Below are 57,671 nucleotides of genomic sequence, written 5' to 3'. Positions count from 1 at the left end.
GCGATCGAGCTGCTGTTCTCCGTCGAGGACACCTTCGGGATATCCCTGCCGGACGAGGAGCTCAACGACACGACGTTCGCCACCGCGGGCAGCCTCTGGCGTGTCATCGCCGCGCAGCTGCCCGACGGACCGGCCGGTCAGGTGGGCGCGTGAGCCCGGAACCGGCTGCGCGCGTACCGCTGGACCTGACGGCGGCGCTCGCCGAGGTCACGGCGGTCAGCGACGAGCACGCCGCACGGACCGACCGGGATGCGGAGTTCCCCGTCGAAGCGCTGGACGCGCTCCGCGGCACCGGTCTGCTGGGGCTCCTGGTACCGACCGCGCACGGCGGGCTCGGCGGCACGGTGGCGGACCTGGTGGCGGCCGCGCAGACGCTGGGGCGCAGCGACATGTCGGTGGGCATGATCTTCGCGATGCACTGCCAGCAGACCGAGGCCATCGTCAGGTACGGCGACCGGGCGCTCCGCGACGAGCTGCTGCCGGGCATCGCCAAGGGCGGGATCTATCTGGCCTCGGTGACGACCGAGGCGGGCAAGGGCGGTCATCTGCTCAGCGCCCAGGCCCAGTTGACCGGCGGTGAGGGACAGCTGGCGATCGACAGGTTCGCGCCGGTCGTGACCGGTGGAGGCCACGCCGACGGCTTCCTCATCACGATGCGCAGCCCGGACGCCGTCACCGACAGCGAGGTGTCGCTGGTGTACGCGCACCGCGGCCAGCTCGACATCAGCGGCTCCGGCGAGTGGCAGCCGATGGGCATGCGCGCCAGCCACAGTGCTGCGCTGAAGCTCTCCGGGAGCGTGCCGGCCGGCCAAGTGGTGGGCGAGCAGGGCGGGTTCCACGAGATCGCCGCCCAGGTCTTCGGGCCGCTCGCCCATCTGGGCTGGTCCGCCGTGTGGCTGGGCACGGCGGCCGGGGCCCTCTCCCGGGTCCTGCGGCTCCTGCGCAGCCCGGCGGGCCGTGAACGCTTCGACCTGACGTCGGAACTGCTGCTCACCCGGATCTCCCGGTCCCGCCAGCGCCTGGAGTCGGTGCACGCGCTGCTCGCCCGCGCACTGGGCATGGTGGAGTCGGGGCAGGATCTCTCGGTCCCTGCACGGCAGTTGCTGCTCAACTCACTGAAGATCACCGCCGCCGACGAGTGCCATGCGGCGGTGGACGACCTGGTCAGCGCACTCGGGCTGCGGCACGGCTATCTCCGGGACTCCCCCACCCGGCTCGAACGCGCCCTGCGGGACCTGCGCTCGGCGGCGCTGAACTACAGCAACGACCGGCTGCACCTCGCCGACGGCCGGCTGGCGCTCCGCGACCAGGGGGTGAACTTTGCCTGACGCACCCCGGCCGGAGCGGCCCGCCGGCCCCGACTGGACCGCACTCGACGCGCTGCCCGCAGGGGCGAGCGGCGACCAGGTGTGGGCGGCGCTCGGCGCGGGCGGTCTGACCGCCCGCGCCTACCGGGACGGCCCCGCGGGCGCGGGAGTCGACATCGGCGGTCTCGCCGGGCTGCTCACCGCCGTGGACGCCCGCTTCTCGATCGCCGCCACCCTGTCGGTGAGCGTGCAGCTGGCCACCGCGCTGCCGGTCCTCGCGACGGGGACCGCCCCGGCGGCCGGGCACGCGCTGGAGCAGGCGCTGTCCGGCCGTACGACGGTCTCCCTGGCGGCCAGCGACGTCACGGCGGGGACCGATCTGACGGCGCTGCGCACCGAGGTACGGATCGAGGACGGCGCCCTGGTCGTGACGGGCGGGAAGAACTGGATCGCCAACGCCACGACGGCCGGTCACCACCTCGTACTCGCCCGGCACCGTCCGGGACGCCACTTCACACACTTCACCTGGGTCCTGGTGCCCGCCGACGCACCCGGCGTGGCCGTAATACCCGCCGATTCGGCGCTCTTCGCGGACTCCGGCACCGGCCACCTCACCTTCGACGGGGTACGGGTCGGACAGGACCACGTGCTGGGCCGGGTCGGCTTCGGGCTGCCGCTCTTCGCCCGCCACATCGCCACCGAACGGCTCGCCGGCGCGCAGTGGGGCGTGTCCCTGTGCCGCCGCACCCTGCGGGACACCCAACGCAGGCTGGCCGCCCGCGCGCACGGGGACGGCACCCTGTGGGACCTGGACGCCGTACGCCAGCGGCTCGCCCGGTGTCTGCTGCGGCTGCGGGAACTGGAGGCGCTGGTGGCGCAGTTCGGGGAGCCGGTGGTGTCGCGGTACGACGCGACGGCCGCCGCCACCCTGAAGGCCGCGGCCGGTGCCACCGTCGGCGAGGTGCTCGCCGAGTGCGGGCAGCTGTGGGGCGCGGCCGGGTTCACCACCGGCGGGATCCAGGAAGTACGCGCCCAGGCGGCGCTGTTCGGGATCGGCGGCGGTGCGAACGAGGTGGTGCTCGGTGCGCTGGCCGACGCCGCCGAGAGCATCCTGGCCGAGCCCGCACGGCCGGACGTACCGAGGTGAACGCCGTACGGGAGGTGGCGGACCGGGTGTGGGTGACCGACGCGGCCGCGGGCCGTACGCCCCCGAGCACCCACCGGGACGATCTGCGCAGGGCGGCCCTGCTGCCGGAGTGGCGCGCCCGCGAATTCCTGGCCGGGCGCGGGCTGTTGCGACGCCTGATCGCGGCCGTCCACCCGGCGGCCGACGGGGCCGCCATCGCCGCGGACGCCCACGGCAGGCCCCGTGTCGCCGGGCTGCCCGGTGTGGGGGTCAGTGTGTCGCACAGCGGGGGCGCGGTCGCCGCCGGGATCGCCGTCGGGCGGGCCATCGGGGTGGATCTCCAGGAGCCGGGTGACTCGGTCACGGCGCCGTTCGCCCGAAGGGTGCTGCACGCCCACGCCGACCGGGTCGCGGCGCTGCCGCCGCGGCGGGCGGCCGAGGAGGTCGCCTGGGTGTGGACCGTGCAGGAGGCGTGTGTGAAGGCCAGCGGCGCGGGTATCGCGGGCCGCCCCTGGACCATCGACGTACGGCCCGGCGCCCGGTCGGGCCACTGGGGCGCCTACCGCTGGATCAGTCTGCGGGACCGGTCACCGACCCCGTTCAGCTGCGCGTTCTCGACCGTCCGAGACCAATCCGACACCCGATCCGACACCCGATCCCACAGCCGATCCGACATCCGATCCGACATCCGATAAGGACAGACCGTGAGCATGCCCGCCCGACTCCACACCCTCGACGACTGGTTCACGTCATCGGTAGCGGTCCACGGCGACCGTACGGCACTGGAGACCGGCGGCACCGTGCTGACGTACGCCGAACTCTCGCTCCTGGCCGACCACATGGCCGCAGCGCTGGTGAGCAGCGGCGACGGGACACCGCCGCGCAGGGTGGGGCTGCTGGCCGCGCGTACCGTCGTCGCCTACGCGGGCTACCTGGCCATCCAGCGCATCGGCGCCGCGGCCGTCCCGCTCGGGCCCGCGTTCCCCGCCGAGCGCAACGCGGGGATCGTGCGCCAGGCGTCGCTCGACGCGCTCCTCAGCGACGGAACATCCGAACAGCCCCTCCAGCCAGCAGGGGTTCCCGCAGTCGGCATGACGGATGACGAACTGCTGGGCCTGCTCGGCGCTCCCGCACCCGTCCTGTCCGTCACGGGGGCGGGCCCGGACGACCTCGCGTACATCATGTTCACGTCCGGATCCACCGGCACCCCCAAGGGCGTACCCGTCCGGCAGCGGAACATCTGCGCCTACCTCGCCCACGCCGTGCCGCACTGCGCGGCCGGCCCGGGCGACCGCTTCTCGCAGACCTTCGAGCTGACCTTCGACCCCTCCCTCTTCGACATGTACGCCGCGTGGGGAAGCGGTGCCACCCTGGTCGTACCGGCCCGCGCCGACCTTCTGGCGCCGGTCCGCTTCGTCAACCGGCACGCCATCACACACTGGAACTCCGTGCCCTCGGTCGTCTCGCTCGCGAAGCGGCTGCGCGCGCTGGAACCCGGGAGCATGCCGACCCTGCGGGCCAGCGTGTTCTGCGGGGAGCCGCTCACCCTCCAGCAGGCGCGGGCGTGGCAGCGGGCCGCGCCGGGCAGCTCGCTGGAGAACGCCTACGGTCCGACCGAGCTGACCGTCACCTGCACCGCGTACCGGCTGCCCGCCGACCCCGGTCACTGGCCGTCCCCCGCCAACGGAACGGTGCCGATCGGCACCCTCAACCCCCGTATGGAACACCGGCTGTTCAGGAGTGAGCTGTGCGTGCGCGGTCCGCAGCGCTTTCCCGGCTATCTCGACCGGGCCAACAACGCCGGCCGTTTCCTGGCGGCCGACGGAGCCCCGTACGATCCGGCCACCGCGCTGACGGACGCGCACTGGTACCGCACCGGCGACCGGGTCGCCCTGCTGCCTCCCGACGAGCCCGCCGGGTCGCGGGACCTGCCGCTGGTGCACATCGGGCGCAGCGACCAGCAGATCCAGGTGCACGGATACCGGGTCGAACTGGGCGAGGTCGAGGCGGCGTTGCGCTCCCAGCCGGGCGTCGGCGACGCGGCGGCCGTCGCACTGGCCACCCGGGCGGGCACCGAGATCGCGGCCGCCTACACGGGCGCGGCGGACAGCGAGAACGCCGTACGCCTGGCACTCCGTGACCGGCTCCCCGCCTATATGGTGCCCGCCGTCCTCACCCGTCTCGACGCCCTGCCGCTCAACGGCAACGGCAAGGTCGACCGCACGGCGCTCGGCACGGCCCTGGGGACGGGCCGAGCCGCGGCTCCCGGACAGACGGCTCCCGTACGGTGACAATGGGCCCATGAATGACTTCGACTTCCTCTTCGGGTCCTGGGACGTGGCGAACCGGCGCCTGACGAAACTCTTCGCCGGGTCCACCACATGGGAAGAATTCCCAGGCCATGCAGTGATCCGTCCGGTCCTCGCAGGACAGGGAAACATCGACGAGATCCACTTCCCCACCAAGGACTTCCGCGGGGTGACGCTGCGGCTCCACAACCCCGAGACCGGACAGTGGAGCCTGAGCTGGGCCGACAGCACCACCGGCGGGCTGCTGCCGCCGGTGACGGGAAGCTTCACCGACGGACGCGGCGACTTCTACGGCGACGACACCCACGAAGGACGCCCGGTGCGCGTGCACTTCATCTGGTCGGACATCACCGAGAACTCCGCCCGCTGGACCCAGCGGTTCTCGGCGGACGGCGGACAGACCTGGGAGACGAACTGGACGATGGACCTCACGCGTACCGGGGCCTAGCCTCGCCACGCGCACCGGGGCACGGGGCTGTCCGTTCGGGGAAGGGCAAGGTCAGGCGGTCGGCGTGAACACGATGCGCCGGCCGGGGTCGGCCGGCGCTGTCCAGGCTTGTTCGACCTCGGCGAGCGGCAGCGGCACCGCGGCGGCCGTGAGCGTGCCCGCCGCGAGCTCCTCGACCAGGGACGGGAGTTCGGCGACGATCCCGGCTGCGGTGAGTGAGCCCTGCCCGCTGCCCATGATCCGCAGATTGGCCGCGCGCAGCACGAAGGAGGGCAGCGTGATGTCCGGCCCCGCCATCGAGCCGATCTGGATCCAGTCCAGCGGCGCGCTGCGTTCGGCGCGGTGGGTGAGCAGGGCGGGGATGGCCCGTTCGGTGGGGGCGCCCCAGGTGTAGTCGATCACCACATCGACGTCTGCGGCGGCCTTGCCCAACCGCTCGGCGGCCTCGGCCGGTTCGCCGGTCAGCGGGACCACATCGGTGGCGCCGAGACCGGCGAGCAGGTCGAGGCGCCGCTGGTCGCGGCCCGCGGCGACGATACGGTCCGCGCCGAGGCGGCGGGCGATCTGTACGGCCATCTGCCCGGCGTTTCCTGTGGCGCCCAGCACCAGCACGCTCTGTCCCGGCCGGAAGGCGACCCTGCGGCGCAGCGCCACCCAGGAGGACATCGCGGGGTTCATCGCGGCCGCGACGGTGACGGGATCGGCGTTCTCCGGCAGCGGAACACAGCGGCGCGGGTCCACGAGTGCCTGCTCGGCCATGGTGCCGGGGACATCGTCGTCGGCCACGAAGTACACCCGCCGCCCGTCGGGCAGCGTGCCCACGCCGTCGACGCCGGGGATCAGGGGCAGCCGGCCGTCGCTGGTGTAGTGGGTGCCGTCGGCGCCGGAGCGGACCCGGGGGTGCAGACCGGCGGCCAGTACATCCACCAGGATCTGCCCTCCGCTGGGCCGGGGGGTGGCGAACTCCTCGTAACGGGGCGGACGGTCGAACGAACGGACAACGGCGGCATGCATGACGGCTCCTCGGTCATACGTTGATTTAGTACGTGACCAAAACCAAATTAATTTGGGTCACGTACTAAGTCAAGTATGCTGAGAACATGAACAACGAAGCCACGCCCGCCGCGGCCCCGGCCGCCGATCTGGGCCTTGTCGACAGCCTGGTCCAGTTGTCGTTCGCGGTGCAGGGCGCGCTCGCCGATGTCGCGGCCGAACGCGGCCTGTCGGTCATCCAGTTGCGCCTGCTCGGGGTGCTCCGCGACCGCACGCCCGGCATGCAGGAGCTGGCCCGGCATCTGGGGCTGGACAAATCCAGCATGACCGGCCTGGTCGACCGGGCCGAGCGCCGCGGCCTGGTGCGCCGCGCCCCCGCGCCCCACGACGGACGCGCCGTCCAGGTCTCGCTGACCGCGCAGGGCCAGGAGCTGGCCCGCGCGAGCACCGCTGACGCGGGCCTGCGGATCCAGGCTCTGGCCGCGCACCTCGGCGAGGCGCAGCGCACCCAGCTGTCGCTGCTGGCGAGCACGTTCGTGACCGGACGTATCGCGGGTCACACCGGGGCGGCGGAATGACCGGAGGCTGTCTCCGGTTGAGCACGACGGCACCACCCGTGCCAGTTCCGGTCAGCCGTTTTCCGAGGAGCACGCAGAGTGACCACCACCACCGCCTCCGCCGAGCGCGCGGCGCAGATCCTGTCCCGGCCCGTCGTCCTGAACGGCCTGACCGTTCCCAACCGGATCGCGATGGCTCCCATGACCCGGCAGTTCTCCCCCGGCGGCATTCCGGGTGAGGACGTGGTCTCGTACTACGCGCGGCGTGCCGCCGCGGGTGTCGGCCTGATCGTCACCGAAGGCACCTACGTCGATCACCCGTCGGCCGGGGAGAGCGACCGTGTTCCGCGTTTCCACGGTGCGGACCAGCTGGCGGGCTGGAAGAAGGTCGTGGACGAGGTGCACGCGGCGGGCGGCACGATCGTGCCCCAGCTGTGGCACATCGGCATGGCCCGCACCGCCGGGCGGCCGCCGTTCCCCGAAGCCCCGGCCGTGGGCCCCTCCGGCCTCCGCCTCCCGGAAGGCACGGGTGACGACGGCAAGGCCATGACGCAGCAGGACCTGGACGACGTGATCGGCGCGTTCGCCGGGGCCGCGGCCGCCGCCGAGCGCATCGGCTTCGACGGGGTCGAGCTGCACGGCGCGCACGGATACCTGATCGACCAGTTCCTGTGGGAGGGGACCAACCGGCGGACCGACGCGTACGGCGGTGACCCGGTGGCCCGCACCAGGTTCGCCGCGGAGATCGTGGCCGCGGTACGCGCCGCGGTCTCGCCGTCGTTCCCGGTGATCTTCCGCTTCTCCCAGTGGAAGATGCAGTCGTACGAGGCGAAGCTCGCCGGGACCCCCGGGGAGCTGGAGGCCCTGCTGGCCCCGCTGTCCGGAGCCGGGGTCGACGTCTTCCACGCCTCGACGCGCCGCTACTGGGAGCCGGAGTTCGACGGCTCCGACCTCAACCTGGCGGGCTGGACGAGGAAGCTCAGCGGCAAGCCGGTCATCACGGTCGGATCGGTGGGCCTGGACAGCGAGTTCAGCGGCGCCTTCCGCGGCGAGGGCTCACAGGTCAAGGGCATCGAGAACCTTCTCGACCGGTTGGAGCGCGACGAGTTCGACGTGGTCGCCGTGGGCCGTGCGCTGCTGCACGACCCGCAGTGGGCGGCCAAGGTCCTGGAAGGACGGCTGGACGAGCTGGCCGCGTACGATCCGGCGGCCCTGTCCACCCTCAGCTGACCGGGGCGCGGGCCTGATCCGGCCCGTTCCGGCCTGATCAGGCCCGGCTCCGGACGCTGGGCTCTAGAGGCGGTCCAGGTCGCTCCCGACGATGATCTCGCCGTCGAAGGAGCGGCCGGCCTGCCTGCGCAGTACGTCCGGGTCGATGCCGGTCGTCGGGATGATGTGGGACAGCACGAGCGTGCCGACCCCACTGCGCGCGGCGATCCGGCCCGCCTCCTCGGCGGTGGTGTGGGCCCGGGCGAAATGGGCCCGCATCTGGTCGAGACGCGCGTTGCTGTGCCGCAGGAGCAGATGCAGATCGTCCGGCGAGTACGCCTCGTGCACCAGGATGTCGGCGCCCGCGGCCAGTTCGGCGACCCGGTCGCTGGCCGCGGTGTCCCCGGAGATGACGACCGACCGCTCCGCGGTGTCGAAGCGGTAGGCGAACGACGGCGTCATCGGCGGGTGTTCGGCGAGGGCCGCCGTGATCCGAAGGCCGTCCGCATCGCGGAGAACACCCGGCCCGGTGACCTCCCGTACGTCGAAGAGACCGGACAGCGGGGGCCTGCCGAGCGCCTCCCGGTGCCTGACATCGGTCCTGGTCATGGCCAGATAGTCCGCGGTGACCGCTTTCAGCGGCGGCGGCCCGTAGGCACGTACCGGATCGCTGAGCCCCGCGGTCCAGGCCAGCAGGACGAGGTTGCCGTAGTCCGCCGTGTGGTCGATGTGCTGATGGGTGATCAGTACGGTGCGCAGATCCCGCAACGCGAGCCCGGCGCGGGTCAGTTGGCGGGCCACCCCACTGCCGCAGTCGACCACGATGATCTCGCCCCGGTGGACCAGGGCCTGGGCGGGGGCGCTGCGGTCGGAGTTGGGCTGCGGGCCGCCCGCGGTGCCGAGCAGGATCAGTTCCATGGTGCGTGTACCTCTTCCGGTCAGGTGTGTGTGGCGCGCAGGGGTGTGGGGACGGAGGGGCGGAGGGATGTGGCGCGGGCCATGCGGGAGGAGACGTCTCCCGGACCGGACCACGCGGCCGGCGCTCAGGACTCGTGGACGACCCGGCCGTCGACGACGGTGAGCCTGATGGGTACGTCGGGCAGTTCGGCGGCGGGAACCAGCAGCGGGTCGGCCGCGAACCCGGTGAGATCGGCGCGGCAGCCCTCACGGATCCGGCCGGCCCGGTGCTGCTCGCCGGCCACGACGGCAGGCGCACGGGTCATCCCGGTCAGCGCCTCGGCCGCGGTCAGCGCCTGCCGGGGGCCCACGGGCTCCCGGCCGGGGCAGCGCGGCGGCCGCCGCAGCTGGGCGGCGGCCAGCACTTCCCGGGGGTCGAAGTGTGCGATGGGCCAGTCGGACCCGAGCGCGAGGACGGCCCCGGCCCGCAGTACGTCCGCGCAGCGGAACGCCCGGCCGGCGCGGATGGCGCCGAGCCGCGTCGACCAGTTGTCGCTGTGATCGGCCAGCGTGTACTGGACGTGGCTGGGCTGCATCGAAGCGGCGATGCCGTGCCGGGCGAAGCGCGGGACGAGGCTGTCCGGGATGGTCTCGACATGCTCGATCCGGTGCCGGGCCGAGCGCTGATCCGGGCTGCTGTGCGGGGCAAGGCAGTCGAGGGCGTACGCGACGGCGGCGTCGCCGATGGCGTGCGTGGCGGTGGGGACACCGGCGCGGGCGAAGGTGTCCACCGCATCGGCGTACGTCTCCGGCGGCAGCCAGAACGGCCGGGTGGACTCGCCGTGGCAGTCGGGGTGGTGCAGCCAGGCCGTTCCGTTGTCGACCGTCCCGTCCATGAACAGCTTCACTCCTGCGACCTGCCACAGTCGGCCCCCGGTGCCCTGGAGACCGATCAGCTCACGCATCCCCTCTTCTCCGGTGCCGGGCCTGCAGCGGGCCGCCAGCCGAAGGCGCATGGTCACCGCGTCCCGTTCGTCGAGCAGCCGCAGCGCCTCCAGGCTCCCGTCCCTGAGGTCCATGACATGTCCTCCGGTCAGCCCCGACGCGTTCATCCTGGCGAACAACTCACCCAGCCAGTCGGCGAGTTCACCGGCGGTCGGCTCCGGAGCGACCCGCTCGACCAGCTCCTTCGCCGGCTCCTCGAGGAGTTCTCCGGTGGGCGAGCCGTCCGCGTCGCACACGATCCGCGCCGTCCCCGGCAGGGCGAGCGGGCCGCCGATCCCGGCCAGTTCCAGGGCCCGTGTCGAGGCGAGTGCCGCGTGTCCGTCGAAGAGGGTGAGCAGGGCGGGGGCGCCGGCGAGGACGTCGTCGATGAGCCGCCGGTGCGGGCGGTGGCCGTCGAGGGCGTTCGGGTCCAGGCCGAAGCCCCGGATCCAGCGGCCGGGGCCCAGGCGACGGCGCTCCGCTCCGAGAGCGGCGCGGAGCCCGGCCGCGTCACCGCAGCCCGAGAGGTCGAGGCCGCTGGTCATGACGGTGCCGGTGACCGGGTGCAGATGGCTGTCGGTCAGCCCGGGGGTGAGGGTGGCGCCGGCGGCGTCGACGACCCGGGTGCGTGCGCCGCAGACGTCCCGTACATCGGCGTCGGAGCCGACCGCGATGACGACACCTTCCCGTATCGCGACGGCCGACGCGACCGGCCTGTGGGGGTCGAGGGTGTGCACGGTGGCACCGGTCACGGCGAGATCGGCGTGGTTGCGGGACACGGTTCTCCTTGGCTTGCGAGGGCCGGCGTGGGGCTTGCGGGCGGCGACCTACAGGGGACTTGCGGGGTGGGGCTTGCGGGCAGGGGCTTGCCTGCGGGGGGTGAGGGCGGGCGGACGTGGAGCCGGGTCTCATCCGGCGGGCGGTGTCTCCGGCTCGACACCGAGGGCGGAGAGCCCGGGGGCGGGGCTGCGGGCGAAGCGGACGGCCGCGGTGACGGCGAGTACGGCGATCACAGCCGTACAGATCCAGAAGGTGTTGCCGGGTGCGGGCTGGTCGGGCCGCACATTGCCGTACACGCCCCACCCGATGACCGCGAGGCCGGTGAACGGCACGAGGAGATGCCGGACAAGCCGCAGACTGCCGGGCTCCGTACGCCGGATGTACAGCGGGAGCCCGATGAGAACGACCAGCAGGTTCAGCAGCAGTGGGACGGTGCCCATACCGGCTTCCCAGGACGACGCGGTCGTGGGCGCCGCGCCGGTCAGGGCGGGCAGCGCCGTGCACAGAGCGATGAGCGTGAACCACAGCAGCACGGCACCGATGGGCACGCCGTGCCGGGTCGACGCGTACCCGAGGCGGCGCGGCAGCATCCCGGCGCGTGCGGCCGTGAAGGTGATCCGCGACATCGCGGTCATGGCGCCGACCAGACAGGCGACGGAGCTGATGGCGCCGACGGCGGCGAGCACTCCGTGTGCCACCGGCAGGTAGTGCTGGGCGAGTTCGAGGAAGGGAGCACCGTTGGCGGGGGCACCGAACCGGTCGGCGCCCCGGGCGGCGCCCTGCCAGTGGGCGTAGCCCGCGAGCCCGGCCCAGGTGCACAGCGTGTACAGCAGGCCGACCAGCGCCACGGCTGAGATCACGGTCAGCGGCACCACCCGCCGCGGCCGGCGGAGCTCGGCCGCCATACCGGCCGAATTGTCCCAGCCGACCATCCCGGCCACCGCCAGCGGGAAGGTCAGCCCGCTCAGCCCGGCGAGACCGCCCGGCTCGCCACCGTCGGAGTGCAGCGGCACCGTGATGTCACCGCCGGAGCGGACGAGCAGCAGCACCGCGAAGGCGAACAGCACCGCCAGCTGCACGGCGGCCAGCGCCATCGCCAGCCGGCTGGATGCCACGATGCCGCGCAGCACCACGGCCGCCGCGAAGACCAGCGCCGCCAGTGAGAGCACCAGCCACCAGTCCCCCGCCAGGCCGAGGGCCGTGGCGGACCAGTGGCCGGCGAACACGGACACCGCGCCCAGGGTCAGCGGACCCGCGAGCAGCATCGTGTAGAAGAGCGCGGCGGACACCCGGGTGCCCAGGCCCGGCGTCACCGTGCGGTACGCGTAGTACGAGTAGGCCACCAGCGATCCGGGCGAGACGATGCGGCGTGCAAACTCCGCGACCGTCGCGGCCGCCGCCAGCAGTCCGACAGTGACCAGCAGGAACGCCCACGGGGCTCGCGTCCCCATCGCGGCGACGATCGCGGGGGCGGTGAGGAACACCCCGTTGACCGGCGCCATGTTGGCCACGGTGACACCGAGCGCGGCCCGCAGGCCGATCGCACCGCCGCGCAGCTCACCGCCGTGCGGCTCACCTCCTGGGGCGGCGGCGTCAACGGGGCGGGGGTCAGGGGCGAGGTCGGCGGAGTCGGTGTCCACAGTTCCTCCGGGATCGGGGCGGGGACCGGCACGCGGCAGGATTTGCGCGCGCCGGAGTGTCGGGACCTGCGATGAAGACGATTAACTAATGCCATTAACTTTCGCGTAAGCTACCCGACGCCGAGCCCCGAAGGGAAGGGCTCCCCGCCCGCCAACCCCGAGCCCACGACGAGCGAGCCGTAGAATCCGGTGGGCCCGCCCGGCCACGCACCACCGAGTGAGGAGTTGTCCCGCCGATGCCCCGTCCGCCCCAGATCTCCCGCGAAGCGGCCCTGGCCGAAGCTGTGCGGATCCTGGACGAAGAAGGCGTCGGCGCCCTGTCGATGCGCCGCATCGCCCAGCGGCTGGATGTGTCGAGCCCGTCGCTGTACAAGTACTTCCGCAACCTCGAGGACGTACTGGACGCGGTGACGGACGAGGTGGTCCGCGAGATCGGCTCGGGCGCCACCTACGGCGCCGACTGGCGTGCGGAGTTGGCGGAGCTGGCCCGCCGGTACTTCCGCACGTTCCAGCGGCACCCCAACGCCATCCTGCTGGTCATGCGCAGGCCCGTGCGCAGCGAGGCGTCACTGACCGGACTCGACGCGGTGCTGCGCGGGCTCACCGATTCGGGCTGGGAGACGGAGCGCGCCATCCGCGCGGTGCTGCTCGTGGAGTCCTACTCGCTCGGCGCGGCCATGACGGCCGTCAGCAGCGGCGTCACGGACGATCCCGCGCTCCTGGCGGGCCGTCCCGCGCTCGCCGCCGCCCTCACCGGAGGGCATCCCGCCTTCCGGCTCGACGCACCGGACTTCGAGCACGGCCTGACGTTCATGCTGGACGGTCTGGACCGGGAGATCGCACCGCCGGACGGGATGCCCGGCGCCGGAGCCGCCCGCGGACCCGGCCACACCGCGGGGCAGCCCGGCTGATAGGTTCTCCAGCACACCAGGGACAGACACGCGGCCCGCAGCAGCGACAGCCCGCCGGTCCGGCGCATCGCGGCAGCAGCCCGTCCCGTATGACGTACACACCGAGATCGTCGGCCTCGACGGTCCCCGGAAGCGCCCCTCCCACGCACCGTCGTGAGAGGGGCTGCTGTGATTTCGGCGCCTACCCGCCGGGTCGCACCCGGGGAGGGAGGGCGACGATCTCTTCCTGTTTCCCGACCGGTCGCGCCCCCGTCGCCCCGCCCGGTCACACCCACGGAAGGCAAGGCCGAAGCAGTGGACATCAACGGATTTCCCCGCCAGTTCGCCAGGACCCGCCGTTTCACCCTCGGCACTCCTAGGCAGTTCACCGTCTCCGCGGACGGCGAACGGGTGCTGTTCCTCAGGTCCGCCACCGGCACCGACGCACGCGGTCTGCTCTGGATGTACGAGCACGGGCAGGAGCGCCTCCTCGCCGGCCACCCGTCGCCTTCTGCGGGGGTGACCACGTACGCCACCGACCGCGCCGCACGGGTCGTCGCCTACGCCGCGGACGGTGAACTCTGGACCGTACGCACGGAATCCGTCCCGGCCGGCGGCCCTGACCACAACCAGGACCACGACCGGAACCCGGGCCGGAGCCGGAGCCGGAGCCAGGACCAGTCACCCCGCCGCGACCAGGAATCCGCAGAGCACCGGGCCGCCCCCGAACACAGCCCAACCACCGGCGCCCCGCGCCGCATCCCCACCGCGGGCCCCGTGACCGATCCCCGGCCGTCGCCCGACGGCACCCTGATCGCCTATGTCACCGGCGGCGCCCTGCATGTCGTACGGGCCGACGGCACCGGTGACAGGCTGCTCGCCGCACCCGAGGAACCCGATGTCACCTACGGCCTCGCCGACTACTGCGCGAGGGCCTCCATCGGCAGGTCGCGCGGGTACTGGTGGTCCCCGGACAGTGACGCCCTGCTCGTCGCCCGGGTCGACACCTCGATGGTCCACCGCCGCTACATCGCCGACGCCTCCGACCCGGAGAAGCCGCCCGTCGTCATCCGCTACCCGGCGGCCGGCACCCCCAACGCCGAGACCTCACTGCTCGTCCTCACGACCGGCGGCGGCCGCACCCCCGTCCCGCTCCCCCGGACGGTACCCGCGCGGCCGACACCGCCCGGCGGGTGGGACGCGCCCGCCTTCGAGTACCTGATCTCCGCCTCCTGGGACGGCGCGGGACCCGTCGCCGTCCTCCAGACCAGGGACCAGCGCACCGTATGGGTGGTCGCCGCCGACCCGGCGGGCGGCGCGTACGAGGTGGTGTCGCGGACGTCCGACGAGAGCTGGGTGGCGAGCCTGACCGGCACACCCCTGCACACCCCGGCGGGTGTTCGGGTCCTGCCTTCGGTACGGGGCGATGTGCGCGGGATCCGGATCGGGGACACCCTCAGCCCCGACGGCCTGTATGTGCGCGAAATGCTGGGCGCGGTGGGCGAACGGGTCTTCTTCACCGCGAGCGATGAGCCGACGGAGGTCCATGTCTGGTCGTACGAGGAGGGGGCCGGTTTCGTCAGGCTGACGGAGCACGCGGGGGTGCATACGGCCGCGGTCGGCGGCGGCACCCTGGTCGTCGACAGCAGGACGGACGACGGCCAGTCGGTGACCGTGCGCCGGGACGGCCGGCCGGACGGGCGGATCCAGGTGCTCACCGAGAAGCCCCTGGTCACCCCGGCCCCGGTCCATCTCACGCTCGGCGCACGCGAGTTGCGCAGCCGTCTGCATCTGCCCTCCTGGTACCGACCCGGGCGGCAGGAGCGGCTGCCGGTGCTGCTCAGCCCGTACTCGGGGCCCGGGATGCAGGTGGTGACCAGGGGGCGGGGCTGGTACACGGCCGTCTGCCAGTGGTACGCCGAGCACGGCTTCGCCGTACTGGCCACGGACGGCCGCGGCACCCCTGGCCGCGGCATCGCGTGGGAGCACGCCATCGACGGCGACCGGCTCGGTCCCGTACTCGACGACCAGGTCGACGCCCTGCACGCGGCCGCGGAGCGGTACGAGGCCCTGGACCTGGGGCGGGTGGCGATCCGCGGCTGGTCGTACAGCGGCTATCTCGCCGCCGGGGCCGTGCTGCACCGCCCCGATGTGTTCCACGCGGCGTTCGCGGGCGCCACCCCCGCCGACCGCCGGCTGTACGACAGCTACTGGGAGGAGCGCTTCCTCGGCCACCCGGACATCCAGCCCAAGGGGTACGAACGCTCCTCGCTGCTCCCCCACGCACACCGGCTGACCCGGCCGCTGATGCTGGTGCACGGACTCGCCGACGACAATGTGGCCCCCGCCCACACGCTGCGGCTGTCGGCCGCGCTGCTGGCCGCGGGCCGTCCGCACACCGTGCTGCCGCTGTCCGGTACGGGCCACCTGGTGCACCGCGAGAACGTGGCGGACCGGCTGCTGATGCTGGAACTCGACTTCCTCAAACGGGCGTTGGCGCTCCCGTCCGACGAGAGCTGATCAGCCGCCCACCGGATTCCCGGGCCGCTTCCCCGACTGCGGCCAGCTCGCCAGTACGTCGTCGGTCGTGGTGACCGTCGCGACGAGGGCGAGGGTGTTGCGGATCATCGCGGGGGTGTAGTCGGCCGGCACCCCCGCGATGGCGTCCGCCGGAACCACCACCGTGTAACCGAGGTTGACCGCGTCGAAGACGGCGTTGGGGATCGCCACATTGGCCGAAACACCGGTGACGACCAGTGTCCGGCAGCCCAGGTTCCGCAGCAGCGCGTCGACGTCCGTGCCCGCGATGGGTGACAGGCCGTGCAGCCTCCGTACGACGAGATCCTGGTCGGCCACCTGAATGGGCTCGGCCACCCTGACCGCCTTCGAGCCGGTGTGCTGCTGGACGGGTAGGCGGCCGGCCGCCCGGAAGAGCCGGGCGTTGTGGTTGGCGCCCCGTCCGTCGGGCCGCCGTTCCGCCACCGCGTGCACCACCTGCACCCCTGTCTCGTGCGCGCGTGCGACCAGTCGGGCGACACGCCCCAGCGCCCCCGACGACTGTGCCTCGGCGGCCAGTTCGGGCAGAGCGCCGTCCTGGCCGACCACACCCTCCTGGCACTCGACGGTGAGCAGGACCGCCGTGGCGGGGTCGAGCTGCTGCGCGAGCTGTTCGGACGACGGCATGGGCCCTCACCTCTCCTCGAACCCGGCCCGACGGGCCGGGCCGGCGCGCGAGGCTAACGCCCATTGCGTCATGAAGGAAGAGAGCCCATGATTTCTGACACCTAGTCAGAAACAGCTGCGACGGCGGGAGAAGCCCCCATGACCGACACCCAGCGCCGAGGCCGCAGGATCATGATGACGGCCGCGGAGCGCGACACCTTCCTCGGCGAGCAGCGCACCTGCCGGGTCGCCACCGTGTCGCCGGACGGCCGTCCGCACGTCGGCGCCCTCTGGTTCCTCTGGGACGGCACCTCGCTCTGGCTCTACTCGCTGACCAGGAGCCGCCGCTGGTCCCAGCTGTCCGGGGACCCCCGCCTGGCCGTGGTGGTCGACGACGGCGAGGAGTACGGCGAGCTGCGCGGGGTGGAGCTTTCGGGCAGCGCGGTCATGGTCGGCGAGGCACCCCGTACGGGCGAGCCCTGCCCGGAACTCGACGCGCCGGAGAAACTGTTCGCCCGCAAGAACTTCGGGATGGACCTCATGCCGTACGACGGACGCCACGCCTGGCTGCGGCTGACCCCGGACGCCATCGTGTCCTGGGACTTCCGCAAACTCGGCTGACCACGGGGCGTCCAGGCGCGCGGAGACCCGGTCCGCTCAGCCCTTCGCCCCGCCGCGGCCCGCGCTCCCTGGTGCACCTTCGGGACCCGCGCTCCTCGGCGCACCTTCGAGACCCGATCCCTCGGCCGCACCTTCGCGCCCCGCACCCTCGGGCGCACCTTCGAGACCCGCTCCCGCCGCGTACAGCGCGTCGACCGCCGCCCTGATGGAGGGCCGGCGGTCGGCGTCGGCGCGCCAGATCGCGTACACATGGCGCCGCAGCGCGTCCCGTACGGTCACGACCCGGACGCCGTCGGGAATCGGCCCCCGCCCGAGCCGCGGCGCGACACCGACTCCGAGCCCGGCGGCGATCAGCGCCATCTGGGTCGGGTGCTCACCCGCGACATGGGCGATCCGCGGCTCGAACCCCTTGCCCCCGAGGGTGAACATCAGCCACTCACGGCAGAACTCGCCCTCCGGCCAGGTGATCCACTCGTCCTGCGCGAACGCCTCCAGCTCCACGTCCGATGCGCCGGCCAGCGGGTGCCCGGCCGGCACCGCGATATCGGCGATGTCGTCGAAGAGGGCGCGCTTGGCCATCCCCTCCGGCATCGCCGTGGGCTTGTTGTACCAGTCGAGCACCACGGCCACATCGAGATCACCGCGCACCACACCCCTGACCCCGTCCTCGCCCTCCAACTCCTGCGAGCAGACCGCCAGTTGGGGGTGGCCCGACCGCAACGCGGCGAGCACTCCCGGGAGCAGCCCGCGGGCAGCGGTGGGGAAGGCGGAGATCCGCAGCTCACCGACGACCCGGCCGCGCTGGGCCTCCAGATCGGACTGTGCGATCTCCACCTGGGAGAGAATGCGGGCGGCGTGGTCGGCGAGGAGCCGGCCCGCGTCCGTGAGCCGTACCCCACGGCCGTTCTTGGCGAGCAGCGGCTGACCGGCCTCCCGCTCCAGCTTGGCCAGTTGCTGGGAGACGGCGGAGGTGGTCACATGCAGCCCGTCGGCCGCTCCGCTCACCGAGCCGTGCCGGGCCACGGCGTCGAGGATACGCAGACGCTCCAGATTCAACATGTAAGCAATGCTACGGCAACCACTCCACATAATCTCGCTTGTGCTACGATATAGCGTGGGGCCACAGTGGCCCGTATGAGCACCGCGACTCCTGCCGGGACCGTGTCAGCACCGGTCATCGCACCGCCATCCACCACCCGCCGCCCCGCCGTCGACTGGCGCGTCCGCTTCATCCTGCTCTCGCTCATCTGGGGTTTCAGCTTTCTGCTGATCAAGGTGGGCACCGAGGGCTACGCCCCGTTCCAGGTGACCTTCGGCCGCCTCTTCTTCGGCACCGCCGTGCTGGCCGCGGCCATCGCCTTCCGGCGCGAGCGGCTGCCGCGCGGGGTGCGGACCTGGGGCCGGCTCTCGCTGGCCGCCCTCCTGCTGAACGCCGCGCCGTTCTCCCTCTTCGCCTACGCCGAGCAGACCATCCCCTCGACACTCGCCGGGATCTGCAACGCCACCTCCCCGCTGTGGGGCATGGCGCTCTCCCTGGTCGCACTCTCCGAGGACCGTCCGACCCGCCGCAGGGTCGCCGGACTCGGACTCGGGTTCCTCGGCGTCCTGACGGTGCTGGGCGTCTGGCAGGGCTTCTCGGGACTGGACTTCAAGGGCACCGCGATGGCCCTGCTGGCGTCCCTGTGCTATCCGGTCGGCTGGATCTACGTACGGCGCACCCTGGCGGGGACGGGCAACTCCCATCTGGCGATGACCGGTTCACAGCTGCTGGTCGCGACCGTCGAACTGGCCCTGGTCACCCCGCTGTTCACCGCACTGCCCAGCTCGTTCCCGGTGGTTCCGCTGCTCGCCGTCGCGGCCCTCGGCGCACTGGGCACGGGGGTGGCCCTGCTGCTCCAGTACGGTCTGGTGGCCGAAGTCGGCCCGACCACCGGGCAGATGGTCACGTACTTCATCCCGGTGATCGCCACTGCGGCAGGGGTGGCGCTGCTGGGTGAGACCATCGGCTGGAACACCCCGGTGGGCGCGGTGATCGTACTGGCCGGCGCCGCGCTGACCCAGAGCCGACCGAGGAAGCGCGGACCGAGCGGCGGGGGCGAGCGGCCCTCACGCCTTGCGCGCACGAGCCCTGGCCGGCGGTAGCGGCCGCCGGACACGCCGGACCGGTCAGCCCTGACGCCCGCCAGCCCCCGCCCCGGTCAGTCGTAACGCCTGCCGGGCGCGGGGCCTGCCGCCGACGCGACCGCGTCGGCGACCGGGCCGATGTCGTCCGGGCCCAGCGTGGAGACCGTGAGGCGCACACCCGGCGGTGCGGCCATCCGGAAACGGGCGCCCGGGGCGACGGCCCAGCCCGCGTGCAGCAGGCGCGCCACCACCCCGGTCTCGTCCGGCACCGGCACCCACACGTTCATCCCACTGCGGCCCCAGGCGTCGACACCCCGCTCCGCCAGCGCCCCGATCAGCGCATCCCGGCGCCGCCCGTACGAGAGCGAGACCGCGGAGACATCGACGGCCTCCGAAGTCCACAGCTGGACCACCGCGCTCTGCAGCAGATGGCTGACCCAGCCGGGGCCAAGCCGCTGACGGCCCAGCACCCGGTCCACGGTGACCGCGTCACCGGTCAGCACGGCGAGCCGCAGATCGGGTCCGTACGCCTTGGAGACCGACCGTACGAAAGCCCAGCTGTCCACGGCCCCGGCCAGCGGACTCAACGGCAGATCGACGATGCCGTGGCCGTGGTCGTCCTCGATGAGCAGGACACCGGGATGGTCCCGCAGCACCGCTCGCAGCGCATCGGCGCGCGCTGGACTCACCGCGGCGCCCGTGGGGTTCTGCGCGCGGGCCGTGACCACCAGCGCGCGTGCCCCGTCACGCAGCACCCGCGCCACCTCACCCGGCAGCGGCCCCTCACCGTCGAGCCCCATCGGCACCGCCCGCAGCCCGAGCGCCGGTACGAGATCGAGCAGGGCGCCCCAGCCCGGATCCTCGATGGCGACCGCGTCACCCGGCCTGAGGTGTGCAGCCAGCACGCGCTCGATCCCGTCGAGCGAACCCGACAGCACGGCGACCGGCCCGTCCGGCACCCCGTCGGCGCGGAGGGCGGCGCGCGCCGCCCGTTCGAGCCCCGGGTCGACGCCGGACTCCCCGTACAGCACCGCCCGCTCGTCACTGCGCGCACCGGCGGCCGCCAGCGCACCGGCGAGCGGGGGCAGCAGGGCGCGGTCGGGATTGCCCGACGCGAGGTCCCGCACGCCGGCCGGGATGTCGGCCCTGATCGATTCACGTGCCGTACTGGCCGGCCGGGGCCGCACCCGGCTCCCCCTGCGCCCCGCCGTCGCGATCACCCCGCGGTCGCGCAGCGTCCGGTACGCGGCGCCGACGGTGTTCGGATTGACACCCAGCTGTGCCGCCAACTCCCTCAGCGGCGGCAGCAGTTGACCCGGCGCGAGCACACCGGAGCTGATCGCGCGCTCCACACTCGCCGCGATGTCCGTTGCACGGCCGCCTTCGATCCCATACTCTCCTAGCACAAAGAAGATTATGCACTAATGCAATGGAGGACGCAATGTCCGAGACCTCTCCGGCCGCGCGCCCGCAGCAGGACACGCCGTACGTGCCGACCGCGCGGACCGTGCCCACCCGCTCCCGGGAGCGCGCCTCGTACGACCGTGAACTGGTGCACTCGATCCTGGACGAGGGCTACCTCTGCCATCTCGGATTCCTCCGCGACGGTGCCCCCGTGGTGCTGCCGACGCTGTACACACGGGTGGGCGAGCGCCTCTACATCCACGGCTCGACGGGCTCCCGTCCGCTGCGGGCGGCGGGCGAGGCGGACCCGGGGATCGCGGTCTGTCTGACGGTCACCCATGTCGACGGTCTGGTCCTCGCGCGGTCCGCCTTCCACCACTCGATCAACTACCGCTCGGTGGTCGTCCACGGCACGGCCCGCCAGGTCACCGACACCGAGGAGCGGCGCACCGCTCTCGACGCGATCGTCGAGCAGGCCGTGCCCGGCCGGTCGCACGACTCACGCCGGGCCAACGCCAAGGAGCTGGCGGCGACCGCCGTCGTACGCCTCGACCTGGACGAGGTCTCCGCCAAGGTCCGCGCCGGCGGCCCGAACGACGAGCCGGAGGACCTCGCCCTGCCGTACTGGTCGGGTGTCGTACCGGTGAGCAAGGGATACGGCACGCCGATCGCGTCGGACGACCTGGACCCGGCGATCACGCTGCCGGACTACCTCGACCGCCACTGAGCGACGCGGGCGAAGTGCACGGGCGGGACTGCCGCCTGAGATCGGACCGGCTCGGGCCGGCTCAGACCGGCAGCGGCCGCCGCCGCGCGGCCGCCGCCCGCATCTCCCCGTACGCGAGACCCGTGACGGCCGCGAGCAGCAGCAGTGTGCCGATGACGGTGCCCGTGGTGAGCCGCTCCCCGAGCAGGGCCACGGCGATGACCGCGGCGCTCACCGGTTCCAGCAGCATGATCACGGAGACCGTCGCGGAGCGGACCACCGCGGCCCCGGCGAAGTACAGGGCGTAGGCGAGTGCCGTGGGCACCGCCGCCACATAGGCCAGCAGGCCCAGCACCCTGCCCAGTTCGACGGTGTGCGGAAGAATTCCCTCCGCCAGGGCGAGCGGCAGCAGGACGGCGGTGCCGACGGCGAGGGACCAGGCGGTCGTCGACAGCGGGTCACTGCCGCCGCTCCGGCCGAGCCACCGGGTCAGCAGGGTCATCGCCGCATACCCGGCGGCGGAGAGCAACGCCCAGCCGACCCCCGCGGGGTGCACGGCTCCGCCGCCGCTGCCCAGGACCAGCACCACGAGCCCGCCGAGCGCACCCGCGACGGCGGTGGTCCCGCCGGCGCCAAGCCGCTCGCCCATGGTCAGCCGGGCACCGACGGCGATGAGCACGGGACCGGCGCCCAGGGTGACGACGGTGCCCACGGCGAGCCCGGTGGCCTGGACCGCGGCGAAGTAGGCGACCTGGAAGAGCGTGAACGCCAGGCCGGTCGCGACGGTGCGCAGAACCAGCCGGGCACGGGGTTCGGCGGGGCGGGCCCCACGGCGCGGCCGGCGCACGGCCCGTACGGCGAGCAGCAGCACAAGCCCCCCGGCGCACCGCCAGAAGGTGAGGGAGACGGGCCCGAGGTCACTGGTCAGATAGAGCAGCGAGGCCGCGGCCCCGGCGGTGCCCCACGCGGCTCCGGCCACGGACAGATAGAGGAGACTGCGGCGGACGGACAGCCCGGCGGCAGGGTTCGGCGCATGCGTCACGTGCTTCACGTACTGCTCCATGAGGAAGACGGGGGAAGGCGGTCGCTGAGCTCCGTGCGCGGGCAGCGACAGGCCGCTCGGGGACACCCCGAGCCCGGTCTCCGTCAGAAAGTGCGGCCGCCCGCGCTATGCGGCGGGAGGCGGCAGTACGGTGAGATGCATGGCCGAACCCTAACGGACCCGCGCTATGTCACGCTGCGCGGGGCGGGCAACTCGGCCTCCACGGTGGGGGATACGCCCGCCACCGGCCCTGACGGAGGCTTCGGGGCCGATGACTGGGCGACGAACGCGCCGAGCAGCACCACCACCCCGCCCACGATCTGCGGTGCGGAGAGATGCTCCCCCAACAGCACCCAGGCGAGTACCGTCGCGATCACCGCTTCCAGACAGGCGACCACCCCCGCCACCTGCGGGGAGAGCCTGCGGACCGAGACCACTCCGAAGACGTAGGCGACGACGGTGGCGATCAGCACGATCCAGCCGAGCAGCAGCCAGGCGGGTACCGATGTCCCGTTCATGTCCGCACGGCCCGCGAGGAGCGACCAGTCCATCCGCCACGGACGGGCGATCACGGTCAGCAGGGCGGTGCCGACGAGGAGTCCGTACGCGATGACCCCCAGCGGGTCGGCCCGGTCGGCCCCGTCGCCGCCGTGGTCGGACAGGACGAAGTAGCCGACCTGGCAGCAGGCGGCGCCCAGCGCGAGCAGCAGCCCGATGGCGTCGAAGCTCAGTCCGGACCAGACCTCGACCACACAGGCGAGCCCGCCGGCCGCGAGGACCACCCCGAAGGCCGCGGCGCGCGTCACCGGCCTGCGCTGGACGAAGCGGACCCAGCCCAGGACGAGCGCGGGTGCGAGGTACTCGACCAGCAGCGCGACACCGACGGGGATCCGGGAGAGGGCGGCGAAGTAACACGCCTGGACGCCCGCGACGGCGAGCAGTCCGAAGCCGATGAGCAGCGCGGGCCTGCGCCGTACGAGAGCACGGTGGCGCCAGGCGACGGGCAGCATCACCAGGGCGGCTCCGGCCACCCGCAGCCAGACCACCGCCAGCGGGTCGAGCCCCGCCTCGATCAGCGGCTTGGCCGCGACACCCGAACCGCCGAACGCGAAGGCCGACACCAGGGCGAGTCCCAGGCCGACGCTCTTTCCCCGAGACGCACGCATCGGCACATCATGGCAGGTGCGGTCAGGAGCGTCACCACCGACGGGCCTGGCGGTTGCCGTCCTCCAGACGCTCCGCCAGGCGTTCCGCGTCCACCCCGGCGCGGCCCAGTACCTCCACGGCCCGGCACTCGCGGTCGCGGGCGAGCGCGGCCAGCAGATCAAGGCCGCTCGCGCGCCGGTTCCCGCGCTCCCCCGCTCGCTCCAGGGCCCCCTCCATCGCCGCCACGGCTGCGGGCGACCAGCCGGTCACTCCCGGCTCGGCCACCACGGGAACCGCCCCTGAGTCCTCCACCGACCCCTGCCAGCGCAGCCCGTAGCCGATGCTGCGCTGCACGAGATAACCCAGCACCTTGGCCACCTGGGGGCCGCTGTCGAAGGCGGCCCGCACCTCGGGGTCGGTCTCGATCACCGAGTGCAGCAGATGGGCCGTGTCGATCTGGCGGTCGCCATCACGCAGCGCGCGCCGGCGTGCGCCCGCCACGACCGTCGCCAGCTCCACGGTGAGCCTGGCTTCGATGTCGGTTCGGGACGGCGCGGGCTGGTCGTCCGGGTGGGTAGGGCTATGCACATCTCCCAGCTCATCAGGCATCCACGTCCGGAACATCCCCGCCGGGGAGCATTTGGCCGTCCGACAGAAGTTGGGCACGCGCGGCCGGACCCTCCTCCTTACGGATGAGACGGTGATTGCACCCGAAACGGGCGCGCGCCCCCATACAGCAGACCTGACGGTTCATCAGTATTGAATGTTCGGGGCCCAGGAGCTACGTTCCGCGACATCGCAACCCGACGAGAAGGGGTGGTCGCATGGCCGAAGTCAGCGCCGAGGCCCGTATCGAAGCACCGGCCGAGAAGGTCTGGTCCCAGCTGACCGACTTCAGCGCTTACGGCGAGTGGAACGCGACACACACCAGCTTCCCGAAGGGCGGTCCCGACCCGCTCGCCGTGGGGTCCACCTTCGAGGAGAACATGAAGCTCATGGGCTTCCCCGCCGAGGTGAACTGGACGGTGGACGAGCTGACACCGGCGGCTTTGTTGGTCACGCGTGGCAAGGGCCCGATGGGCGTCAACCTCGCGATGCGCTATTCACTCACTCCTGACGGCGGCGCCACGGTGGTCCGTATCGACGGCGAGTTCACGGGAGCGGCCGTGTCCCTGATGGCCGGCAAGCTCAAGGACTCGGCAACCGCCGCGCTCCAGGAGTCGCTGCGCAAACTGGCCGGCCTCGTGACCTGAGGCCTGCAGACACCCCGTACGACAGCGGCGCCCCCACCGACTGATCGGTGGGGGCGCCGCCCGGGGGTACGACGGGACACACTCAGTCCTCGTCGGCCAGAATCAGATAGAGCTTCTTACGGGACTCGCCGATCACAGCCATCGCCTTCTTGCGCTGCTCCGGCGTACCGGTCCGCCACACCTGACCGAACGCCTCCATCAGACCGAAACCGGCCTGCCGGATCTCGTTCATGGTCTCCCAGTCACCGCCGCGCCCCGCCGCCTCCTCCCAAGGAGCGTCCGGCCCCTCGTCGGCGGCCGTACGTCCGGGCTCGGTGAGCGTGAACAGCTTCTTGCCGCCCTCACTCTGGCTGGCGATCAGGCCCTCGTCCTCCAGCAGCTGGAGCGTCGGGTAGACGGAGCCGGGGCTGGGCCGCCAGGCCCCGCCGCTGCGCTCGCCGATCTCCTGGATCATCTCGTACCCGTGCATCGGGCGGTCCTTGAGCAGCGCCAGGATCGAGGCGCGCACATCACCGCGCCGCGCCCTCCCCCGGGGCCCACCCCTGCCGCCACCGCGCCCGCCGAACGGGCCTCCGAAGGGCGGACCGAAGGGCCCGAAGGCACCGCGGCGCCCCTCGAAGTCACCCCCACCGCGCCCGCCGGGGCCGCCGTGTCCATGTCCGTGCGTGTGTCCATGGGAACGCATCGCACTCACTTCCTTCCATCGTTGATCTGTCGCGATGCGTCAACGATATATCGGTACTGTTCGTTTAGCAATCCTCCGCACGCGAGCCCCGTGACCTGTGTCAGTTAACCCTGATCGATTGCCACTGATGAGTGATCAACGCTAGTTTGTGCCACCAAAGGATGATCACCTGGCGTACAGCAAGCGGAGGACGTGGTGGGGGCAATTGCCAGTGTGTCGGACGAGGCTGCTCTTACGGCCTTTGACCTGGCGTTTTCCGTCAACAGCTTGCTTGTACGCCGGTCGCTGGGGGCCAGCTGGGATACGCCGTTCGAGGTTGTGGACCCGGTACGGGAGTTCAGCTGGCGGAAGGACGGCCAGGGGTTCGCGGGCTGGTATTACTCGACGACGGTTCGGGATCACGTGGGCTACGAGTCCTGGCTGGAGAGGGACCGGCTGATCCTGCTGGACCGCGACCCGCACGTGGCCGCAATCGCCTCACAGCCGTTTTGGCTGCACTGGCACGACGGCACCCGCAAGCGCCGACACGCTCCGGACTACTTTGTCCGGCTGTCCGACGGTCGCGCCCGTGTCGTTGATGTCCGGGCCGAGGACGAGATGGATGAGGCGACGCGGGAGGCGTTCGACGCGGCCGGGCATGCCTGCCGGGCCGTGGGCTGGGAGTTCGAGTGGGCCGGGCGGCCTAATCCGGTGTTCATGGCGAATGTCCGCTGGCTGTCCCGGTATCGGCGGGCCCGCTGCCGACGGCCGGCGGGGGTGGCCGACAGGCTCCTGGAGGTCTTCCGCGAACCGATGGGGCTCTGGGGCGGCGCCGGGCTGGTCGGCGATCGGCTGCAGGTTCTGCCGGTGCTTTTTCATCTGTTGTGGTCCGGGGCTTTGAAGACGGACCTGGTGGGAGGGCTGATGGAGACCGACAGCCTGGTCTGGACGGAGGGAAACGCATGGGGAGCCTGAAGCGGCCGCCGGCCTTGGCGGTCGGCCAGCGGGTTCGGTTCGAGGGCCAGGTCAGGGGGGTTCTCGAGGTCACCGCACAGGCGGCGGTGCTGGAGGACGCCGAGGCACCGCACCGAGTGGTGGCCCTGATCGATCTGTTCGAGACGGCGGACTTCGAGGTCCTGTTCCAGCCCGAACGCATTCCGCTGCCGCCGTCCGGCCTGCTGGAGACCTTCGATCCCGAAGTGATGAAGCAGGCATTGTGGTGGGAAGGGCACATCCTCGAGGTCTTGCACGGACTGCCGCCCGGCGTCGAACCCGGAACACTGCCACGGCCGGGCTATGGGCCGGGCACGTCGGTGACCTCACGCCAGAAGACCAAGGCGACCGAACTCGCGGCCCTCGGCCACGAGATCAAGTCCGGGGCGGTGGGGCTGCGGCGACGCCGCTATTTGGAGGACGGCCTGGCAGGACTGGCCAGGCTCGTGGACCACCGACCTGGCCGCAAGCGCAAGGAGTTCGGTGACGCACCGGACGCCGTCGTCGCGGCGATGCGGATGGCGATCAAGGAAGGCGTCGAGACCTCGACACGCAACGGGGCCTACCTGATCTGGAGGACGGAGGAGATCCTCCGGGACAACGGCGGCGACCTGGCCGAACTGCCGTCGCGGCGGACGCTCTACCGTCTGCTGGACAGGCTGGTGGCGGGCACGCACGCGACCGGGTCGGCGGTCACCCGCAGGTCGATGGCCCATGGGGCTGCTGCCCCGTTCGGAGAGCTGACGGTGTCGGCTCCGGGCGAGGTCATGCAGATCGACTCCACTCCGCTGGACGTCATGGTCCGCCTCGACGACGGAGTGGTCGGCAAGGTCGAACTGACCGGCATGATCGATGTCGCGTCCAGGACGCTGACCGCGGCGGTGCTCAGGCCCACGACGAAGTCGGTCGACGCCAGCGTGCTGCTGGCCCGCACGGTCACGCCGGAACTGATGAGGCCAGGCTGGATCGACGCACTGAAGATGTCGCGCTCGGTGCTGCCGCACCGCCGCCTGCTGACGATCGACGAACGCCTCGAACATGCTGCAGCCAAGCCGGTGATCGTCCCGGAGATGATCGTCTGCGATCACGGCAAGGTGTTCATCTCGCACAACTTCCGGGCGTCCTGCCGGTTCCTGGAGATCGACTTCCAGCCCACGCACAAGGGCTCGCCCTTCGAGAAGGGGCACATCGAGAAGATGCTGGGCTCCGTCGCGACGATGTTCGCCCAGTTCCTCCCCGGCTACACCGGCCGCAACACCGACCACCGCGGCCGACACCCGGAGGAGGAGAACCTGTGGTCACTGCCCGAACTCCAGGACCTGCTGGACGAGTGGATCGTCGCGAGGTGGCAGAACCGGCCGCACGAGGGCCTGCGCGACCCCGGCCACCCGGGACGCCTGTTCACCCCCAACCAGAAGTACGCCGCCCTGGTGGAGGCCTGCGGCTACGTCCCGGTCGCGCTCAGCGGGCAGGACTACATCGAGCTCCTGCCTGCGGCCTGGCGGGCCGTCAACTCCTACGGAATCCGGATCAACAACCGCACTTACGACGCCCCCGAGCTTGGGCCGATGCGGCGGCGGGACTCAGGCGTCACCGCCAAGCGCGGGCTCTGGGAAGTGCACCGAGACCCCTACGACGTCTCCCGAGTCTGGGTACGCAACCACCGCGGCGAAGGTGAGTGGGTCCAGGCAACCTGGAAATACCTGAACCGGGCACCCGTTCCCTTCGGTGACCTCGCCTGGGACCACGTCAGCCACCAACTACCCAAGGCCACCGAGGAAGAACTCGCCGCAGCCGTGTCAGCCCTGCTGACTCGCGCACACGCCGGCCCCGACGAGCCAGTGGCAAAGAAGCGGAAGGCCAAGCCGTCCAAGGCGGACCGCCGCGTCGCCGCCCGGACCAAGGTCACCACACCGGTAGCAGCTACACCCCCACCGCAACCAGAGATGCAACCCTCGCCGGAGCCGCCGGCGGAGGACGAGGAAACGATGGCCGAAGTGATCCCGCTGGGAATCTTCGACCCGCTTGAGGACCCTTGGAGACGTTCGTGAGCACGCCGCTGGCAGACCAGCCGGATGACGATTTCGGCCGCTACCTGACGGTCCTGCCCGGTTGGCGCGAGTTCGTCGCGGGGGCGATCAGTGAGCCGACGGCCACGCTGACGCAGGATGAGTACGAAGCCCTAACCAAAGAGGACAGATACCAGTACGACGAGGACCGGCTTGACCACCATGCCCGCCTGCAGGTGGTCGCCACCTCGACCGTCCGGCACACTGTCACCTGCGGGCGCCGCCTGATCATCCTCAACCGCGGCGCCATCAGCGCCCGAAGAGGCCTCATCGTCTCCGGGCCAGCAAACACCGGCAAGACGATCGCCCTCACCCAGCTCGGCCTGGCCCACGAACTCCAGGACCGCCGCCGGCACCCCGGCCAAGACGAGCGCATACCGGTCATCTACATCACCGTCCCGCCTGCCGCGACACCCCGCATGATCGCTGCAGAGTTCGCCCGCTTCCTCGGCCTCCCGGTGCTGCGAAGCTCCAACATCACCGACCTCACCGAGGCCGTGGTCGGCGTCTGCACCAAGGCCCGCACCAACCTCATCCTGGTCGACGAGATCCACAACATCTCCCTGCACACCCGCACGGGAGCTGAGGCGTCCGACACGCTCAAGTACTTCTCCGAGCGCATCCCCGCGACGTTCGCCTACGCCGGCATCGACATCGAAGACAGCGGCCTGCTCTCCGGCACCCGCGGCGACCAGATCGCCGCCCGTTTCACCTCGGTGGCCACTCACCCGTTCCCCTACAACAAGGAATGGAAGGCGCTGGTCGCGCAGATGGAAGCGAACCTTTTGCTGCATCAGCACAAGCCCGGCACTCTGACCCGTCTGGACCGCTTCCTGCACACCCGAACGGGCGGCATGATCGGAACCCTCTCTCACCAGCTCCGCGGAGCCGCCGTGGACGCCATTCTCACCGGCTCAGAAAAGATCACTAAGCCCGGACTGCTGGCCGTTGACCTGGACATCGCCTCCGGCCGCAAGCGGCCAGGCGGCCCTTCAGCGGCGGCCGGCGATCAGTGACAGTGCCACCTTGGAGTGACCTTACGATCGCACGTCTTCCCTTCCAGGTCCGTCCACGAGCAGGGGAAGGCGGCCCCGCCTTCATCAGACGCCTCGCCCACGCCAACCACCTCCCGCCTGCCTACCTTCGAAAGTTCCTCATAGACCCACCCGGCCCACGGGGCACACCGTCCTGGTTTCGCCTGGCCGCGGTCACCGGCCGCGACCCCGACCTCCTGCGCATCACTCTCGAGACGAAGAAGTGCAGGGAATGCGGCACGGACATACCGCCCACCGGAGCCTTCGGGCGGCGGGCGATCCTCTGCTCCATGCGCTGCAAGACCCGAGCACACCGCCGAAGGCAGACGACGGCCCCCTGCCGGATCTGCCAGAAACCGATGCAGATTCAAATCGGGCAGCGTCACAGACTCTGTTCCTCTGCATGCCGCCGCACCGCCTACCTCCGTCGCCAGAGTGGGCGCACCGGCCTCGACGCCCCGAGCACCGAGGGCGGTCCGCCCACTCAAGAAGACCGCCGCTGCATAGCCTGCGAGAAGCCCCTACCCCCGGGCGCACGCTCTCACCGTCAGACATGTTCGGCCGCTTGTCGACAGCACGCTCGCCGCTGGAGTCGCCTCTCCTCGCCAGAACAGTTCCTCCAACCGCCAAGTGATACCTGTGAGTTCTGCCAGGGTCCTCTTCAGCCGGCCAAGTCCAGGACCAGCTTGCGTCGCTGGTGTTCGTATCGCTGCGGGCAACGAGCCCGCCGAGGAGTCGACCCGACCTCCTACAGGCTGCTGACCTGCGAGTATTGCCGGGAGCCCATCGAAAGGGCCGCGTCGGGGAGGGCCCGCCGCTGGTGTTCAAGAAGTTGTCGCGAGAAGGCACAGCGGCGCCGCAAGGCTGCCAACAGCAACGAACCTGGCTGACCTGCGAACACGGCTGGGGTGCTCACTCGCCAGCCGCAGAGGGATAGCCGGAAAGTGCGTCATCGCCGTCATCTGATGACGGCGAACTGGGAAAAGGCCAGGTCAGAGGCACCCGAGTCAGCCCTGAGAGCGTCACCCGCGACCATCTTTGGTCAATCTTTACTGTCAAAAACTGGCATGCGGTTGCTCATTGCTGACGCGGAAAAGTGTTGATCGCCTTCTGCTGGCAATCGATCAACGATCACTGACACAGGTCACCCCGCTGACTTGTCTCAGCGAAGGCGGGCCACTTGGTTGTCCGTCTCATCGAAGGTCGGTGGGTCGCCGATGGCTGCGGGACGCACGGAGGTGCTCCAGGCGTAGCTCCAGAGGCAGATCTCGGGCGAGGATGTGCCGGTGACGGGAAGCCGAGCAGATTCTCTGATGTTGCTGCGAGAACTTGATGATCCGAATTGGCTGGAGCGGCCGCGAGAGTATGACCGCAATGGGACCGCCGTTCTGTTCGACGGACTGGTGAAACGGCTGGAGGGCGACTTCTCGACTCAGTGCGCCACTGAGCAGGACACTCAGGACTCCAGCGAGTACGGGCGCGTTGTTGTACCCGCGGAAGCAACAACCTGTGGGACTCGGGTTGTGGTCTGCGTCAGCAAGTTCGGGTCACTTGCCTTCATCTGCGCAGACAACCCTGGAGCCTTCCTGGGCACGGACGAGGCTCAAGCCGAGGGGCATCTGCATTCTGATGATCTCCGCAAGGTCAGTCGGGCCTTGGACGACCTTGCCTATGCGGTTCTTCCCGAAGAACTTGTGGAGAGCGATTACGACGGACCGAGCCAACTGCCCTGGCATGTCCAGCGTCCCAGTTGGTGGCACCGCTTCTTCGGCACTTTCTGACGGTCGCGAGACACCTGGTTGCCTATGAACAAGCAGGTGTCTGCGGGCGGTCACCGGTCCCTGCCCATGGTGGCGCGTGTCGTGTCCGGGCCTGATACCAGCATCGGCGTGAGCACCAGCGGCGGACCCTGCCGGACGATCCTCGTTCGAGCGGGGTCTGGCGTCCTCGGCACGGACGTCGACGATTCGGACCCGCCCGTCACCCAGCCGGACGAAGTGGTCAGGGGCGTGACGGCGTTTCCCGTCCGCAGTGTCCCAGCGCAGCCAGAACGGCTGAGAGGTGATCGCCGCGACCTGCGGCCAACGCACCGATCGGTGCCCCACGACGCCCCACCAGATCAGACACCGATCGCGGCCCAACTTCGGTGAAACTGACGGGCACCCGTCCTTCTTCGCTGAGAAACAGCCCACCTTCACTGAGACGGGTCGCCCCGCACGCAGGACGGGTCACCCGGCGGCAGCGGCCCGATGCAGGACCACCGCCCTCAGCCCGCAGCCCCTGAGCCCGCAGCGGCTGAACCTAAGCTCAACGGCATCCGCAACCCCAAGAGATGAGACCGCGATGCCCCTCAGCTTCGACAAGATCCCGGCCGGACTCCACAGCCTTGTCAAGACCGCAGCCGTCTCCCTGGAAAAGCACCGCATCGCCGGGCGGCGCGCCTGCGTCTACCTGGTCCTCGACCGGTCCGGCAGCATGCGCCGCTACTACCGGGACGGATCCATACAGCACCTCGCCGAGCAGGCACTCGGGCTGTCTGCCAACCTTGACGACGACGGCGTCGTGCCCCTCGTCTTCTTCGACACCACCGCACACCCGCCCACGGACCTGAGCATCGACAACTACACCGGGAGCATCGGCCGGCTGCACGATGAGCTCGGGCACATGGGCACCACGAACTACGCCGACGCCATGGACGCGGTCATCGACCATTACCTGGCATCCGAAGCACAGGACCCCGCGTTCGTCATCTTCCAGACCGACGGATCGCCGGACTCACGCTCCGCGGCACAACGGGTCCTGTGCAAAGCAGCGGCACTCCCCATGTTCTGGCAGTTCGTCGGCTTCGGGAATGACAGCTTCAAGTTCCTGCGCAAGCTCGACGACCTGCCCGTACCGCGGATGCGGGTCGTCGACAACGCCGGTTTCTTTCCCGCAGGGAAGAATCCGCGGTCCATGGACGACGCCACGCTCTACGACCAGCTCATGAATGAGTTCCCGCAGTGGCTGGATGCCGCTCGCGCCGCCGGGATCCTGCGGTAGCCACGAGGAGCCGGGCGCCCGCGTCCTTGGTCACTGGACCTCGTACGTCAGATGCGTCGCGGTCGACGTCGTGGTCGCGCTCCGCTGTACCAGCGTGCGCCGCGCCCCGCCGGTGAACAGCGGGGTGCCTGCGCCCAGCACGACCGGCGACAGATGCAGGGTCAGTACGTCGACCAGCCCGGCGTCGAGCGCCGAGCCGACCGTGGCGCCGCCGCCCATGAGGACGACATCGAGGTCCCTGCCACTGTCCGACGACGCCGCCTCGGCGCGCTCGCGTGCGACGGCGACGGCGTCCGGCAGACCGGTGGTGACGAACGTCCAGTCGAGGCCGCTGAGCCGCACCGGCTCCGGCGGCTCGCTCGTCACGACGACGAACGCGGGCCTGCCGACCTCGCCGGCGCCGTAGCCGGTCTCGTCGTTCCAGCCTTGCGGCCCGTCGACCACGTCGAAGAGCCGGCGGCCGAGGATCACCGCGCCCGAGCGGGCGGTCGCCTCGCGCAGGACCCGGCGGTCCTCGGGATCGTCGGAGAACGCCCAGGTGTGCAGGGCCTCGCCGCCATCGCCGAGCCCGTTCTCCGGGCCGGGGTCGGGGCCGGTGACGAAGCCGTCGATGGATACCGAGATATCAGCGATGATTCGAGTCATACCAGGAAGGACCCGATCGGCGGCCGGAATTCATCGTTCTCCAGGACGCCCCCTCCCGCTGCGGGAGCCACGTCCTGGCACGTGGCCTTGGCCTGCCGCATCGCCCCATGCCTAGGGTCGGTCCATGCGCATTCGAATCGTCGACGCCTTCACCGACCGCCCCTTCGCCGGCAACCCGGCCGGGGTGCTGCTCCTCGACTCCTTCCCCGACGACGCCTGGCTGCAGAGCGTCGCAGCGGAGGTGAACCTCTCCGAGACCGCCTTCGCCCACCCACTGCCCGCCGGCGGCGCTGCCGACTGGGCGCTGCGCTGGTTCACCCCGGCCACCGAGGTCGACATGTGCGGCCACGCCACCCTGGCGACCGCTCACGTCCTGCACAGCACGGGCGCGACGACGGGCACCGTCCGCTTCACCGCACGCTGCGGACTGCTCACCGCGACGCCCCGCGAGGACGGCGCGATCACCCTCGACTTCCCCACGTCCCCGCTCACCGAGGAAGCCGTACCGGCCGGCCTCAGCGAGGCGCTGGGCGCCCGGATCACCGGCGTACGGGCCACCGGGCCGCACATCGGGGACCTGCTCGTCGAGGTCGCCGACGAGCAGACGGTCCGCTCCCTGTCCCCCGACATCACGGCACTGACGGCCCACTCCCGCCGCGGCATCATCGCGACCGCCGAGGCGGAAGCCCCGTCGCTCGGTTACGACTACGTGTCGCGCTGCTTCTTCCCCGGCGTCGGCGTCGACGAGGACCCGGTGACCGGCAGCGCCCACACCGCCCTGGCCCCGTTCTGGTCCGCCAGGCTGGGCCGCGACGACCTGACGGGCCTCCAGGCGTCGGCACGCTCGGGGCTCGTACGGACATCGCTGCGCGGCGACCGGACGCTGCTCACCGGAAACGCGGTCACCGTCGTCGACGGCGAACTGCACGTCTGAGGACACGACAGCCGCTGATCCGCCCGCCCCGCCTCACCCCGTGGGCAGCCACCCCACCTTGCCGGCGAGCAGCGCGTACCCGACGAACGCTCCGATGTCGAGCAGCGAGTGCGCGACGACCAGCGGCCCGACCCGGCCCCACCGCCGGTAGAGCAGTACGAACACCACGCCCATCGCCACATTTCCGAGGAACCCGCCGACCCCCTGGTAGAGGTGGTACGAGCCGCGCAGCACCGCGCTCGCTGCCAGGGCGGCCATCGGCGTCCACCCGAACTGCCCCAGTCTGCGCAGCAGATAGCCGACGACGATGACCTCCTCCAGTACGGCGTTCTGCACCGCCGAGAGGATCAGTACCGGGATCTTCCACCACACGTCAGGCAGTGACTCCGGCACCACGGTCAGATTGAACCCGGTGGCCCGCGCGCCCAGATAGAAGGCGAGGCCCACGCTGCCGATCCCGGCCGCGATCAGCACCCCGCGGCCGAGGTCGCCCCGCGGCCGCGTCCGGTCGAAGCCGATCGCCCGCAGGCCCGACCCCTCCCGCAGCAGCAGATGGACCACCAGCGCGACCGGCACCAGGGCCGTCGCGATACCGAAGAGCTGCCAGGCGAGATCCAGCCAGGGGCGGCCGGGTGCGTAGGAGCCGTTGAGGTTGGCGGCCTGGTGTTTGAGCCCTCCTGGTTTCGTCAGTGCTCCGATAAAGCTGATCAGCGCCGAAACACCGCTCGCGCCGAGTGAGAGTGCGAGTACCAGCACCGTCTCGGACCGCAGAAATCGCTGCGATCCCCCCTCTGCGGGAAGAAATTCAGCCACGCGCTCGCCCTCCGCCTGCACACCTGCCTCCAGTTGGCCAATCGCGCCTCATCCCCACCACCGTGCCACTAGGGTCTCGAATAAAGGTACGAAGATCGCGCGCGACAGGCCGGGGGACGGGCGTCAATTCGATGGCGCGCTCCCCCTTCGTCTTGTTCGTCCTTCAGGGGAGGAGCACCATCGCATGGGACGTCACAGCTTGCCCGATGACCTCACGGCACCGGCAACCCGGCCCCGTCCCGGGTCGCGTCGGCGCCGTACCGTCGCCGTCGCCACCGTGATCGTCCTCGGTCTGGCCGTGGGTACGGGCGTCGCCGCCCGGCGCGGCGTGTTCGGGTCGGGCCCCTGCCCGGGGTCCGTGGTGAACCTTCGCATGGTGGCCTCCCCCGATATCGTCCCGGCCGTACGGGCCGCCGCCGACCGGGCCCGCAAGGACCATCTGGAGTCCGACGGGCAGTGCGTACGAGTCGCGGTCACGGCCCGTGACTCGTACAAGGTCGCGCACGATCTGGGCCACAGCAGCGCCGAGCCCGGCTACCAGATATGGCTGCCCGACTCCGAGGCATGGGTGGACCGGGCCCAGGGCACCGGGGAGAACGTTCCGCTCACCCCCGCGTCCAGCATCGCCGAGTCCCCCGTCACCCTGGCCATGGTGCCCTCGGCCGCCAAAGCCCTGGGCTGGCCGGACAAGACGTACACCTGGGCGGGGCTCACCGCGGCGGCCACCGGCCCGGGCCAGGTCCATATCGGTGCCGCGGACCCGGCCCGCAGCGCCACCGGGCTGCTCGCGCTCAGCAGCATCGCCCAGTCGCCGGGCGGGGCGCCCGGCGGCGACACCCAGGACACCCAGGTCGCCGCCATCGCCAAAGTGCTGTCCCAGCGCATCTCGGACGCGGATTCCAAGGTGCTCGGCACCCTCGCACAGGACGGGCCGGGCAAGACGAAGGACGACCCCCACCGCAACCAGGCCCTGGTCCTGTCCGAGCAGGCGGCCTACGCCCACAACACGGCGCGTGGCCACACCCAGCGGCTGCGGCTCTTCTACCCCAAGGACGGCACGCCCCAGCTCGACTACCCGTACACGCTGGTCGACGAGTCGGAGCTGACCACCGATCAGAGCCGGGCCGCGATGCGGTTCATGGCCTACCTCGGTGAGAGGCCCAGCCGCACCGAACTGGACCGGCAGGGCTTCAGGACACCGGACCAGCCCGCCACGGCGAGCCGGGTGGAGGCCGCGGGCGGCCGCAGCCCGCAGCCGTACACCGACGCCTCACCGGAACCGCCGTCCGAGGACGTACTCGACGAGGCGCTCGGCATGTGGACCGTCACCGTCCAGAGCGCCCGGCTGACCACCGTCGTCGACGCTTCGGGCTCGATGGCCACCGCGGTGCCGGGCAAGGGCGGGCGGACCAGGATGGACATCACCAAGGCGTCCCTGCGCGAGGCCCTCGCCCAGTTCACACCGCGCGACGAGATCGGCCTGTGGGACTTCGCGACACACCTCGACGGAACGCGTGACTACCGCGAGCGGGTGCCGACGGTGCGCCTCGGCGCCCCCGTCAAGGGCGGCGGGACCCAGCGCGACCGGCTCAACACGGCCTTCGCTGCGCTGCGGCCCGTGCCCGGCGGCGCCACCGGTCTGTACGACACCACCCTGGCGGCGTTCCAGGACGCCCGTAAGACATACGTCCACGGGAAGTTCAACGCCGTGGTGGTGCTCACCGACGGCGTCAACGAGGACGACCACAGCATCTCCCGCAGCGCCCTGACCGCGAAGCTGCGGGAGCTCGACGACCCCGCGCGCCCCGTTCCGCTGATCATGATCGCGGTGGGCCCCGACACCGACAGGACCGAGGTCGAGCAGGTCGCCAAGGCGACAGGGGGCGCGGGATACCAGGTGAGCGACCCCTCTCAGATCAACTCGGTCCTGCTCAAGGCGGTCATGGAAGTCGGCGGCCGATGACCCGGGGCGCGGGCCGGCACCGACCTGGTACGGACGCCCCCGGCCGCACGCACTCCGCTGCCCCGGCGCGCCCGTCACAGCCCGCGGGCCGTCACCGCCGGGATGCCCTCGGGCCAGGAGTGCACCGGCTGGCCGCCCGCCATCAGCTCGGCGTACCGCCGGGTGGTGAGCGCCAGCGCCTCGCGCCGCCCGAGCCCGGTCTCCAGCGCCCGGTGAAAGGTGTCCACCTGCCAGGACGCGCCGTTCGTGCGCCGCCTGCACCGCTCCTCGATGACACCGAGGTAGTGGTCGCGGTCCGCCGCGTCGACCCCCCAGGAATCGAGCCCCGCCGCGGCCAGCGGCAGCAGTACGTCCCTGACGAGCCGCACCGCGGGCACCGTCGCCGTACCGCCGGAGCGCCCGGCCCTGGGCCACTCGATCCCCGCGTCGATTCCGTACCGGCAGGCCGCGTCGAAGTTCCGTGCGGCGGCCTCGAAGGGCAGCCGCCTCCACACCGGCCTGGCATCGTCGGCGAGCGCCCTCACGAGCCCGTAGTAGAAAGCGGCGTTGGCCAGCACATCCGTGACGGTCGGCCCGGCGGGCAGCACCCTGTTCTCGACCCGCAGATGCGGTACGCCGTCGGCCACGTCGTACACCGGGCGGTTCCAGCGGTAGACGGTCCCGTTGTGCAGGACGAGCTCCTGGAGGCCCGGCGTCCCGCCGTCGTCGAGCACCCGCAGCGGGTCCTCGTCGTCGCACAGCGGCAGCAGGGGCGGAAAGTACCGGAGGTTCTCCTCGAAGAGGTCGTACGCCGAGCTGATCCAGCGCTCGCCGAACCAGGTCCGCGGCCGCACCCCCTGGGCCCGGAGCTCCGGCGGGCGTACATCGGTCGCCTGGAGGAAGAGCGGCGGCCTCGACTCCCGCCACAGCTCCTTGCCGAAGAGGAACGGCGAGTTGGCGCCCAGCGCGACCTGCACAGCGGCGACGGCCTGCGCGGCGTTCCACACATCGGCGAAGCGCGCCGGCGTGACCTGGAGGTGCAACTGCACCGATGTACAGGCCGCTTCGGGCGCGATCGAGGAAGAAGTACAGGTCAGCTGCTCCACACCGGAGATGTCGAGGTCGAAGTCCTCACCGCGGGCCGCTCGCATCTGGTCGTTGAGAAGGGTGTAGCGGTGCGCCGACGAGAGATTCGCGCTGACGAGATCCTGCGGGCCGAGCGTCGGCAGGATTCCGATCATCACGATTCCCGCGTCGACTTCGGCTGCTTTTCTGTGCGCGTACGCCAGCCCCGTACGCAGTTCCTCCGCCAGCTGGTCGAAGACACGGCCGCCCAGCCGGTGCGGAATCACGTTCACTTCGAGATTGAACATCCCGAGTTCCATCTGGAAATCGTGGCTGGCGATGCGGTCGAGAACTTCCGCATTCATCATCCTGGGCATGCCGTCGGCGCCGGCGAGATTGAGTTCGATCTCCATCCCCATGAGATTTCTGGGGCGGTCGAACCTCTTCTCCTCCAGGAGTCGCTCCAGTACCTCCAGACACTGCTGCAGCTTTCTGCGGTACCGCTGCCGGCCCGACGGATCCACGCCGTCTGCCTCCAGCTTCTCCCCCATGACGCACCCCTCCACGCGTGTGCGGCCGCGGTGGCCGCTCGGGTCACGGTCGATAATGCCCACACCCGGTGATCCGTAACTCCCCGCCCGGCGTCCGGAGCGAGTAGGGTGGCCGGAAGAAGGCATGTGGCACATTCACCGGGCATGACGCCTGGAGCAGTTTCCACATCGGGTGGAGCCTGTGAGGTCCTGTGAAGCCTTGTGAAGACGGTGAAAACGACCGACGGTTTTCGGCCGACCACTCACACGGCAGAACCCGAGGCCACAAGAGTGCACATCCGTTAAATCGGGATAATCTCCGCAGGAGAAAGACCGAATACCGACTTGTTCGCAATATTCACGTGCGCTAGCTGAAACACCGTGTGAACACGTGTCGTATAAACTCCGCAAACGAGGCAGAAAGTTGGCGCCCGGCTCCCGGAGAGTGCGGTACCCCTCCACGTCCCACGGCCCCCTCTGCCCCTGCCTGCTGACAGTGCCGTCCGCACCGCCCACGCATCAACGTGTCTCCGAAGTGAGAGGCGACCACATCATGCCGCTGTATGTCCCTCCGGCCCCCGCGCCGGCCCTGCGCAGCGTCCTCGCGGCACTCGGCTCCCCCACTGCCGTACGCGAGGCCCGAACCCCGGCTCTCCGCTCAGCCACGGGGCCCCTCACCCCCGAACTCCCCCTTCCCGTCTATGTGCTGGACCGGATCATGCCGAGCGGCGGAACCCCACGTACCCGGCTGACCGGCTGGCGTTTCCTGATCCACAGCGGCGATCGCGCGGTGGCCGCCGCCGACACCAAGCTCACCGCCGACGGCTGGACCTTCTCGCACTTCTTCGAGGGCCCGTACGCCACCGCCACCGGGACCGCGCTGCGCCAGGCGGAAGCGATGGAGACCCCGTTCCAGCCGAGGCTGCTGTCCGTGCCCGAGCTGTACATGCTGACGCTGTGGCTGCACGGCGACACCGGCGCCGACGCCTCGGCATCCGGCACGATGCCGGCCCCCACCGATCTGCTGGTGCCCCTGGCGCCCGCGCCGCCCGGCATCGCCGCCCGCCGTCCGCACCGGGTGTCGGAGCTGCTGCCTGTCATGACGATGCGGCTGTCGCCCCCGCTGCTGGGCTCACCCGCCTGACGACCGCGGTCCGTCCGAAGGCACTGCATCGACGGCCGAGTTCACCACCCGCGCGCCCCGTGACCGCCCTCAGGTCGCGGGGCGCTGCCTCTCCCTACCCATCCGGACTAGCCCGGTCGGGCCACCTCCGAACCACCCGAAGGGGCAGTCAAGTTGAGCTGAACCGTCCGCACGGGTGATGCGTCCTTATGCTGTAGCAAGTGCTGCCGTGAAATCCCTGCGGATTGACGCCCGTGGGGCAACACTGGGATCACCGACTGATGACGGGGGGCGGCCATGAAATCCGCATCGAGCCGCAGGACACTCACTACAACGCAGCGAAAGAACGCATCCATGTGCCAGCACCAGCCAACCTGCCCGTCAGCCGCCTCCGCCGACCGGGAGGCCGCGATCCTCGTGGCGCACCACCCGGAGCAGGGCTGGAGTCTGCTGTGCAATGGCGTCCTCATCTTCGAGGACACCGGTGAACTGCTGCCCGACGGGCAGATCATCGCGCCGCACCGCCCACTGGGTTCAGGGCTGGCGACCGCCGCCTGACCCCCTGCCCGTTCCGGGAAACAGCCGCGAACAGCCGGAAGCGGATCGGGCGGAAACGACGAAGGGCCGGCCCGGGTGATGTCCCGAACCGGCCCTCCCTCATGTCCGTCAGCTGTCGTACGCGTCCAGCGGCGGGCAGGAGCAGACCAGGTTGCGGTCGCCGAAGGCCCCGTCGATACGGCGCACCGGCGGCCAGTACTTGTCGGCGGGCGAGACACCGGCCGGGAAGACGGCCTCCTCGCGGGTGTACGCGTGAGTCCACTCGCCGCCCAGCGCCGCCGCGGTGTGCGGAGCGTTGCTCAGCGGGTTGTCGTCCGCGGCCCACTCGCCCGAAGCGACCTTCTCGATCTCGGCGCGGATCGCGATCATCGTGTCGCAGAACCGGTCGAGCTCAGCCAGGTCCTCGCTCTCGGTGGGCTCGATCATCAGCGTTCCGGCCACCGGGAACGACATCGTCGGCGCGTGGAAGCCGTAGTCGATGAGGCGCTTGGCGATGTCGTCGACGCTCACACCCGTCGACTTCGACAGCGGCCGCAGATCGACGATGCACTCGTGCGCGACCAGGCCCTTGGGGCCCGTGTACAGCACCGGGTAGTGCGGTTCGAGACGCTTGGCGATGTAGTTCGCGGCCAGCACGGCCACCTGTGTCGCCCGCTTGAGCCCCTCGCCACCCATGAGACGTACGTACGCCCAGGAGATCGGCAGGATGCCGGCCGAGCCCCACGGCGCCGCCGAGACCGGACCGACGCCCGTCGCGGGGCCCGCGGTCGGCTGGAGCGGGTGGTTGGGCAGATACGGCGCCAGGTGGGCCCGCACACCGACGGGACCGACACCGGGGCCGCCGCCGCCGTGCGGGATGCAGAAGGTCTTGTGCAGGTTGAGGTGGGAGACGTCCGAACCGAACTTGCCGGGCTTGGCGAGGCCGACCAGCGCGTTCAGGTTGGCGCCGTCGACGTACACCTGCCCGCCCGCGTCGTGCACGGCGGCACAGATGTCCGTGATGTGCTCCTCGAAGACCCCGTGGGTCGACGGGTAGGTGACCATCAGGACGGACAGCTCGTCGCGGTACTGCTCGATCTTGGCGTTCAGGTCGTCGACATCGACATCGCCGTCCTCGCGGGTCTTCACGACGACGACCTTCATACCGGCCATCACGGCGCTGGCGGCGTTGGTGCCGTGCGCGGACGACGGGATGAGGCACACGGTGCGCGCGGTGTCGCCGTTGGCCCGGTGGTAGGCGCGCACGGCCAGCAGACCGGCCAGCTCGCCCTGCGAGCCCGCGTTGGGCTGGAGCGAGACCTTGTCGTATCCGGTGACCTCGGCGAGCCGCTCCTCCAGCTCCTGGATGAGGGTCAGATAGCCCTGCGCCTGCTCGACCGGGGCGAAGGGGTGCATCGCGCCGAACTCGGGCCAGGTGACCGGCTCCATCTCGGTGGTGGCGTTGAGCTTCATGGTGCAGGAGCCGAGCGGGATCATGCCCCGGTCCAGCGCGTAGTCACGGTCGGCGAGCTTGCGCAGGTAGCGCAGCATCGCGGTCTCGGAACGGTGCTGGTGGAAGACCGGGTGGGTCAGGACGGTGTCCTGGCGCAGCAGCCCCTCGGGCAGCGCGTCGGCGGCCCGCGCGTCGAGCGCCTCGATGTCGCCCTCGGCGCCGAACGCGGCCCAGACAGCGGCCAGCTGGGCCCGTGTGGTGGTCTCGTCGCAGGAGACGGAGATCAGGTCCTCGTCGACCTGGTGCAGATTGACCCCGCCCTCACGGGCGGCGGCGGCGACCTCGGCGGCCCTGCCGCCGGTCCGCACGGTGAGGGTGTCGAAGTACGCGCCGTGCACGACGTCGACGCCCGCGGCCCGCAGCCCCTCGGCGAGGATCGCCGCGTACCTGTGGGTGCGCCGGGCGATCTCGCGCAGGCCGTCCGGGCCGTGGTAGACCGCGTACATCCCGGCCATCACGGCGAGGAGCACCTGCGCGGTGCAGATGTTGCTGGTCGCCTTCTCGCGGCGGATGTGCTGCTCGCGGGTCTGGAGGGCCAGCCGGTACGCCTTGTTGCCGTCGGCGTCGACGGAGACACCGACGAGCCGCCCCGGCAGGTTGCGCGCGAACTTCTCCCGTACGGCCATGAACCCGGCGTGCGGACCGCCGAAGCCCATCGGGACCCCGAACCGCTGGGTCGTACCGACGGCGATGTCGGCGCCCAGCTCACCGGGCGAGGTGAGCAGCGTCAGCGCCAGCAGATCGGCGGCGACGGTGACGATCGCACCCAGCTCGTGGGCCTGCTCGATGACGGGGGCGAGGTCCCGGACACGGCCGGAGGCGCCCGGGTACTGGAGCAGTACGCCGAAGACGCCGCGCTCGGCAACCTCGGCCGGGATGCCATCGCCGAGGTCGGCGACGACGACCTCGACACCGGCCGGCTCGGCACGCGTGCGGATCACGGCGACAGTCTGCGGAAGAGCGTCCGCGTCGACGAGGAAGACGCCGTTCTTGACCTTCCCGACACGGCGCGCGAGGGACATCGCCTCGGCTGCCGCGGTGCCCTCGTCCAGCAGCGAGGCGCCCGACGTGGGCAGGCCCGTCAGGTCGGCGACCACGGTCTGGAAGTTCAGCAGCGCCTCCAGGCGCCCCTGCGAGATCTCCGGCTGGTAGGGCGTGTACGCCGTGTACCAGGCGGGGTTCTCCATGACGTTGCGCAGGATGACCGGCGGGGTGAACGTGCCGTAGTAGCCGAGCCCGATCATCGGGGCGAGTACCTGGTTGCGGTCGGCGAGCGCACGCAGTTCGGCGAGGACCTCGGCCTCGGTGCGCGCGTCCGGGAGATTCAGCGCATCGGTGCTCTTGATGACTTCCGGCACGGCGGCCGAAGTGAGCTCGGAGAGCGATCCGTACCCGACGTGGGCGAGCATCTTGGCCTGGGCTTCCGCGTCGGGCCCGATGTGGCGCTGTTCGAAGGGGATGCCACGCTCCAGCTGGGAGAGCGGAATGCGATCGGCGGTCATGGCGGGGGCCTCCTGGTCGTAACGACCTGCGAGGGGTACCACGGGGTACCCGGACGGCCTCCCCCTCTGTCATCTCAACCTGAGAGTTTCACCGGCCCGTCCTTCGACGTGCCCGCTTTCACCGTCGGTGAGGTAGGGATCCGGACGTGCCCGCCCGACACCCGCCCTGCTTTCCAGAGTGACCTCGTCCGCGCGGTACGTGTGCCTGAGAGATTCCGGGGAGGATTTGCTCCTTCGGCGCCCCGGACAACGCGTCCTGAGGGCTCTCCCGCGCGGGGTCAGCAGCCACTGGCCAGCGTACCAGCGCGCTCCTTCGCACGGTGTTCGAGTGGCCGATACCCCGGATCTGGACTTCTCTGAGGAGGAGACCTTCGCAGGGGGCGGGAGTCTTCGTGATCCGTCGCGATCAGTTGGAGGGACCGTGCAGACCGACATAGATCCGCGCAGCCTGATCGGCCGCAAGGCATTCGACCGCAATGGCCTCAAGATAGGCACGGTCGACGAGGTCTACCTCGACGACGCCACCGGGGTGCCCGAGTGGGCCGCGGTACGCACCGGGCTGTTCACCCGGGACGCCTTCGTCCCGCTGAAGCCGAGCGAACTGGTCAGCGAAGCGCTGCGGGTGCCCTTCGACCGGCACCTGATCAAGGAAGCGCCGGGCTTCGGTGTCGGCCGCCATCTCTCGCCCGAGCAGGAACTCCAGCTCTACCACCACTACGGGCTCGGTATCTCGGCCCCCACTCCGCCGCCCCCCGACCGGGACTTCGGCCGGCTCGCGGGCGAGGAGGAGCGCACCTGACCTCCGGCCCCGTCCCCGCCCTGCGCGGACGGGCCCGGGGGCTGCACCGACGAGTCCGCCTGTGCTGACGGGTCTGCCTGCTCGGCCCGCGCCGACTGCCCGCCGGGGTCCTCGTGCTCCCCGGCGGCTGCCCCGCCCGGTCCGGCCGGGGCAGCCGCCGGGGTATCCGTCTCCTGGGTACCCGTCTGCCGGGTATCAGGAGCCCGGGTATCAGGAGCCCGGGTATCCGTAGCCCGGCTATCCGTAGCCCGGCTATCCGTAGCCCGGCTATCCGTAGCCCGGCTATCCGTAGCCCGGCTATCCGTAGCCCGGCTATCAGCAGCCTGGGTGTCCGGCGCGGCCCGGACCAGCGGCAGCGGGTCCGACGGCCTGAGCGCGGGGTCGTCCACCTTGAAGGTCCGCACCCGGCCCGGCACGGTCGCGTACGGATCCTCGAACCGCACCGTCACCCGGCCGACGCCACTGCCCTGCACCCACCCCGCCCCGTACTCGTCGTGGCACACATCGTGCCCGGCCAGCCAGCGGCGCCCAGTGGCGGGCGGCGGCTCGTCCGGTCCGGGCGGCGCCGGCACCGACCCCGACGCCGGCACCGGCACCGGCACCGGCACCGGCACCGCCGAAGGACCCTCCGCCGCCGAAGGCCCGGGCGCCACCTCTTCGGCCAAGGACTCCTGTGCGGCGGCCCGCTCCGTGGCGGCCTGGGCGAAGAGGTCCTCCTGCGTGAAGTCCGCGAGGCCGGTGACGCCCACCCCCAGCAGCCGCACCCCGCCCGTGGTGTCCACGGACTCCAGCAGCCGCCCCGCGGCCTCCCGTACGACCTCCGGGTCGTCCGTGGGCCCTCTGAGCGTCTCGGAGCGGGTCAGCGTCGAGAAGTCGTACCTGCGGACCTTCAGCACCACGGTCCGCCCCGACCGCCCCGCCGCCCGCAGCCGCTCCACGCACCGGCCCGCCAGCCGCACCACCTCGGCCCGCACCCGCGCCCGGTCGTGCAGATCCACATCGAAGGTGTCCTCGACGGAGACGGACTTGGCGTCCCGCTCGGAGACCACGGGCCGGTCGTCGTGGCCGAGCGCCATCCGGTACAGAGCGGCGCCGTGCGCCTTGCCGAGCAGCCGTACCAGCTCGTCCTCACCCGCCTCGGCCAGATGGGACACGGTGGTCATCCCGGCCCGGCGCAGATGCTCACCGGTCGCGGGACCGACCCCCGGCAGGATCCGTACGGAGAGGGGCGCCAGCAGCTCCCGCTCGGTGCCGGGCTCCATCAGGACCAGACCGTCCGGCTTGGCCCGCTCCGAGCCGATCTTCGCCAGCATCTTGGAGCCGGCCAGCCCCACCGACCCGCTGAGCCCGGTGACCGCCAGGATGTCCCTGCGCAGCTGCTCACCGGCCCGGCGGGCCGACACCGGGCCGTCGGCGACCCCGCCCGCCTCCAGGTCCACGAACGCCTCGTCCAGGCTCAAAGGCTCGACCAGCGGCGAGAGCCGCCCGAGCAGCTCCATGACCTGACCGCTGACCTCACGGTAGAGCGCGAAGCGCGGCACCAGATAAGCGGCGTTCGGACAGAGCCTGCGGGCCTGCGCCATCGGCATCGCCGAATGCACCCCGAACCGCCGTGCCTCGTACGAGGCGGTCGACACCACCCCGCGCGGTCCGAGCCCGCCGACCACCACCGGCTTTCCGCGCAGGCTCGGCTTCGCCGCCTGTTCCGCGGCGGCGAAGAAGGCATCCATGTCCAGATGCAGGATGGTGGGCGCGGCTCTCACACCACCGATGCTGCCTCACGGCACTGACAATCGGGCCCCCGCGGCGCGGGAGCCCGTCAGACGGCGCGGTTGCGGCGCCGGGCCAGCTCGTCGGCCGGGTTGTGGCCGATGAGCGTCTCACCGGTGTCGACCCGCTCCCCGTGCAGCTGTGACAGGGCGCTCTCCACGTCCCGCCACACGACCCCGACGGCGATCCCGAAGATCCCCTGGCCGCCCTGCAGCAGCCCGACCACTTCGTCGGGCGAGGTGCACTCGTACACCGTCGCGCCGTCGCTCATCAGCGTCATACGGTCGAGGTCGCGTGCTCCGCGGTCTCTGAGGTGGTGGACGGCCGTCCTGATGTTCTGGAGGGCCACACCCGTGTCCAGGAAACGCTTCACGATCTTGAGGACGACGACGTCCCGGAAGCTGTAGAGGCGCTGGGTGCCGGACCCCTGAGCGGGCCGCACACTCGGTTCGACCAGTCCCGTACGCGCCCAGTAGTCGAGCTGCCGGTAGGTGATACCCGCCGCCGCGCAGGCGGTCGGCCCCCGGTAGCCGACGGTGTCGGTCGTCGTTCCGGCCGCTGAGCCGTGAAGCGGATACGGCACTCCGTCCCCCGGACCCAGTCCGGGGAAATCCCCTGCCATATCTTCGCCGGTGCTTCTCACGCCGACCTCCGTCCTTGAACTGCCCACTCGACGGTAGGCAGTCACTTGGGGTGCGTCAACGATCGCCACACTCGGCACGCCGAGTGATAATCACCCTAGGAGTGGTTTCGCGTGCCTCTCTTCGGGGAACGGCTTGCCGGATGCGCTCACGCTCCGGACGGCGTGTCACTGGCTGTTGGTCCCGAAATCCTCCGGAGAAATCTGGTCGAGGAACTCGCGGAACTTCTCCACCTCGTCCTCCTGCTCGTCCGGGATGGCGATTCCCGCGTCGTCGAGCACCCCGTCACTGCCGTAGATCGGCGTCCCGGTGCGCAGAGCGAGCGCTATGGCGTCGGACGGCCTCGCACTCACCTCGACCCCGCTCGCGAAGACCAGCTCCGCGAAGAAGACCCCGTCCCGCAGGTCGGTGATGCGGACTTCCGTGAGCTCCTGGCCGACCGCTTCGAGGACATCCTTGAAGAGATCATGGGTCAGCGGCCTCGCTGGAGCCATGCCCTGCTGGGCGAAGGCGATCGCGGTCGCCTCACCAGGGCCGATCCAGATAGGGAGATACCGGTCGCCTCCCACTTCACGCAGGAGCACGATCGGCTGGTTGGAGGGCATTTCCACCCGGACACCCACAACGTCGAGCTCGTTCACACAGCAACCCTAGGACGTGCCCGGCAGGTTTGGGTAGTCGGGCACCGCCATGATCAGTACAACCGGACCCGGAGAGAGGTCTGTACGAGGGCCGCGTGCAGCCGCACGGTCAGTGCCGCCAGGTCCTTCGTGGTGGTCTCCGCGTCCGCTCTGGTCTGCGGATTGCGGTTCAGCCGAAGGGGGGCGACGACCTGCTCGATCAGCCCGGACTCGCGGTCGGCGGCCGCTTTCATGGCGCGCAGATGCCGCGGCTCAAGACCGAACCGGCCCAGCTCCGCCACCAGCCCGGCCACATTCACGGCCTCCGCGTCGTATCCGCCCTCCGGAAGCGGCAACAGCAGGCCGTACGACTCCCACTCCCCCAGCTCGGCCGCACTGATCCCGGCGGCCGCCAGCAGCTCGTCCCTGCCCACCCTGGACGCCGTGGGGCCGTCGGCACGCTCCGACGGGCCGTCCGCGCGGAGGGCACCGGGCGCGGGGAGCTGGATCTGCTCACCGCGGCCCAGTGCGTCGAGATGGTCCCTGATGACCTTCAACGGCAGATAGTGGTCGCGCTGCATACGCAGGACCTGGGCCAGCCGCTCGACGTCCGCGGTACCGAACTTCCGGTACCCGGACGACGTGCGCTGCGGCTCGACCAGTCCTTCGGCCTCCAGGAAACGGATCTTGGAGATCGTGACTTCGGGAAACTCTTCCCGGAGCAGATTCAGGACCGTACCGATACTGACCAGCCGGTCGTCCTCGGTGGCGGTGCCGTCGCTGGCACCGCCCGTCGATGATTGCCGCATGGACCTTCCCTGACGGGTCACACGCCCCGCTGGCTCGCGTAGAAGACCAGCCGGTACTTGCCGATCTGCACCTCGTCACCGTTGGAGAGCACGACGGTGTCGATGCGCTCACGGTTGACGTACGTGCCGTTCAGGCTGCCGACGTCCGAGACGGTGAATCCGCCGTCCGCGTTCCTGCGGAACTCCACATGGCGCCTCGACACCGTGACGTCGTCGAGGAAGATGTCGCTCTGCGGATGGCGGCCGGCCGTGGTCAGATCGCCGTCCAGCAGGAAGCGGCTGCCCGAGTTCGGGCCGCGGCGGACCACGAGGAGCGCCGAGCCGAGAGGCAGGGCGTCGACGGCCGCCTGGGCCTCGGGAGAGAGCGACGGCGAAGCGGTCTGCCCGGTCACCTCCGCCTCGTACGCCTCGAGCCCCGAGATGGAGATCGTCGACGTCGTCTCCGAGGGCCGCTCGGGCACCCCGGCCCGCAACGGCGCTCCGCAATTGGAGCAGAACCGACTGTCCTCGGCATTGCGGTGGCCGCACCTCGTACACACCGGCATGGACGCATCCTCCTGCCGCGACTGCCCTGCGTGGGCGTTGGTTGCGTACGGATCGGAGGACAACCCTCGACCCGTACTTGAGGTTGATGCTTCACCAAAACCTATGCGGCTCTGGCCCGCAGGGTCAACAGACGACGCACCCTGATCACCCGAAATGTCGTGACCGGGCCGACCCACCTCGTCGCGGAACAGCGGGCGGTCTCCGCCCTGGTCCTCGCCCTCCATATGACGTGGGGCGCGGTGCCGTGCGCTGTCCTCACGTGCACTCTTGCCGAACAACTTCCCAAACAACTTCACGGGCGATTCCCCTTGACCGAAACAGACCCGCCCGTGGGGCAGGACGAACTCTCAATGAACACACCTGCCGAAGCGGACATCCTTACAACGTCCGTATCCCCCAGACAGTTTCCACCACGCACCCCGCTATTGGTGCGCCGACCCCCCGCAACCCCGTGCCCTTGTCCCGCGGCCCTCGCGCGCCCCCGTCTCACTGCGCCGAGGACCGAGCGTAGTCAGGCCGCTTCGCCGGTCGCAAGGCGTCCACAATGATCTTCTGCTCAGGCGTCACAGTGGCTGTGGCCTGCTCCTTCTCCAGAGTCTGCACCACTCCGCCCGGAATATTCAGCGCAGGCTCCAAGTCGGTCGGTTTCCCGATGACCTTGAAGGTGTACGGAGCGCTGATCTTCTCGGTGTCCACCTGGATCCCGCCGCCCGCGTCGGTGAAGTAGGTGTCCCCCACGACCCGGACGCCATTGACCTGGATCGCCTCGGCGCCCGCCGCCCGCAGCTCCTGGACGGTGTCGAGCAGCATGTCCGCCTGGACCGTCTTGTGCGGGTCGTTGACGAGCAGGGTGATACCCGGGCCCTGGGCCGCCACCGTGCCCGCCAGGATGCCCAGCTGACGCGCCTTCTCGCTCGTCTGCTTGCGCGCCTCCTCGGCCTGGTCCGAGCTGCTCTCCAGCTCGGTGCGCTGGCTCTGCAGCCGCTGCTTCTCGTCCTCGATGCGCTGGGTGCGGTTGTCGAGCTCGTCGAGGATGCGTACCAGGTCCTCCTGGCGTGCACCGCGCAGCGGACTGTTGTCGCTGTTGGAGCGGACCTGGATGGCCAGTCCAAGACCCAGTACGAACAGCAGCAGGGCGACGATGAGTTGGGCCCTGGTGACCCGGGGTGGCCAGAGGGCTGCGATCAGCCGCTGCCGTCCGGCCTGCTTCGGCTGCGGGGCCGGCGTTGCCCCAGAGGCATCGCCCGCGTGGGCCTGCGCGGGCTTCTCCTCGGGCAGCGCTCCGGGGAACCGGCCGGGCCTGCGGCCGGGGCCGCCCTGCGGGCTCTGCGCGCCCTGTGGAGTCTGCGGGCCGTTCGGGCCCTGCGGGCGCTGCGGTTCAGGCGGGCTCTGGGGCTCGGGCGAGCCCTGCCCGTCGCCACCAGGGCCCTGCGGGTCGGGCGGGTCCTCTTCGTTGCTCATCGGTTCGTCACCCATCGGACTCACGCCCGGAACACATGCCTGCGAATGGCCGCGGCGTTCGAGAAGATACGGATGCCGAACACGACAACGACACCGGTCGACAACTGGGCGCCGACGCCCAGCTTGTCGCCGAGGAACACGATCAGCGCGGCCACCACGACATTGGACAGGAAGGACACGACAAAGACCTTGTCCACGAAGATCCCGTCGAGCATGGCCCGCAGACCGCCGAAGACCGCGTCGAGGGCGGCCACGACGGCGATGGGGAGGTACGGCTCGACCATCGCCGGCACTTCGGGCCGGACCAACAGTCCGACCACGACTCCCACGACGAGGCCCAGTACGGCGATCACGATGTGCCCTTCCCTGTGTCGGCCGCGCCTTGGTCGGTGCCGGCGGCCTTCGGCTTTGCTGTACGTACGATCAGGCTCGCGGCGGCCGGAAGGCGCACGTCGGCCTGGTCGGAACTGCTGGTGCGGATCGAGTAGCTGTCCTTCAGGACCTTCAGGTACTGTCCGCCGACACTGTCATCGAATTCGCTGAGCAAGTGCTTCCCGTCCCCCACCGCGAGCACCGTGTACGGCGGCACCAGCGGCCTGTTGTCGACCAGTATGGCGTCACCGGCGGCGCGGATCGCCGACAGAGCCGTCAGCCGCTGGCCGTTGATGGCGATCGCCTCGGCGCCCGACTGCCACAGCGCGTTGACGAACTGCTGCATGTCTCGGTCCCGCACCCGCCCCGTATCCGAGAACCCGGGGCTCTCGCGCGGCCCGCCCCCGTCGCTCTGTTCGCTGTCCTTGGCATCGTCGATGACCAGCTTCACACCGGGACCGTGCACGGCTGTCGCGCCGGACAGCAGCGCCACAAGCCCGCCCTGATCGCCCCCGTGCTGCTGGAGGGCCTTGCGCTGCTGCTCACCGACCGCGTCACGCAGCCCGTCGACCTTCTTCTGCTGCGCGTCGGCGGACGAAGTCTCCGACTCGATACGGTCGATGAGCTCCTGGCGTTCCTTCGCGACGACCGGCGCGGTGACCCTGGCCTGCGCGGCGCCGACGGTGACGACGACCGCCGCGAGCACCAGCCCCGCGGCGAGACCGAGCTTGGCCCGCAGGGAACGCGGCATCCCCGTACGGCCTTCGGCCCGCCGCCGGGCGGTCGCCTCGGCGTAGCCGTCGTCGAGGCTGTGGTCCATCACGTTGTTGAGCAGCGACATCGACGCATCGGGGCGGGGGGACGGGGAGGCTCCGCTCCGAATGGGGGGCTGCTTCGGCATGCCGCACATCGTCGCACGTCCCCGCCGCGGCCTCCCAATGGCCCCGTCGGTGGACCGTACGGCTCGCACTCACGCCGCACGGTCCACTGTCAAGACACCGCAATGCCCCGCTACGGCGTCACTGACCTGCGCCGTCCACGATCGACGACCACTCGTCGAGCAGCACCTGGGCCGACGCGTCGTCGGGCCCTTCCGCCCACAGATGAGTGACGGCCTCGGCCGGAGCCGGCAGCACCATCACCCAGCGTCCGTCGGGGTCGACGACCCGCACACCGTCCGTGGTGTCCACGGACCGGTCGGCCGCCGCCTCCACCACCCGGCGCATGACAAGGCCCTTGACGGCCCAGGGAGTCGCCAGATCACGGCGGAGCACATGCGCACGCGGGATACGCGCATCGATCTGGCTGAGCGTCAACTGTGTACGCGAGACCAGACCGATCAGCCGGACGAACGCCGCGGTGCCGTCGAAGACACTGCTGGACTCGGGGATGATGAAGCCACCGCGCCCGTCGCCGCCGAAGATGGTCGAGTCCTCGCGGCCGACCCGGGTCAGGTCGTCCGGTGATGTGGTCGTCCACTCCACCTGGGTGCCGTGGTACGCGGCGACCTGCTCGGCGATCCTCGTGGTCGTCACCGGCAGCGCGACGCGGCCGCTGCGCCGCTCCGCGGCGATCAGGTCCAGCATGACCAGCAGGGCGCGGTCGTCCTCGATGATGCGTCCACGCTCGTCGACGAGGGAGAGCCGCTCGCCCACCGGGTCGAAGCGCACTCCGAACGCCGCCCGCGCCGATGCCACGATCTCGCCGAGCCTGACGAGCCCGGCGCGGCGGGTGTCCGCGGTCTCCGTCGGCCTCGACTCGTCGAGTCCCGGGTTGATGACGAGCGCGTCGACACCGAGCCGCCCGAGGAGGCTGGGCAGGACGAGCCCGGCACTGCCGTTGGACGCGTCGACCACGACCTTGAGCCCGGCATCGGCGATGCCCGTGGTGTCCACGTTGCGGAGGAGGGAGCCGGTGTACGAGTCGAAGACGCTCGCCGGGAAGTGCAGGTCCCCGATCTCACCGGGGAAGGCTCGCCGGTACTCCTGGCGCGCGTACACCCGGTCCAGCTTGCGCTGCCTGCCCTGCGAGAGGTCAGCGCCCCGCTCGTCGAAGAACATGATGTCCACGGAGTCGGGCACACCGGGCGAGGTCCGGATCATGATGCCGCCCGCACTGCCCCGGGCGGTCTGCTGCCTGGCCACCGGCAGCGGCACGTTCTCCAGGTCCCGTACGTCGATGGCGCTGGCCTGGAGGGCGGAGATCACCGCACGCTTGAGGGCACGCGCACCACGTGAGTGGTCACGTGCGGTGGTGACCGTGGAACCCTTCTTCAGCGTGGTGGCGTATGCGCCGGCCAGCCGTACGGCCAGCTCGGGGGTGATTTCGACGTTCAGGATTCCGGAGACTCCACGCGCGCCGAACAGATGCGCCTGGCCCCGGGATTCCCAGATCACCGAGGTGTTGACGAAGGCGCCGGCCTCGATGGTCTTGAACGGGTAGACCCGCACATTGCCCTGGATGATGGATTCCTCACCGACAAGGCACTCATCACCGATGACGGCGCCGTCCTCGATGCGGGCGGCCCGCATGATGTCGGTGTTCTTCCCGATCACACAGCCACGCAGATTGGACTGCTGGCCGATGTACACGTTGTCGTGAATGACGGCCTTGTGCAGGAAGGCGCCGGTCTTGACGACCACATTGGATCCGACGACGGTGTGCTCCCGGATCTCCACGCCCTCTTCCACCTTGGCGTAGTCGCCGATGTAGAGCGGCCCTCTGAGTACGGCGTCGGGGTGCACTTCAGCACCTTCGGAGACCCATACACCGGGAGAGATCTCGAAGCCGTCGATGTCCACATCGACTTTGCCTTCGAGGACGTCGGCCTGTGCCTTCACATAGCTCTCGTGAGTGCCCACGTCTTCCCAGTAGCCCTCGGCGATATAGCCGTAGACCCGCTTGCCCTCCTTCATGAGCTGGGGGAAGACATCACCGGACCAGTCGACCGACACGTCCGCGTCCACGTAGTCGAAGACTTCGGGTTCCATCACATAAATGCCCGTGTTCACGGTGTCCGAGAAGACCTGGCCCCAGGTCGGCTTCTCCAGGAAGCGCTCGACCTTTCCTTCCTCGTCCACAATGGTGATGCCGAACTCCAGAGGGTTCGGCACACGGGTCAGGCACACCGTGACGAGTGCGCCCTTCTCCTTATGAAAATTAATGAGGTCCGTCAGGTCGAAGTCGGTGAGCGCATCCCCTGAGATCACCAGAAAGGTGTCGTCCTTCAGCGCCTCTTCCGCATTCTTGACGCTTCCTGCGGTGCCGAGCGGCTTCTCCTCGTTGGCGTATGTGAGCTCCATACCGAGCTCTTCACCGTCGCCGAAGTAATTCTTGACGAGGGATGCGAGGAACTGCACGGTGACGACGGTTTCACTGAGCCCGTGCCGCTTCAACAGCCGCAGCACATGTTCCATGATCGGTCGGTTGACCACCGGCAGGAGCGGCTTGGGCATACTTGAGGTCATAGGGCGAAGACGTGTGCCTTCGCCACCAGCCATCACGACGGCCTTCATGTCGGAAGCGCCCTCCTTGAGATGTCGACAGTCCAGCCGACTTCACCCGTCCGGTGAGGACACTCGGGCGTCATACGCAAACCGGCCACGCTGCACGGTGCGCATCGACGAGTTCAATCGGCTGCTACATCCGCCTTCACGAGCCGACGGACTTGTACCACATACAGGATTCCTGCCCACCAGTAGAGCGTTGTACCCCACCCTGCGAACGCCCATCCGAGAATCGACGCCAGGGTGCTCAGCCAGCCGCTGCCGTCGCTGAGCAGGAGCAACGGGAACGCGTACATCAAGTTGAAGGTAGCTGCCTTGCCCAGAAAGTTCACCTGGGGCGGCGGATAGCCGTGCCTGCGCAGGATTCCCACCATGACCAGAAGCATCAGCTCACGGGCCAATAGTGCCGCCGTCAACCAAATCGGCAGAATCTCCCGCCAGGTCAGACCGACCAAGGTGGAGAGAATGAAGAGACGGTCAGCGGCGGGGTCGAGCAGCCGTCCCAGGTTGCTGATCTGGTTCCAACGGCGGGCGAGCTTGCCGTCGAGATAATCGCTGACACCACTGAGCATCAACACCAGCAATGCCCAGCCGTCGCTCTTGGGCCCGCCGAACTCGGGCCGGAGAATCAGCCACAGGAAAACGGGCACACCGACCAGGCGGGCCATGCTGAGGATGTTGGGGATGGTGAGTACCCGGTCCGTCTGAACACGGGTCTCCTGGACCTCCACCCGGGGGCCTCCTGTGAGGAACGTACGAACGATGCTTCCTGACCTTACCCTCAGCAGCGGCCGGCCAAGGCACGGGGGTCAGCCCTCAGGTGCCGGTATGGCCGTGGACCTGCCGTGAACTACACGTGGACGCAGAAATGCCTCAGCCCCGAACCATAACGGTCCGGGGCTGAGGCTAAAAATTGTTCGGCGGCGTCCTACTCTCCCACAGGGTCCCCCCTGCAGTACCATCGGCGCTGAAAGGCTTAGCTTCCGGGTTCGGAATGTAACCGGGCGTTTCCCTAACGCAATGACCACCGAAACACTATGAAATTAACCAACACCGGATACAACACGGTCGTTCGTTATTTCAGAACTAACACAGTGGACGCGAGCAACTGAGGACAAGCCCTCGGCCTATTAGTACCAGTCAGCTCCACCCGTTACCGGGCTTCCACATCTGGCCTATCAACCCAGTCGTCTACTGGGAGCCTTAACCCCTCAAAGGGGGAGGGAACACTCATCTCGAAGCAGGCTTCCCGCTTAGATGCTTTCAGCGGTTATCCTTTCCGAACGTAGCCAACCAGCCATGCCCTTGGCAGGACAACTGGCACACCAGAGGTTCGTCCGTCCCGGTCCTCTCGTACTAGGGACAGCCCTTCTCAATATTCCTACGCGCGCAGAGGATAGGGACCGAACTGTCTCACGACGTTCTAAACCCAGCTCGCGTACCGCTTTAATGGGCGAACAGCCCAACCCTTGGGACCGACTCCAGCCCCAGGATGCGACGAGCCGACATCGAGGTGCCAAACCATCCCGTCGATATGGACTCTTGGGGAAGATCAGCCTGTTATCCCCGGGGTACCTTTTATCCGTTGAGCGACAGCGCTTCCACAAGCCACTGCCGGATCACTAGTCCCGACTTTCGTCCCTGCTCGACCCGTCGGTCTCACAGTCAAGCTCCCTTGTGCACTTACACTCAACACCTGATTGCCAACCAGGCTGAGGGAACCTTTGGGCGCCTCCGTTACTCTTTAGGAGGCAACCGCCCCAGTTAAACTACCCATCAGACACTGTCCCTGATCCGGATCACGGACCGAGGTTAGACATCCAGCACGACCAGAGTGGTATTTCAACGACGACTCCACAACCACTGGCGTGGCCGCTTCACAGTCTCCCACCTATCCTACACAAGCCGAACCGAACACCAATATCAAACTGTAGTAAAGGTCCCGGGGTCTTTCCGTCCTTCTGCGCGAAACGAGCATCTTTACTCGTAGTGCAATTTCACCGGGCCTATGGTTGAGACAGTCGAGAAGTCGTTACGCCATTCGTGCAGGTCGGAACTTACCCGACAAGGAATTTCGCTACCTTAGGATGGTTATAGTTACCACCGCCGTTTACTGGCGCTTAAGTTCTCAGCTTCGCCACACCGAAATGTGACTAACCGGTCCCCTTAACGTTCCAGCACCGGGCAGGCGTCAGTCCGTATACATCGCCTTACGGCTTCGCACGGACCTGTGTTTTTAGTAAACAGTCGCTTCTCGCTGGTCTCTGCGGCCACCCCCAGCTCACACCGTAAAGATGATCACCAGGAATGGCCCCCCTTCTCCCGAAGTTACGGGGGCATTTTGCCGAGTTCCTTAACCATAGTTCACCCGAACGCCTCGGTATTCTCTACCTGACCACCTGAGTCGGTTTAGGGTACGGGCCGCCATGAAACTCGCTAGAGGCTTTTCTCGACAGCATAGGATCATCCACTTCACCACAATCGGCTCGGCATCAGGTCTCACCCACATGTCATCCGGATTTACCTGGACAACGGGCTACACCCTTACCCCGGGACAACCACCGCCCGGGCTGGACTACCTTCCTGCGTCACCCCATCGCTTACCTACTACCACCTTGGTTCAGCGGCTCCACCACTCCCCTTTCCCCGAAGGGTCCAGGACGGCTTCACGGCCTTAGCATTAATGGGCTCAGTACTGGGCGTTTCAAAGCGGGTACCGGAATATCAACCGGTTGTCCATCGACTACGCCTGTCGGCCTCGCCTTAGGTCCCGACTTACCCTGGGCAGATCAGCTTGACCCAGGAACCCTTAGTCAATCGGCGCACACGTTTCTCACGTGTGTATCGCTACTCATGCCTGCATTCTCACTCGTGAACCGTCCACAACTCGCTTCCGCGGCTGCTTCACCCGGCACACGACGCTCCCCTACCCATCCCAGCCCCCGTTAGAGGTATATGCTGGAATGACACGACTTCGGCGGTACGCTTGAGCCCCGCTACATTGTCGGCGCGGAATCACTTGACCAGTGAGCTATTACGCACTCTTTCAAGGATGGCTGCTTCTAAGCCAACCTCCTGGTTGTCTCTGCGACTCCACATCCTTTTCCACTTAGCGTACGCTTAGGGGCCTTAGTCGATGCTCTGGGCTGTTTCCCTCTCGACCATGGAGCTTATCCCCCACAGTCTCACTGCCGCGCTCTCACTTACCGGCATTCGGAGTTTGGCTAAGGTCAGTAACCCGGTAGGGCCCATCGCCTATCCAGTGCTCTACCTCCGGCAAGAAACACACGACGCTGCACCTAAATGCATTTCGGGGAGAACCAGCTATCACGGAGTTTGATTGGCCTTTCACCCCTAACCACAGGTCATCCCCCAGGTTTTCAACCCTGGTGGGTTCGGTCCTCCACGACCTCTTACAGCCGCTTCAACCTGCCCATGGCTAGATCACTCCGCTTCGGGTCTAGAGCGTGCAACTCAAACGCCCTATTAGGACTCGCTTTCGCTACGGCTTCCCCACACGGGTTAACCTCGCTACACACCGCTAACTCGCAGGCTCATTCTTCAAAAGGCACGCAGTCACGACCCACATTCCGAAGAACATGAGCGACGCTCCCACGGCTTGTAGGCACACGGTTTCAGGTACTATTTCACTCCGCTCCCGCGGTACTTTTCACCATTCCCTCACGGTACTATCCGCTATCGGTCACCAGGGAATATTTAGGCTTAGCGGGTGGTCCCGCCAGATTCACACGGGATTTCTCGGGCCCCGTGCTACTTGGGAATCACACAAGCAAGCCGTTGATGTTTCAGCTACGGGGGTCTTACCCTCTACGCCGGACCTTTCGCATGTCCTTCGCCTACACCAACGGTTTCTAACTCGCCCAACAGCCGGCAGACTATTGAAGTGCAACCCCACAACCCCGCATGCGCAACCCCTGCCGGGTATCACACACATACGGTTTGGCCTCATCCGGTTTCGCTCGCCACTACTCCCGGAATCACGGTTGTTTTCTCTTCCTGAGGGTACTGAGATGTTTCACTTCCCCTCGTTCCCTCCACATGCCCTATGTGTTCAGGCATGGGTGACAGCCCATGACGACTGCCGGGTTTCCCCATTCGGAAACCCCCGGATCAAAGCCTGGT

At 69.7% G+C, this 57,671-nt stretch carries 49 protein-coding genes, 2 rRNA genes and 1 riboswitch (2 of these 52 only partly in view); of the genes, 24 read left to right on the top strand and 27 right to left on the bottom strand.

Features of this window, described 5'->3' with window-relative positions; translation table 11 throughout:
* The 6 genes in view from OG510_RS32910 to OG510_RS32885 are tightly spaced (at most 15 nt apart) and all read left to right on the top strand, a layout consistent with a single transcriptional unit that may run on beyond the window.
* On the top strand, positions 1–153 hold the 3' portion of the coding sequence (locus tag OG510_RS32910) for an acyl carrier protein (RefSeq protein WP_406141603.1). Its footprint begins 114 nt before the window's first position; the window shows 153 of its 267 coding nt (coding positions 115–267); the start codon falls outside the window, past its left edge; the stop codon is at positions 151–153.
* Positions 150–1,328, top strand: coding sequence for an acyl-CoA dehydrogenase family protein (locus tag OG510_RS32905; RefSeq protein ID WP_406141601.1), 1,179 nt, complete (start codon positions 150–152; stop codon positions 1,326–1,328). The genes OG510_RS32910 and OG510_RS32905 overlap by 4 nt, the downstream gene beginning before the upstream one ends.
* Positions 1,321–2,454, top strand: a complete 1,134-nt coding sequence (locus tag OG510_RS32900) for an acyl-CoA dehydrogenase family protein (protein WP_406141600.1) — start codon at positions 1,321–1,323, stop codon at positions 2,452–2,454. The genes OG510_RS32905 and OG510_RS32900 overlap by 8 nt, the downstream gene beginning before the upstream one ends.
* The gene (locus OG510_RS32895; RefSeq protein ID WP_406141599.1) at positions 2,451–3,128 is read left to right on the top strand and encodes a 4'-phosphopantetheinyl transferase family protein; all 678 of its coding nucleotides are present in this window, start codon (positions 2,451–2,453) and stop codon (positions 3,126–3,128) included. Before OG510_RS32900 ends, OG510_RS32895 begins: the two co-directional genes overlap by 4 nt.
* A 15-nt stretch (positions 3,129–3,143) precedes the next feature.
* Positions 3,144–4,724 (top strand): AMP-binding protein, encoded by a 1,581-nt coding sequence (locus tag OG510_RS32890; RefSeq protein WP_406141597.1) that lies wholly within the window; start codon positions 3,144–3,146, stop codon positions 4,722–4,724.
* A 10-nt stretch (positions 4,725–4,734) separates the two neighbouring features.
* A complete protein-coding gene (locus OG510_RS32885) occupies positions 4,735–5,190 on the top strand; it encodes a hypothetical protein (protein WP_406141596.1) in 456 nt (151 codons plus the stop codon).
* 51 nt (positions 5,191–5,241) lie between these two features.
* Here OG510_RS32885 and OG510_RS32880 read toward each other — a convergent pair whose 3' ends face one another.
* Positions 5,242–6,204: a zinc-binding alcohol dehydrogenase family protein gene (locus OG510_RS32880; RefSeq protein ID WP_406141594.1), complete on the bottom strand. Its 963-nt coding sequence runs from the start codon at positions 6,202–6,204 to the stop codon at positions 5,242–5,244.
* 86 nt (positions 6,205–6,290) lie between these two features.
* Here OG510_RS32880 and OG510_RS32875 point away from each other — a divergent pair, with 86 nt between their 5' ends.
* Positions 6,291–6,761: a MarR family winged helix-turn-helix transcriptional regulator gene (locus OG510_RS32875; RefSeq protein WP_406141592.1), complete on the top strand. Its 471-nt coding sequence runs from the start codon at positions 6,291–6,293 to the stop codon at positions 6,759–6,761.
* Positions 6,762–6,839: 78 nt separating this feature from the next.
* On the top strand, positions 6,840–7,970 hold the full coding sequence (locus tag OG510_RS32870; protein WP_406141590.1) for an NADH:flavin oxidoreductase: 1,131 nt from the start codon (positions 6,840–6,842) through the stop codon (positions 7,968–7,970).
* Positions 7,971–8,033: 63 nt separating this feature from the next.
* Here OG510_RS32870 and OG510_RS32865 read toward each other — a convergent pair whose 3' ends face one another.
* The 3 genes from OG510_RS32865 to OG510_RS32855 form a co-directional block, all read right to left on the bottom strand.
* Positions 8,034–8,867, bottom strand: coding sequence for an MBL fold metallo-hydrolase (locus OG510_RS32865; RefSeq protein WP_406141589.1), 834 nt, complete (start codon positions 8,865–8,867; stop codon positions 8,034–8,036).
* Positions 8,868–8,992: 125 nt separating this feature from the next.
* Positions 8,993–10,609: an amidohydrolase gene (locus OG510_RS32860; RefSeq protein WP_406141588.1), complete on the bottom strand. Its 1,617-nt coding sequence runs from the start codon at positions 10,607–10,609 to the stop codon at positions 8,993–8,995.
* Positions 10,610–10,738: 129 nt separating this feature from the next.
* On the bottom strand, positions 10,739–12,250 hold the full coding sequence (locus OG510_RS32855) for an APC family permease (RefSeq protein ID WP_406141587.1): 1,512 nt from the start codon (positions 12,248–12,250) through the stop codon (positions 10,739–10,741).
* A 236-nt stretch (positions 12,251–12,486) separates the two neighbouring features.
* Between OG510_RS32855 and OG510_RS32850 the strand changes: the two genes are divergently transcribed.
* Both OG510_RS32850 and OG510_RS32845 read left to right on the top strand, forming a co-directional pair.
* The gene (locus OG510_RS32850) at positions 12,487–13,161 is read left to right on the top strand and encodes a TetR/AcrR family transcriptional regulator (protein WP_406141585.1); all 675 of its coding nucleotides are present in this window, start codon (positions 12,487–12,489) and stop codon (positions 13,159–13,161) included.
* Positions 13,162–13,455: 294 nt separating this feature from the next.
* Positions 13,456–15,660, top strand: coding sequence for a prolyl oligopeptidase family serine peptidase (locus OG510_RS32845; protein ID WP_406141583.1), 2,205 nt, complete (start codon positions 13,456–13,458; stop codon positions 15,658–15,660).
* On the opposite strand, the gene OG510_RS32840 is transcribed toward OG510_RS32845, so the two are convergent.
* Complete coding sequence (locus tag OG510_RS32840) at positions 15,661–16,323, bottom strand: cysteine hydrolase (protein ID WP_406141582.1); 663 nt, start codon at positions 16,321–16,323, stop codon at positions 15,661–15,663.
* Positions 16,324–16,461: 138 nt separating this feature from the next.
* On the opposite strand from OG510_RS32840, the gene OG510_RS32835 reads away from it, so the two are divergent.
* Positions 16,462–16,923: a pyridoxamine 5'-phosphate oxidase family protein gene (locus OG510_RS32835; protein ID WP_406141580.1), complete on the top strand. Its 462-nt coding sequence runs from the start codon at positions 16,462–16,464 to the stop codon at positions 16,921–16,923.
* 36 nt (positions 16,924–16,959) lie between these two features.
* Here OG510_RS32835 and OG510_RS32830 read toward each other — a convergent pair whose 3' ends face one another.
* The gene (locus OG510_RS32830) at positions 16,960–17,982 is read right to left on the bottom strand and encodes a LysR substrate-binding domain-containing protein (RefSeq protein ID WP_406141578.1); all 1,023 of its coding nucleotides are present in this window, start codon (positions 17,980–17,982) and stop codon (positions 16,960–16,962) included.
* Between the two features lie 75 nt (positions 17,983–18,057).
* Between OG510_RS32830 and OG510_RS32825 the strand changes: the two genes are divergently transcribed.
* Complete coding sequence (locus OG510_RS32825) at positions 18,058–19,065, top strand: DMT family transporter (RefSeq protein ID WP_406141576.1); 1,008 nt, start codon at positions 18,058–18,060, stop codon at positions 19,063–19,065.
* 56 nt (positions 19,066–19,121) lie between these two features.
* Here the strand turns inward: OG510_RS32825 and OG510_RS32820 are convergent, their stop codons facing one another.
* On the bottom strand, positions 19,122–20,453 hold the full coding sequence (locus OG510_RS32820; protein ID WP_406141574.1) for an aminotransferase class I/II-fold pyridoxal phosphate-dependent enzyme: 1,332 nt from the start codon (positions 20,451–20,453) through the stop codon (positions 19,122–19,124).
* Positions 20,454–20,488: 35 nt separating this feature from the next.
* Between OG510_RS32820 and OG510_RS32815 the strand changes: the two genes are divergently transcribed.
* Positions 20,489–21,178 carry a pyridoxamine 5'-phosphate oxidase family protein gene (locus tag OG510_RS32815; protein WP_406141572.1) on the top strand — a complete coding sequence of 230 codons (690 nt, stop codon included), beginning with the start codon at positions 20,489–20,491 and terminating at the stop codon, positions 21,176–21,178.
* A 61-nt stretch (positions 21,179–21,239) separates the two neighbouring features.
* Here the strand turns inward: OG510_RS32815 and OG510_RS32810 are convergent, their stop codons facing one another.
* The 3 genes from OG510_RS32810 to OG510_RS32800 all read right to left on the bottom strand — a co-directional run bounded on the left by OG510_RS32810 (position 21,240) and on the right by OG510_RS32800 (position 23,954).
* Entirely contained in the window at positions 21,240–22,199 is a 960-nt protein-coding gene (locus OG510_RS32810; protein WP_406142677.1) for a DMT family transporter, read from the bottom strand.
* Positions 22,200–22,384: 185 nt separating this feature from the next.
* Positions 22,385–23,365: an EamA family transporter gene (locus tag OG510_RS32805; protein ID WP_406141570.1), complete on the bottom strand. Its 981-nt coding sequence runs from the start codon at positions 23,363–23,365 to the stop codon at positions 22,385–22,387.
* 31 nt (positions 23,366–23,396) lie between these two features.
* Positions 23,397–23,954: a Clp protease N-terminal domain-containing protein gene (locus OG510_RS32800; RefSeq protein ID WP_406141568.1), complete on the bottom strand. Its 558-nt coding sequence runs from the start codon at positions 23,952–23,954 to the stop codon at positions 23,397–23,399.
* Positions 23,955–24,169: 215 nt separating this feature from the next.
* Between OG510_RS32800 and OG510_RS32795 the strand changes: the two genes are divergently transcribed.
* Positions 24,170–24,598: an SRPBCC family protein gene (locus OG510_RS32795; protein WP_164265950.1), complete on the top strand. Its 429-nt coding sequence runs from the start codon at positions 24,170–24,172 to the stop codon at positions 24,596–24,598.
* 82 nt (positions 24,599–24,680) lie between these two features.
* Here the strand turns inward: OG510_RS32795 and OG510_RS32790 are convergent, their stop codons facing one another.
* Positions 24,681–25,283, bottom strand: a complete 603-nt coding sequence (locus OG510_RS32790) for a PadR family transcriptional regulator (RefSeq protein WP_406141566.1) — start codon at positions 25,281–25,283, stop codon at positions 24,681–24,683.
* A gap of 195 nt (positions 25,284–25,478) precedes the next feature.
* Here OG510_RS32790 and OG510_RS32785 point away from each other — a divergent pair, with 195 nt between their 5' ends.
* The 5 genes from OG510_RS32785 (at position 25,479) to OG510_RS32765 (ending at position 32,400) form a co-directional block, all read left to right on the top strand.
* Positions 25,479–26,237 (top strand): TnsA-like heteromeric transposase endonuclease subunit, encoded by a 759-nt coding sequence (locus OG510_RS32785; RefSeq protein WP_406141565.1) that lies wholly within the window; start codon positions 25,479–25,481, stop codon positions 26,235–26,237.
* The gene (locus OG510_RS32780) at positions 26,225–28,306 is read left to right on the top strand and encodes a Mu transposase C-terminal domain-containing protein (protein WP_406141563.1); all 2,082 of its coding nucleotides are present in this window, start codon (positions 26,225–26,227) and stop codon (positions 28,304–28,306) included. Before OG510_RS32785 ends, OG510_RS32780 begins: the two co-directional genes overlap by 13 nt.
* The gene (locus tag OG510_RS32775) at positions 28,303–29,340 is read left to right on the top strand and encodes a TniB family NTP-binding protein (RefSeq protein WP_406141562.1); all 1,038 of its coding nucleotides are present in this window, start codon (positions 28,303–28,305) and stop codon (positions 29,338–29,340) included. The genes OG510_RS32780 and OG510_RS32775 overlap by 4 nt, the downstream gene beginning before the upstream one ends.
* A 1,304-nt stretch (positions 29,341–30,644) precedes the next feature.
* Positions 30,645–31,139, top strand: coding sequence for a hypothetical protein (locus OG510_RS32770; protein ID WP_406141561.1), 495 nt, complete (start codon positions 30,645–30,647; stop codon positions 31,137–31,139).
* Between the two features lie 562 nt (positions 31,140–31,701).
* Positions 31,702–32,400, top strand: a complete 699-nt coding sequence (locus OG510_RS32765; protein WP_406141559.1) for a VWA domain-containing protein — start codon at positions 31,702–31,704, stop codon at positions 32,398–32,400.
* Between the two features lie 30 nt (positions 32,401–32,430).
* On the opposite strand, the gene OG510_RS32760 is transcribed toward OG510_RS32765, so the two are convergent.
* Positions 32,431–33,045 (bottom strand): dihydrofolate reductase family protein, encoded by a 615-nt coding sequence (locus OG510_RS32760; protein WP_406141558.1) that lies wholly within the window; start codon positions 33,043–33,045, stop codon positions 32,431–32,433.
* 124 nt (positions 33,046–33,169) lie between these two features.
* On the opposite strand from OG510_RS32760, the gene OG510_RS32755 reads away from it, so the two are divergent.
* A complete protein-coding gene (locus OG510_RS32755; protein WP_406141557.1) occupies positions 33,170–33,979 on the top strand; it encodes a PhzF family phenazine biosynthesis protein in 810 nt (269 codons plus the stop codon).
* 33 nt (positions 33,980–34,012) lie between these two features.
* On the opposite strand, the gene OG510_RS32750 is transcribed toward OG510_RS32755, so the two are convergent.
* The gene (locus OG510_RS32750) at positions 34,013–34,792 is read right to left on the bottom strand and encodes a CPBP family intramembrane glutamic endopeptidase (protein ID WP_406141555.1); all 780 of its coding nucleotides are present in this window, start codon (positions 34,790–34,792) and stop codon (positions 34,013–34,015) included.
* Between the two features lie 184 nt (positions 34,793–34,976).
* On the opposite strand from OG510_RS32750, the gene OG510_RS32745 reads away from it, so the two are divergent.
* Positions 34,977–36,755 (top strand): substrate-binding domain-containing protein, encoded by a 1,779-nt coding sequence (locus OG510_RS32745; protein ID WP_406141553.1) that lies wholly within the window; start codon positions 34,977–34,979, stop codon positions 36,753–36,755.
* Between the two features lie 74 nt (positions 36,756–36,829).
* Here the strand turns inward: OG510_RS32745 and OG510_RS32740 are convergent, their stop codons facing one another.
* On the bottom strand, positions 36,830–38,350 hold the full coding sequence (locus OG510_RS32740; RefSeq protein ID WP_406141552.1) for a glutamate--cysteine ligase: 1,521 nt from the start codon (positions 38,348–38,350) through the stop codon (positions 36,830–36,832).
* Between the two features lie 532 nt (positions 38,351–38,882).
* On the opposite strand from OG510_RS32740, the gene OG510_RS32735 reads away from it, so the two are divergent.
* Positions 38,883–39,473 (top strand): hypothetical protein, encoded by a 591-nt coding sequence (locus OG510_RS32735; RefSeq protein WP_406141550.1) that lies wholly within the window; start codon positions 38,883–38,885, stop codon positions 39,471–39,473.
* Positions 39,474–39,806: 333 nt separating this feature from the next.
* Complete coding sequence (locus OG510_RS32730; RefSeq protein WP_164265944.1) at positions 39,807–40,010, top strand: DUF5999 family protein; 204 nt, start codon at positions 39,807–39,809, stop codon at positions 40,008–40,010.
* A 108-nt stretch (positions 40,011–40,118) separates the two neighbouring features.
* On the opposite strand, the gene gcvP is transcribed toward OG510_RS32730, so the two are convergent.
* Complete coding sequence (gcvP, locus tag OG510_RS32725; protein ID WP_406141548.1) at positions 40,119–43,004, bottom strand: aminomethyl-transferring glycine dehydrogenase; 2,886 nt, start codon at positions 43,002–43,004, stop codon at positions 40,119–40,121.
* 183 nt (positions 43,005–43,187) lie between these two features.
* A riboswitch (glycine riboswitch) is annotated at positions 43,188–43,285 on the bottom strand.
* 140 nt (positions 43,286–43,425) lie between these two features.
* On the opposite strand from gcvP, the gene OG510_RS32720 reads away from it, so the two are divergent.
* Complete coding sequence (locus OG510_RS32720) at positions 43,426–43,803, top strand: PRC-barrel domain-containing protein (RefSeq protein WP_406141547.1); 378 nt, start codon at positions 43,426–43,428, stop codon at positions 43,801–43,803.
* Here the strand turns inward: OG510_RS32720 and OG510_RS32715 are convergent.
* The 12 genes from OG510_RS32715 to OG510_RS32660 form a co-directional block, all read right to left on the bottom strand.
* Entirely contained in the window at positions 43,719–45,566 is a 1,848-nt protein-coding gene (locus OG510_RS32715) for a DNA polymerase IV (protein WP_406141545.1), read from the bottom strand. The genes OG510_RS32720 and OG510_RS32715 overlap by 85 nt on opposite strands.
* A 56-nt stretch (positions 45,567–45,622) precedes the next feature.
* Positions 45,623–46,195: a MerR family transcriptional regulator gene (locus OG510_RS32710; RefSeq protein ID WP_203600653.1), complete on the bottom strand. Its 573-nt coding sequence runs from the start codon at positions 46,193–46,195 to the stop codon at positions 45,623–45,625.
* Between the two features lie 186 nt (positions 46,196–46,381).
* Positions 46,382–46,855 carry a bifunctional nuclease family protein gene (locus tag OG510_RS32705; RefSeq protein WP_164266948.1) on the bottom strand — a complete coding sequence of 158 codons (474 nt, stop codon included), beginning with the start codon at positions 46,853–46,855 and terminating at the stop codon, positions 46,382–46,384.
* A gap of 53 nt (positions 46,856–46,908) precedes the next feature.
* Complete coding sequence (locus OG510_RS32700) at positions 46,909–47,643, bottom strand: MerR family transcriptional regulator (RefSeq protein WP_406141544.1); 735 nt, start codon at positions 47,641–47,643, stop codon at positions 46,909–46,911.
* 17 nt (positions 47,644–47,660) lie between these two features.
* Positions 47,661–48,527, bottom strand: coding sequence for an FHA domain-containing protein (locus OG510_RS32695; protein ID WP_406142676.1), 867 nt, complete (start codon positions 48,525–48,527; stop codon positions 47,661–47,663).
* A 148-nt stretch (positions 48,528–48,675) separates the two neighbouring features.
* Positions 48,676–49,650, bottom strand: a complete 975-nt coding sequence (locus tag OG510_RS32690) for a DUF881 domain-containing protein (protein ID WP_406141542.1) — start codon at positions 49,648–49,650, stop codon at positions 48,676–48,678.
* Positions 49,651–49,670: 20 nt separating this feature from the next.
* Positions 49,671–50,003, bottom strand: a complete 333-nt coding sequence (locus OG510_RS32685; RefSeq protein ID WP_164266945.1) for a small basic family protein — start codon at positions 50,001–50,003, stop codon at positions 49,671–49,673.
* Positions 50,000–50,923 (bottom strand): DUF881 domain-containing protein, encoded by a 924-nt coding sequence (locus OG510_RS32680; protein WP_406141540.1) that lies wholly within the window; start codon positions 50,921–50,923, stop codon positions 50,000–50,002. The genes OG510_RS32685 and OG510_RS32680 overlap by 4 nt, the downstream gene beginning before the upstream one ends.
* 118 nt (positions 50,924–51,041) lie before the next feature.
* Positions 51,042–53,537 (bottom strand): sugar phosphate nucleotidyltransferase, encoded by a 2,496-nt coding sequence (locus OG510_RS32675; RefSeq protein WP_406141539.1) that lies wholly within the window; start codon positions 53,535–53,537, stop codon positions 51,042–51,044.
* A gap of 113 nt (positions 53,538–53,650) precedes the next feature.
* Positions 53,651–54,259 carry a CDP-alcohol phosphatidyltransferase family protein gene (locus OG510_RS32670; protein WP_164266942.1) on the bottom strand — a complete coding sequence of 203 codons (609 nt, stop codon included), beginning with the start codon at positions 54,257–54,259 and terminating at the stop codon, positions 53,651–53,653.
* A gap of 184 nt (positions 54,260–54,443) precedes the next feature.
* A 5S ribosomal RNA gene (gene rrf / locus OG510_RS32665) occupies positions 54,444–54,560 on the bottom strand.
* 78 nt (positions 54,561–54,638) lie between these two features.
* Positions 54,639–57,671, bottom strand: a 23S ribosomal RNA gene (locus OG510_RS32660); it runs 91 nt beyond the window's last position.

The organism is Streptomyces sp. NBC_01089 (genome assembly GCF_045162975.1).
GTDB lineage: Bacteria > Actinomycetota > Actinomycetes > Streptomycetales > Streptomycetaceae > Streptomyces.
This window is presented reverse-complemented; position numbering and strand designations above follow the sequence as displayed.

What these genes read in the sequence shown, in the direction of transcription:
- OG510_RS32890 (WP_406141597.1), top strand. Translation starts at nt 3,144, where the DNA reads ATGCCCGCCCGACTCCACACCCTCGACGACTGGTTCACGTCATCGGTA.
- OG510_RS32885 (WP_406141596.1), top strand. Translation starts at nt 4,735, where the DNA reads ATGAATGACTTCGACTTCCTCTTCGGGTCCTGGGACGTGGCGAACCGG.
- OG510_RS32880 (WP_406141594.1), bottom strand. Translation starts at nt 6,204, where the DNA reads ATGCATGCCGCCGTTGTCCGTTCGTTCGACCGTCCGCCCCGTTACGAG.
- OG510_RS32875 (WP_406141592.1), top strand. Translation starts at nt 6,291, where the DNA reads ATGAACAACGAAGCCACGCCCGCCGCGGCCCCGGCCGCCGATCTGGGC.
- OG510_RS32865 (WP_406141589.1), bottom strand. Translation starts at nt 8,867, where the DNA reads ATGGAACTGATCCTGCTCGGCACCGCGGGCGGCCCGCAGCCCAACTCC.
- OG510_RS32850 (WP_406141585.1), top strand. Translation starts at nt 12,487, where the DNA reads ATGCCCCGTCCGCCCCAGATCTCCCGCGAAGCGGCCCTGGCCGAAGCT.
- OG510_RS32840 (WP_406141582.1), bottom strand. Translation starts at nt 16,323, where the DNA reads ATGCCGTCGTCCGAACAGCTCGCGCAGCAGCTCGACCCCGCCACGGCG.
- OG510_RS32835 (WP_406141580.1), top strand. Translation starts at nt 16,462, where the DNA reads ATGACCGACACCCAGCGCCGAGGCCGCAGGATCATGATGACGGCCGCG.
- OG510_RS32830 (WP_406141578.1), bottom strand. Translation starts at nt 17,982, where the DNA reads ATGTTGAATCTGGAGCGTCTGCGTATCCTCGACGCCGTGGCCCGGCAC.
- OG510_RS32825 (WP_406141576.1), top strand. Translation starts at nt 18,058, where the DNA reads ATGAGCACCGCGACTCCTGCCGGGACCGTGTCAGCACCGGTCATCGCA.
- OG510_RS32815 (WP_406141572.1), top strand. Translation starts at nt 20,489, where the DNA reads ATGTCCGAGACCTCTCCGGCCGCGCGCCCGCAGCAGGACACGCCGTAC.
- OG510_RS32805 (WP_406141570.1), bottom strand. Translation starts at nt 23,365, where the DNA reads ATGCGTGCGTCTCGGGGAAAGAGCGTCGGCCTGGGACTCGCCCTGGTG.
- OG510_RS32800 (WP_406141568.1), bottom strand. Translation starts at nt 23,954, where the DNA reads ATGCCTGATGAGCTGGGAGATGTGCATAGCCCTACCCACCCGGACGAC.
- OG510_RS32795 (WP_164265950.1), top strand. Translation starts at nt 24,170, where the DNA reads ATGGCCGAAGTCAGCGCCGAGGCCCGTATCGAAGCACCGGCCGAGAAG.
- OG510_RS32790 (WP_406141566.1), bottom strand. Translation starts at nt 25,283, where the DNA reads ATGCGTTCCCATGGACACACGCACGGACATGGACACGGCGGCCCCGGC.
- OG510_RS32780 (WP_406141563.1), top strand. Translation starts at nt 26,225, where the DNA reads ATGGGGAGCCTGAAGCGGCCGCCGGCCTTGGCGGTCGGCCAGCGGGTT.
- OG510_RS32765 (WP_406141559.1), top strand. Translation starts at nt 31,702, where the DNA reads ATGCCCCTCAGCTTCGACAAGATCCCGGCCGGACTCCACAGCCTTGTC.
- OG510_RS32760 (WP_406141558.1), bottom strand. Translation starts at nt 33,045, where the DNA reads ATGACTCGAATCATCGCTGATATCTCGGTATCCATCGACGGCTTCGTC.
- OG510_RS32755 (WP_406141557.1), top strand. Translation starts at nt 33,170, where the DNA reads ATGCGCATTCGAATCGTCGACGCCTTCACCGACCGCCCCTTCGCCGGC.
- OG510_RS32745 (WP_406141553.1), top strand. Translation starts at nt 34,977, where the DNA reads ATGGGACGTCACAGCTTGCCCGATGACCTCACGGCACCGGCAACCCGG.
- OG510_RS32740 (WP_406141552.1), bottom strand. Translation starts at nt 38,350, where the DNA reads ATGGGGGAGAAGCTGGAGGCAGACGGCGTGGATCCGTCGGGCCGGCAG.
- OG510_RS32735 (WP_406141550.1), top strand. Translation starts at nt 38,883, where the DNA reads ATGCCGCTGTATGTCCCTCCGGCCCCCGCGCCGGCCCTGCGCAGCGTC.
- OG510_RS32730 (WP_164265944.1), top strand. Translation starts at nt 39,807, where the DNA reads ATGTGCCAGCACCAGCCAACCTGCCCGTCAGCCGCCTCCGCCGACCGG.
- gcvP (WP_406141548.1), bottom strand. Translation starts at nt 43,004, where the DNA reads ATGACCGCCGATCGCATTCCGCTCTCCCAGCTGGAGCGTGGCATCCCC.
- OG510_RS32710 (WP_203600653.1), bottom strand. Translation starts at nt 46,195, where the DNA reads ATGGCAGGGGATTTCCCCGGACTGGGTCCGGGGGACGGAGTGCCGTAT.
- OG510_RS32700 (WP_406141544.1), bottom strand. Translation starts at nt 47,643, where the DNA reads ATGCGGCAATCATCGACGGGCGGTGCCAGCGACGGCACCGCCACCGAG.
- OG510_RS32690 (WP_406141542.1), bottom strand. Translation starts at nt 49,650, where the DNA reads ATGAGCAACGAAGAGGACCCGCCCGACCCGCAGGGCCCTGGTGGCGAC.
- OG510_RS32680 (WP_406141540.1), bottom strand. Translation starts at nt 50,923, where the DNA reads ATGCCGAAGCAGCCCCCCATTCGGAGCGGAGCCTCCCCGTCCCCCCGC.
- OG510_RS32675 (WP_406141539.1), bottom strand. Translation starts at nt 53,537, where the DNA reads ATGAAGGCCGTCGTGATGGCTGGTGGCGAAGGCACACGTCTTCGCCCT.